The sequence below is a fragment of the Yersinia entomophaga genome (assembly GCF_001656035.1).
In the GTDB taxonomy this organism is placed as follows: Bacteria; Pseudomonadota; Gammaproteobacteria; order Enterobacterales; family Enterobacteriaceae; genus Yersinia; species Yersinia entomophaga.
In genome coordinates, this window is sequence record NZ_CP010029.1 from 1,413,681 (window position 1) to 1,471,351 (window position 57,671).

Sequence of the window (57,671 nt, forward strand, 5' to 3'; positions counted from 1 at the left end):
CCGGTAACAAAGCTGATTGCATGGCTGTTGCAATGCAAGCCGTTCAATGGGGTATGAACCCGTTTGTTGTTGCCCAGAAAACCCACGTCGTCAGCGGAACGCTGGGGTATGAGGCGCAACTGGTCAACGCGGTAATTTACGCAATGGCACCTACAAAAGACCGGATTCATTATGAATGGTTTGGCCCATGGGAAAACGTGATCGGCAAGTTCGCAGAAAAAGTTTCAAAGAACGGCAATAAATACATAGCACCAGACTGGACTCTGGCAGACGAGAAAGGCTTAGGGATTCGAGTGTGGGCGACGATGAAGGGGGAGGATGAACCGCGCGTTCTTGAGCTTCTTCTGTCTCAGGCTCAGGTGAGAAACTCCACCCTGTGGGCAAGCGACCCTAAGCAACAATTGGCCTATCTAGCCGTTAAGCGCTGGTCTCGCCTCTACTGCCCCGAGGTTATTCTCGGCGTTTACTCCACTGATGAATTGGACGGAAAACCAAAGCCTGAGCGAGATGTAACCCCGCGCACCAATGCCGACCTGAACAAGATGATCAACACCAAGAAAGCGGAGCCAATCGAGGGCGAACTGGWGAYKRCWRWMSTNWGATGNAKCGCTCACCTGATGCCCTGCTTGCTGACTTCACCAACGCAGCCAGCAACGCAAAGTCAGTTGCAGATCTGGAGAAATTCTTCAAATACAGCCAGCGTGTCCTCGCTAGCCACCCCGACCAGCTGGAAAAGGCGATCGACATTTACAGCATCAGAAAAGCTGAGATGGAAGAATCCGTGGGGTAACAGATATATGGATAATCCGCATGGAAACATCACGGTAGGCGCGGTGACGCTACCTTATCCCCGAATACATCATGGATGGATTACCCCGAAGAACCGCATTGAACGGAACCCATTTAAAGCGCAATTGATTGCGGAGCGGTTCAACTCATGCTTGAAGCTATCAGTCGCTGCTAACGGACTGGTGGCTTAAATCCCTTACCCCTCCACTTAACCGGCAGTCAGTCTGCTGAGGAATAGTTGTGTCAAAAATTCGAGAAGCCATTAACAAGGCACTCCAATACCGAGCCACTCCATCCGAGCGGCTTTTAATATTGTCGGTGATACTCGCTATCTGTTGTGCGGGTATTGCTTATCTGATTATTGATTCGTTTTGAGGTGATGGGAATGGATAAGCATATAGAAGAGCTAAGCAAGCCGGTGGCGTGGACAGATGCAGAAGAACTGCAAGACATGGAGCGGGGATATTCTGGTTACTTGTTCAAATCAATCCTGATGACCGCAACATCGACCCGCACAGGCAAATAATGCTTTACTCGCAAGAGTACGTTGATTCACTGCTAGCCAAGCTGGAAGCGGCAGAGAAAGAAATAAGTGACTGGCGTTCTGTTGCAGGAGCAGCGGCACAAGATGATGCTGACTGGCACAAGCTGGCAGATACTGACAATGAGATAATTTGTAAGCTAGCGAATGCTCTTATTGGCGCAGATGAACGGGCCAAGAGAGCAGAGAAGAAACTGGCTGACCTTGAATTTGCTGATTACAGGATTTGGCATGGCGCGGCGTGCCATAACGGCATGAAGGTTATATCATTAGAGAATGAAAACGCTGAATTGAAGCAACGCGCAGAGGCAGCAGAGGCGCGGCTACTTGTGCCTGATGGGTGGAATGTACTAGGCCCGACTTATCCAGCCCCTTACACCCCCGTTCTTGTTGCTATGAATGGTGTTGTTCAACACATCACCTACCAAATCGAAGAAGGTGATAATGGCGACTACTGGCAACCAGTGAACAATGAAGATGATGATGGTGCGCCAATAAATCAATTCCAGCACTGGAAACCGCTACCTACAGCACCAGTCTATCCGGTTGAAGGGGGTGAGTAGTGAACAAGCCTACGACTATTATCGACGTGGTACTGCGCAAGCACATGGACTACTTCATGGAGTCTGACCGCATGTTAACGGTGTATGGGGCGGAGAAGAAAGCGCTGAACGTAATCCGTAACATGGACAACGTTACTTTGTTATCTGCCATTAGTTCCGCCGCGCATGAGTTGTATAGCCATGTGGGGAAAGGCCCTTTACCGAACTAATCCATTATAGCCAGTGAATATGATGAGCTATTCACAGCATCCAAGCCAGCGGAGGAATAATGCTAATCGGCTTTGTCCTACTTGTCAGTTCCTGCGGCCTTGACGCCTGCGAAGCGCTGCCAGTTTCAGACGATATCTACCCTACCCAGACAGAATGCCAGAACGTATCCGCGCTGATTAAAGAACGCCGCCCGGCGACAGTGCTGATATGTGGCGAAGTACGCCGCTAACCTCTTCCCCATTTTCACGGATATGAAGAAACGGATTTCACTAAATCTGGAGTATCCCCTATGCGAATAACCATTACGGCGCCGGACTCCGGCTGCATTGAATTTGCCACGCGTGCATTAAATGCCTTTATCAAAGGCCGTGGCAATGGCGAATTCCCGCATCCAAGCGGTGCAATAAGTAATTCATTTTTTGGCGCCGAATGCACAGAAAAGCCCAGCGGGAATTATTCAATTAAGTGCTGGCGTATACCAACCAATATTGCGGAGGCAGCATAATGCCCGACGATATCGATAACGCTTCAGCTCTCGAACAACACAACATCGACACCGCAATAGCCAACCGTCCAAAACCAACAATGACATTCACCGGGCGCTGCCACTTTTCTGAGTGCCGCAGGGCAATTACTCGTGGGTTGTTCTGTGATGCTGACTGCCGGGATGACCATGAGATTGACGAACGGCGGAAAAGGAATGCGGCATGAGTGACTACCAGCTTATCTATTGCGACCCGCCGTGGCAGTACAGCAACAAGGCCAGCAACGGGGCGGCAAATAATCACTATGGAACGATGACGTTAGCAGAGCTGAAACGCTTGCCTGTCTGGTCGATGTCAGCACCGGATGCTGTGCTAGCCATGTGGTACACGGGAAATTTCAACCAAGAGGCTCAGGAAGTCGCCGAATCCTGGGGTTTCCAGGCGCGCACGATGAAGGGGTTCACCTGGGTAAAGCTAAACCAACTGGCCGAAGAGCACATTAACAAGGCTCTGGCCGCCGGTGAGGTGCAGGATTTTTACGATTTCCTCACCCTACTGAATGACCAGTCACGGATGAATGGCGGTAACTACACGAGAGCCAACACGGAAGATGTGTTAATCGCCGTGCGCGGGCGGGGGCTGGAGCGGCTGAACGCCAGTATTAAGCAAGTAGTTTACTCGCCGCTTGGTCATCACAGCGAAAAGCCGTGGGAAGTTCGCAACCGGCTGGAAATGCTTTATGGGGATGTGAAGCGCATCGAGTTGTTTTCAAGGAAGGAGTTGCAGGGATGGGATACCTGGGGCAATGAGTGCGGCCAGTCTATTCAACTGATCCCGGGGAGAGCTGAGGCCATATGAGCGAACTAATAATTTACCTGGATTGGGTGCTGCTCTTTATCGGCGGCATCATCACCTACTGGTGGCTGTTCTGCTGGAAGGAGTGAATGTGTGACTCCACAAGAAAAGCAAAACGCCCTCCAGTCAGTAGCAAAGAAATGTAACGACGAAATAAATAATGCCCTCGCCGCACTGCCGGCCAACACCAATAAAGACCTGGTGACCCGTCCAATCATCCTACGTCACTATGAAAAGCTAAAGCCACTTGGCTACAAGCTGGCTTGGCTGCTTTTTGCTATCGGTGTGCTGAATGGTCAGTTTAAGTGGGAGAGGTGATGGAGTTTCTCAGGAGGTCCATATGCAAGAGGTCGAGAAATTTATAAAGATTAAAGAATATGCCGCGATCTTAAGGATTTCAGCCGGAACCATTTACAAAAACCCACTCAAATTTCACATGTTTAAGGTTGGTGATCGCTGGAGAGCCAATCTGGACAGTCTTAAAAAGTTTGAACAACAGGCCGCAAATGACAACAATGTCATCCGGCTGGCTGTTGTAGGCGGTAAGGAGAAGAAGAAATGCCGATCTACAAAAGAGGTAAAATGTACTGGATCGATGTCTCAGCGCCAGACGGAACAAGAATTAGACGCTCTTCTGGCACCGATGAAAAGTCAAAAGCGCAGAGATTGCACGACAAGATAAAGCATGAGTTATGGGCCGTGGCAAACCTAGATAAGCGGCCTGAAAAGTTATTTGAGGATCTGATGGTCCTAGCATTGCGGGATGCGGAGGGGCAATCCAGCTTCACTAATAAACAGATATATGCTCGGTACTGGCTTAGTGTTTTTGGTGGGCGGCTAATCTCTTCTATATCCGGAGAGGAAATAACAGATAACCTACCAACGCATAATTTGATGACAAGGAAGCGCCTGGCTAACGCAACCAGAAACCGGTACCGATCATTCATTATGCGAGGGTTCTCGCTTGCTGATAAAAGTGGGTGGTTGGACCGGGAGCCATATGTTCAGTCTCTGCGTGAGCCAAAGGTGAGAATTCGCTGGATAGAGAAGAGCGAGGCAAAGTGCCTTATTGACAACCTGCGTCATGACTGGATGAAGCATGTATGTTCGTTTGCATTACTTACCGGTGCAAGGCTTGGTGAGATACTTTCTTTGAAGTGGAGAGATGTTGACTTAGGGCGTAGGGTTGCGGTTGTCACAGCGGACAATGCCAAGTCTGGAAGGGCGAGGCCACTTCCGCTTAACGATGATGCTGTAGCCATCATGAGGAAAATACCGATTGATAATGAATTTGTATTTTCTGCTGATGGAGCCAAAGAGGGGTATATCAACAGGACCGACTTTGACCGAGCCATGTTGTTATCAGGGATTGAAGATTTCAGGTTCCATGACCTTCGCCATACCTGGGCGAGTTGGCATGTTCAAAGTGGAACTCCGATCATGGTGCTGAAGGAATTGGGCGGATGGGAGAAACTTGAAATGGTAAATAAATACGCCCACCTGAGCGGTGAACATTTAAGCAAATTCAGTGGCATTGTCACGTTTCTGGCACACGACGCTGGAAGTGGTGAAAACGCCAACCGAATATCGCTTGTAAGTTAATGAAATAAAAGTAAATTTACGCCAACCATTAATCACTAATCGGCGATAGCATCAGATAAACAGTCTGATGTTGCTATTGCCTGACCACACAAAGTATGTGGCCTGTAAATTACTGGTTAACCGTCTCTTGCGGTGCCAGTGGGTTACGGCTGATAAACATCGCATCGCCGTAACTAAAGAATCGATATTGCTCCGCCACGGCCTGCTGATAGGCATTCATGGTGTTTTTATATCCTGCAAATGCAGAAACCAGCATGATGAGCGTGGACTCTGGTAAATGGAAGTTAGTAACCAACGCATCCACAACCTGATACTGATATCCTGGATAAATAAAGATACGCGTATCACCGAAGAAAGGAGCAATTAAGCCATTCTCACAGGCTTTGGCTGCACTTTCCAGAGAACGAACCGAAGTCGTTCCCACCGCGACCACTCTTTTACCCCGTGCTTTACATGCCAATACCGCGTCCACAACCTCTGGCGGTACTTCGGCATATTCGGAATGCATAATATGTTCTTCGATGCTTTCTACTCGCACTGGCTGGAAGGTCCCCGCGCCAACGTGCAGAGTGACGAAGGCCATTTCGATGCCTTTTTCTCGTAGCGCAGCCAGCAGAGGCTCGTCAAAATGCAGCCCTGCTGTCGGCGCAGCCACCGCGCCCGGACGCTCACTGTATACGGTTTGATACAGTTCGCGATCGGCATCTTCATCAGGGCGATCTATATAAGGAGGCAATGGCATATGGCCAATCGCATTCAAAATACTGAAAACGTCCTGTTCTTCATCAAAACGCAACTCGAACAGCGTATCGTGGCGCGCCAGCATGGTGGCGCGGATACTTTCATTGTCGCCCAGAAGCAGCTCAGCGCCCGGTTTCGGCGCTTTTGACGCCCTAACGTGCGCCAGTACCCGATGATCGTCCAACACTCGCTCGACCAACACTTCCAGCTTGCCGCCGCTGGCCTTACGACCAAAAAGGCGTGCCGGTATCACGCGGGTATTGTTGAAAACCAGCAGGTCGCCCGCTTCCAGCTTATCCAGCAAATCGGTAAAAATGCCGTGGGTTAACTCCCCACTCGGGCCATCCAACGATAGCAAACGACAGCCACTACGCTGGGGCTGTGGATAATGAGCAATCAGTGACTCTGGCAGCTCAAAAGAAAAATCGGCAACACGCATGGTTTTCCACTTTAGACGACAAAAACAGGCCGCCTAGTCTAGAGCCGCCAAGGGTTGGCTGCAAGAATTAAGCAAGATAACCTGCTATTTGGATTATACTCTGCGGATGAATTTTCTAGCTCACCTTCATTTAGCCAGTTTGTCCGACAGCTCGCTACTGGGCAATCTGATGGCCGACTTCGTTCGCGGCAATCCGCAGCATGATTATAGCCAAGAGGTTGTGGCTGGCATCATGATGCATCGCCGTGTCGATGTGATGACTGACACGCTACCGCAGGTTAAGCAAGCGCGGCTCTACTTTAGCACTGATTTTCGCCGGGTTGCGCCAATCACGCTGGATGTCCTGTGGGATCATTTTCTGGCACGTCACTGGGATGAATTGGTGCCAGACATCGCTCTGCCAGCGTTTATTTTGCAGGCTCAGCAGCAAATCATTCCGCAGCTCCCGCATACGCCTGAACGTTTCCAGAATCTGAATGCTTATCTGTGGCCCGAACGTTGGCTGGAACGCTATGCCGAGCTGCCTTTTATCGCGAATGTGTTACAAGGCATGGCGAATCGTCGTCCTAAACTGTCTGCACTGGCTGGCTCGTTTTACGATATTGAGCAACATTATCAACCGCTGGAGCAGGTATTCTGGCAGTTCTACCCACAAATGATGCACAAAGCGCAGCATAAACAGATTTAGCCTATCGGTAAGTCTGGTATGGCTTATTTGATTTAAGTCACTTGCTCTTTATGTCAAAGTGGGTATCTTAACAAGACAAAAGATACAAAATTAAGTTATTGATAGATAGAAACTATCACAGCAATTGGTATATAGACCTTTATTGATTGTGGCTAACTCCCTATGCTGTGACGAAAGTTTTATCCCAACTCGTTAATCCATCCCTATTAACAGGAGTAATTTATGGTTCTGGTAACTCGTCAAGCCCCTGACTTTACTGCGGCTGCTGTACTTGGTAACGGCGAAATCGTTGAAAACTTCAACCTGAAAAAGCACCTGAACGGCAAACCAGCCGTCCTGTTCTTCTGGCCAATGGACTTTACTTTCGTTTGCCCTTCAGAGCTGATTGCTTTCGATCACCGTTACGAAGAATTCCAGAAACGCGGCGTTGAAGTTGTTGGTGTTTCTTTTGACTCAGAATTTGTTCACAACGCATGGCGTAAAACCCCAATCGAAAACGGCGGCATCGGCGAAGTTAAATACGCGATGGTTGCTGATATCAAACGTGAAATCCAACAAGCCTACGGTATCGAGCATCCAGATGCTGGCGTAGCGCTGCGCGGTTCATTCCTGATCGACAAAAACGGTGTTGTTCGTCACCAGGTAGTTAACGACCTGCCACTGGGCCGTAACATCGACGAAATGATCCGTATGGTTGACGCGCTGCAATTCCACGAAGAACACGGTGATGTTTGCCCTGCACAGTGGGAAAAAGGCCAGGAAGGTATGGGCGCTTCTCCAGACGGCGTAGCAAAATACCTGTCTAAAAACGCTTCAAAGCTGTAATCAAGCCGAAGTGAAATTGGGTTAAATCCTGATTTAATCGAATAATATCAACCAGTCGGTTCACGCTGACTGGTTTTTTTACGCCCATACCTTTCCCAGCACCATCGCCTCTCTCCTTTTCTTGTTACTGCCCCTTATTAGTGCAACGTGATCCCACCGACATTTTTCTACGTCACTTTTAATTGTCCTGCTCTCCGCGCTGCAAAACGGCTCGCACCGAGCTAATCTGTAACCGGTTAGTTAATAAACAAATCATTTGTTATTAAATAAATAATTGGCGTGATGTTTGCACCAAAAGGTGTTGTGAATACTCGGCAACACCAGGGACTTAACCCGTAGATATGTCAGAGATTTATGAAAAATAACTCATTACAGGAGTCAGTATGCTTTTAAAAAAATGGACGATGCCTTTGACTGTCGTAGCCTTGTTAGTTAGCGGTAACTTACATGCAGCCTCTATGCCAGCAGTGGAAGCTAAAAATGGCATGGTTGTTTCCTCTCAGCATCTCGCTTCTCAGGTTGGCGTTGATATTCTGAAAATGGGCGGTAATGCAGTCGATGCAGCAGTGGCCGTGGGCTATGCTCAGGCGGTCGTTAATCCTTGTTGCGGGAATATCGGCGGCGGCGGCTTTATGACCATTCATTTAGCCGATGGTACAGACACCTTTATCAATTTCCGTGAAACGGCTCCAGCCGCCGCCAGCGCCGATATGTATCTGGATAAAGACGGTAAAGTGACTAAAGATGCCAGTCTGTACGGCTATCTGGCCTCCGGCGTTCCGGGAACCGTATTGGGCATGGACAGCGCACAGAAGAAATACGGTAAATTAACACGTAAGCAAGTGATGGAACCGGCGATTCGTCTGGCGCGGGAAGGTTTTATCCTAACGCGTGCTGATACAGACATTCTCGATACCACCACCAAGCGTTTTCGTGAAGATCCTGAATCTGCTCGTATTTTCCTGCGTAAAGACGGTTCGCCCTTTGAACCGGGAGATAGACTGGTACAGACCGATTTAGCCAATACGCTAGAAGCTATCGCAGAAAAAGGGCCTGACGCTTTCTATCAGGGGAAAATTCCACAGGCAGTGGAAGATGCATCGAAAAAAGGCGGTGGCATTCTGACCGCGGCAGATTTTGCCAACTATAGAATTACCGAAACCGCACCTGTTACCTGTAGCTATCGTGGCTATAAATTTGTTTCAGCCCCGCCTCCTAGCTCTGGCGGCGTAACCCTGTGCGAAACGCTGAATATTCTCGAAGGTTACGATGTGAAAAGCATGGGCTTTAACTCAGCGGCCTATATTCATACACTGACCGAAGCCATGCGCCACGCCTATATGGACCGCAACACCTTCCTCGGCGATCCTGAATTTGTTAAAAATCCTATCGATCGCCTGCTCAGTAAAAGCTACGCCGATGAGATTCGTAAACAAATCGTGCCGGGCAAAGCCACGCCATCAGAAAATGTTCAGCCCGGTAGGCAACCTCACGAAAAACCGGAAACGACTCACTATTCGATTGTCGATCATGAAGGTAACGCCGTTTCAACCACTTATACCGTGAACGGCCGCTTTGGTGCAGTCGTCATCGCACCAGGTACCGGTTTCTTCCTCAATGATGAAATGGATGATTTTACCGTCAAAGTCGGCGAACAGAACCTGTATGGATTGGTTCAGGGAGCGACTAACGCCATTGCCCCCGGTAAGCGCCCACTATCGTCTATGAGCCCGACGTTAGTGACCAAAGATGGTCAGATCTATATGGTTCTGGGTTCACCAGGCGGTTCGCGTATCATCACTATCATACTACAAACTGCGCTGAATATTATCGATCACGGTATGGCTCCGCAGGAAGCGGTTGATGCGCCACGCATTCATCACCAATGGTTACCGGATGAGGTGTATTACGAGCAACGCGGTGTGTCTGCTGACAGCCTGAAAATCCTGAAGGAAATGGGCTATAAAATGGTTGAACAAAGCCCGTGGGGAGCCGCCGAGTTAATTCTGGTGGGCTTGCCGAACGTGGCGGGCGTGTCGCCGGCTAATTCAGGCAATGACTCTGCGGTTTCAGGCAAAGTTCGGGAAGGTTATCTCTACGGTGCCAACGATGTTCGGCGCCCGGCAGGTGCAGCCATAGGTTATTGATAAATTAGATTTATTTATATCTTTCGATTTAGATAATGAAATAAAGCCCCACACCTGAACGACTGTTCGATAAAACACCCCATCCGTTATGGATGGGGTTTATGGTTACCAAGGCAATGCGCGCCCCTGATAATCGATAAAAGCATGGCCGCCCTTACCTGCTAACTTCTCAACCTGATCCACCACGCCACGCACGCTAGTGCTAATGGTTAAAGGTGCAGCATCACCGCCCATATCGGTTTTTACCCAGCCCGGATGGAAGGACAATACCGTTAATGAATTATCCGCCGTTTCTGCCACTAAATGACGTGTCATCATATTGAGCGCAGCTTTACTGGCTGAATACAAAGGCTTATGCCCGCTCTCATTGCTAGTAATACTGCCAAGCTGCGAGGACATAAACGCCAATACGCTGTTATGTGGCTTGCGATAAGGCAATAAATGCTCGGCAATACGGATAGGAGAAACGGTATTAGTTTGGAATAAGGCCAGAATTTCTTCCGGTGTCGCCTTGAGAGCAGATTCATGCTCTGGGCCTGCTACACCCGCGTTCACAAAAATCAGATCAAATTGCTGCCCTGCAATCTGTGGCAAAAATGCCTCAATGCTGGCCGGCTGATTAATATCCAATACCAGCCAGCGAGAGTGATTGGCACCGGTTTCTTTGGCGTGCTGACGAGTCGTGGCAGTCACCGACCAGCCGCGCTGGTTAAGTTCATCCACTAGACCTAAGCCCAGCCCACGAGATGCCCCGATAATTAATGCCGTTTTCTTAGTTGCGCTCATTGTTTATCCTTTTCCACTCGTATTGCCGCATTGACGCTTAATGATTAGCAGCGGGAATATTCACCATAGGACAAAAACGGCAAGGAAAAAAGTGGAGAAATCAGTCGCTGTAATTCAATTATTTTGAATCCACGGCATTTTTCGCTGTGGATTATGGGCTTTAGTTTCATGTCAGACTCATAGAGTCAGTACTTACCCACTCCGCGCCACAGGCTGAAGCTTTCTCCAGCCAATTGCAGATTTACATTCTGCGCATTCAACATGAGCTGGCTATCACCTTCCTCACGCCGCCAGTTTTCTACATTAAGCAGCGGCGACTCCGGTAAACTAATTTCAGCGCCCTGACCGCGCTGCAACGCGATCAATACTCGCTCCTGTCGGTAAGTGCGCACAAACACCAGTGAATCACCACTGGCGAACACCACCTGACAGCCACCGCGCCGTAGCGCTATACTTTCTCGCCGCAGGGCAATCATGCGCTGACTCAACTCAAGCAGTTGTCGATCCCACTGATTTTCATCCCACGGGAAGGTTTTACGGCAGAACGGATCGTTTTCACCGTCTAATCCCACTTCATCGCCGTAATACAGGCAAGGCACGCCGATCCAGCTAAACAACCAGCCTAAGGCCATTTTCATGCGGGATTGATCGCCTTTCAGCAAACTCATAAAACGAGCGGTATCATGGCTATCCAACTGATTAAATAAGCGTAGCTGGCAGTTATGGGATAAACCGGTGCGGTAGCCGTCCATCCATTGAACGCACTCAGCCGCATCCAGCGTTATCGGGTGAGCAGCAACGTCAACTCCGGCCAAAAATGCCCGAACCGGTAACGCAAACCCCATATAATTCATCGCCGAATCTTCAACGCCTGCCTGTAGCCAGTTACGCGCATCACCAAAATGCTCACCCAAAATATAAGCTTGGGGATTTTCTTGTTTAGCCGCCTGATAAATTCCCGCTAAATGGCGCAGATTCCCCTTGGCCCCCCCCCTGCTCTCCAAGCATATGAACCACATCCAACCGCCAGCCATCGATACTGTACGGCGGGCGTAGCCAATGACGCACTACGCTATCATCAGCCTGGTAAATCTGATTCACCACGCCATCAGCGGCAAAATTCAGCTTCGGCAAGCTACGGTTGCCTTTCCAGTCCAACGCCTGCCCGTCGGGATAGAAGTTAAACCAGTCGCGATAAACCGATTCGACATCGTGGCAGGCGCCACCGGTTCCCTGTTGATGCCGGTCAAACCAGATATGGGAATCACCGGTGTGATTAAAGACGCCGTCCAGTACCAGCTTGATGCCTGCGCTATGGGTTTTTTCCCGTAGTTGCAGAAAAGCCTCATTACCACCTAAATAGGGATCGACCTGATAATAATCTTGCGTGTCGTATTTATGTACGCTGGGGGCGGTAAAAATTGGGTTCAGATACAGCGCCGTCACCCCTAAATTTTGCAGATAAGGCAACTTTTGGCAGATACCGGCTAAATCCCCGCCGTAAAATGTGGAAGACGCATGAATGTCTTCCAGCGGCTCATCCCACTCTCGCCGCGCCACCGGACAATCGGCCGCATAGTGGAAATAGCTACCGTTTTGCACGCAGTGACTGCCCTGACTACTGGCGAAACGATCGGGAAATATTTGATAAAAAATCTGATCGGCAACCCAATCCGGCCCCGAGTCAGGTACATCAACGGCAAACTGCGCCAGCTGAGCCGGAGGCACCACCGAAAAACCCAGCGGACTAAACCATTGCTGGCGATCGGCCCAGAGCAATTTAAAACAATAGCGGCGAGTCGGCTGCCCTTCACGCAGTGGCAAAGTCCCGCGATAACGGCGAAAACCATCGTGATCGCGACCTTTCATCGTCAGCAGCCACTCTTCATTATCCGGCTCACAGCGCAAAAAAACCTGCTCCGGTAAGTCATCACCCTGTAACCATAGACTGATGTGTAATGTGTCATCACGTAAATGTATGTAAGGGGGAACCGGTAAATGCCAACCACTAAGCATATAACTCTCCACTATTCAGCATAATTATCGCGCGATCTGACCCAAGAGCGCCTATAGCATCGATAAAGTGACCCAATATCTCAATATGCCAACGATGCCATGTTGCTGGTGCAATCCCCTCATCTGTCAGCATAAATATCAGGGAGGAGCCGGGGGGAGGAGGAAGCAGAAACAAGCTTTACCTCAGGTATACTGCCCGCTGATGACAAAATAAATAACAGGGAGAATGCCATGGGCGTAGCGGATTATCTGGATAAGATTATTGACTGGGCCAATAAGCGCTCAGATATTACCGCACTGATTCTGACCGGTTCGCTGGCGCGTCAGGATCGGATGATCGACGAACTTTCGGATATCGATATTGAAATCATTGCCGAACGACCGCAGGATCTCCTGAAAAACAGCGACTGGATCGGCGAGATCGGAGACATACTGACCTATCTCCCGCTCGATCCCGATGAAAATCAGGCGTGGGCAACCCGGCTGGTGTTCTACCGCGATGGAACCAAGGTGGATTTTACCCTCGCAGATAGTACGCGGCTGCAAACCATGATCGATGCCGCAACGCTGGACTCGCTGTACCAGCGGGGCTATCGGGCGTTACTGGATAAAAATGGCGTTGCTTCTCAGTTACCTGCCGCCAGCGGAATAAGCCAGCAACCCCCATTGCCCACTCAAAAACAGTTTCAGGCCAGCGTCGAGGAATTCTGGTTTGAAGCCGCTCATATTCCTAAGTATCTGTACCGTGGGGAGTTATGGACGGTCAAACTACGAGACTGGACCATGAAGGAGCTATTACTACAGATGATGGAATGGCAAGCACTGGCAAAATCAACATCGGACGTAGATACCTGGCATCAAGGTAGCCATATGCCGCAGTGGCTGGCACCACACATATGGCAAGAGCTGCACCAAACCTTTGGTCAATTTGATGCGGACAGCGCCCGCCAAGCCTTTTACGCCAGTATTCAGCTTTATAGCCAGCTGGCGCGTAAAGTGGCTGAATCACTCAGCTTAAAGTATCCGCAGCAGGTCGAAGATGGGGTTTTGTCTCTTTGTAAAAAAATCGAAAAACTGCCTAAAACTAACCGAACGCATTAAAACGTCACCCATAAAAAAACCGGGTTATTAGCCCGGTTTTCTGGATGTATTCAATCGGCAAATATTATTTAGATAATGCTACCGACGCAGCCTGTTTTTTCTGAAAACGCACTTTCAGGTAGTAGCCCGCCAACAGCAAGGCCACCCATATCAGGCCGACATACAGCGAAATGCGCGTCGTTGGGAAATAACCAATCAGGCCGATAATAAATAGCAGGAAAATAATCCCAGCAACCGAGGTAAACACCCCGCCGCGCAGAGGGAAATCCAATGCTTTAACCTGATCTTTGGTCAATGAACGGCGGAAAGCGATTTGGGAACACAGAATCATGATCCACACCCAAACGGTCGCGAAGGTCGCAAGTGATGCAATCACCAAGAAGACATTTTCTGGCATGATGTAGTTAAGATAAACGGCAATCAGCATTGCCCCCATCATCACCAACACCGTCACCCAAGGCACACCGCGCTTAGAAATCGCACCGAAGACTTTGGGCGCGTGGCCTTGTTCAGCCATACCGTTCAGCATACGGCCCACGCCGAATACATCGCTGTTAATCGCCGATAAAGACGCGGTAATAACCACAAAATTCAGGATACCTGCAGCAATAGTAATACCCAAATGCTGGAACGTCAGTACAAATGGGCTACCGTGAGTGCCGACCTGATTCCACGGATAAATCGACATAATCACAAACAGGGTGCCCACATAAAACACCAGAATTCGCCACGGCACTGAGTTAATCGCTTTAGGAATCGATTTTTTCGGATCTTCTGCTTCACCGGCGGTAATACCGATGATTTCAATACCGCCGTAGGCAAACATGACCAGCTGCAGCGACAGCATCATGCCGACAAAACCGTTACTGAAGAAGCCGCCGTTCGTCCACAGGTTATGAATTCCCGTCGGTTGCCCGCCGTTGCCTATCCCCCAGACAATAATGCCGATACCGGCCAAAATCATGATGATGATGGTGGCAACTTTGAAGAAGGAGAACCAGAACTCCAGTTCGCCAAAGACCTTCACGCTCATCATATTGATCGCACCGATAATCAATACCACGCTCAGCACCCATATCCAATGAGGCACGTCAGGGAACCAGACGCCCATATAGATACCAAAGGCGGTCACATCGGCGATAGCGACAATCAAAATCTCAAAGCAGTATGTCCAACCGGTGATATAGCCGGCCATCGGCCCCAGATAATCCTGCGCATAACGGGAAAAGGAGCTGGCCTGTGGGTTATTCACCGACATCTCACCCAGTGCGCGCATGATGATAAAGGCGACGATGCCGCCAATCAGATAAGCCAGCAACACGCTTGGGCCCGCCATTTTGATGGCGTCCGCCGAGCCGTAAAACAGGCCGGTACCAATTGCTGAACCCAAGGCCATAAAACGGATATGGCGAGTAGTCAGCCCGCGTTTTAGCTTATTTTTGACTGGTAATTCCATAACAATATCCCGTCTTCTTTCAGCAAAAAGCCACGAGCAAAGGCGCGTGGCTAAAGATACTCTCTTCTGCGGCAATTACTGTTTGGCAGTAACTCGTTGACGTCCACAAATGCGATCGTAGACCGCTACCACCACCAGAATCAACAAGGAAGGTGGCAACCAAGACAGGCCTTGGCCCGCCAACGGTAACTGTTCAGTCCAAGCAGGCAGGAAATGCGCAAAGGTCGATGTCTTGATTCCACCCAAAATACCGAACAACAGGCTGACCAACATAGTTGGAGCCACGATACGGCTGGCATTACGCCACCAACGCAGAGTGAAGCTCAGAATCACCAGCACAATACACGGAGGATAAATCGCCGTCATTACTGGAATGGAAATTTGAATCAAATGGCTCAGCCCCAAATTGGATACCAACATGGAGAAAATGCCCAGAATGAATACCAGCGCTCGGTAAGACAACGGCAGATATTGGCTAAAGAATTCGGCTAAAGCACAGGTCAGGCCAACCGCAGTGACCATACAGGCGATGAAGATGAGCGCCGCCAGGAACATACTGCCCAAACCGCCGAAGGTATGCTGTACGTAAGCATGCAGAATCACTGCGCCGTTTTGCGCATCAGGTACCAACGTACCGCTGCTGCCACCCAGTTTGAACAGGCTCAGGTAAACCAGCGTCAGACCCACACCAGCGATTAAGCCAGCCCAAATGGTGTAGCGAGTCAGCAAGCCGGAAGAAACTACACCGCGAGAACGCGCAGCATTCACGATAACAATACCGAATACCATTGCTCCCAGCGTATCCATGGTCAGATAACCATTAACGAAACCGGAAGAGAAAGGCACTTGCTGATAGATTTCGGTTGCAGGAATCTGCGGGCCAGCAGGCCACAGAACCGCAGCAACGCCCAAAATAGCCAGTGCAGCAATTTTCAGCGGAGCCAGAATATGCCCGACGGTGTCCAGTAGACGGCCTGGGTAAAGCGAAATACCAATAACCAGCGCGAAATAGATCAGGCTATAAATAAACAACGGCAATGGGCCATCGCCAGTCAACGGAGCAATACCAATTTCGAAAGAAACGGTCGCAGTACGCGGAGTAGCAAACAGTGGGCCGACGGCCAGATAACAGACGGTCGCCAAAACCAGGCCCGCAGTACGACCAATTGGCGAACTCAGCGCATCAATACCGCCACCAACGCGCGCCAATGCAATAACGGTGATGACCGGCAGACCCACGGCAGTGATCAGGAAGCCAAGTGCGGCTATCCAAACGTGCTCGCCAGACTGAAGGCCAACCATAGGCGGGAAAATGATGTTGCCCGCGCCGACGAATAAGGCAAAGGTCATAAAACCTAATGCCAGTATGTCTTTAGATGATAAACGATGACTCATAGTGGTTGTCGTGTTGCCTAGTTAAAAGGACCAAAAAGGAAAACCCTGGGTTGTTGTCTTTCCGGCTCGATCGAAAACGCTATAACGCTTCACAGAGAGCGCTAATTTCCGACTAATCGGTTTCGATGATTTGCAGTGTTTTTGAAGTTATATGCAGATGGAATAAACCAACAACGGGGGCTAAGTAGAACGTTTATAGCGGAGAAAGGCAAGTCTGGATCGGAAAAGCAGAGTCATCAACCAGATAATTCTTCAATACTAGTTAAACATGTCGGTTATTGAGAAATACACGCCATATGATTTGTATCATTTTTAATCAATTATTAGCATTGGGCGGCCTTCACCGCCCAAAAACTCACCAAATGTCGTTAGCAATATCGACTACCAGCCTGAGTTTTTTCCACTGATCCTGCTCCGTCAGGCTATTCCCTTCTTCCGTCGAAGCGAAGCCACACTGTGGGCTAAGGCAGAGTTGTTCAATATCGACAAATTTGGCCGCCTCGGCGATACGTTCTTTCACCGCCTGCGGTTGTTCCAAGGTGCCATTTTTCGAGGTAATCAGCCCCAAAACCACCTGTTGCTGCCCCGGTTTGATAAAGCGCAGAGGTTCGAAACCACCGGCACGTTCCGTGTCATATTCAAGGAAAAAAGCGTCGACGTTAACTGTGCCAAACAATATTTTCGCTACTGGCTCATAACCGCCCTCTGAAATCCAGGTCGAGCGGAAATTACCGCGGCACACATGTAAACCAATAGTCAAATCCGCCGGCTTGCCTGCCAGTGCCTTATTGAGCACCTGAGCATAGATCTGCGCCAACTGCTCTGGATCTTCACCACGCTCTCTGATCTGACGCTGCTGATCGTCCGAACACAGATAAGCCCACACAGTATCGTCCAACTGTAAATAACGGCAGCCCGCATCATAAAAGGCCTGAATAGCATCACGATAGGTCTGAGCTAAATCGTCAAAATACGCGGTCAGATCGGGATAAACCTGCTTATCTATAGCGTTACGGCCACCGCGAAAATGCAGCACGCTCGGGCTGGGGATAGTCATTTTAGCCACGGAGTTTCCGGCAATACTTTGTAAAAAAAGAAAATCCTCCAGCATTGGATGGGATTTAAAGCCCAGTTTGCCAACCACTTTGATACTGCGAGCGCGCGTCTGAACGCCGTTAAACTGAATGCCCTGCTCGACATCGTAACCTTCAACTCCTTCCAAACCTTCGAAGAAATCGAAATGCCACCAGGCTCGACGAAATTCGCCATCGGTCACCAATTGCAGCCCCGCCTCCTGCTGCTTTGCCACTATGTACCTGATTTCGTTATCTTCAATTTCGCGTAACTGGCTAGCGCTGATATCACCGTTCAGGCGCTGCTGGCGCGCCTGTTTCAACGCCGCAGGACGCAGCAAACTGCCGACAACATCGGCGCGAAAAGCAGGGGTCGTTCTTTGCATAACAGGCTCCAGATCCTATACCGCCGACTAAAGCCGCCACGGCACAAATAATTTACCGAATGGATAGTTTCTTTGAGTTACAAATAGACATCCAGACGTCCAAATAAATTGACTGGAGAGTGTCATCTCACCGATTTTGATTCAATAGAGGAATTTTCACTGCATATGAAATAAATTCATATCCAACTAAATTAGTGGGTAAATCCCAGCGCTGAACGGGCCTTTTTCAAGCTTTCTTGCGATAAGGGGAGATAGCCGTCACGACTCACCAGTTCTTGCCCTTCTGGAGATAGAATTCGCTGCAAGAACGCCGCCGTTAGCGGTTCTAGAGGTTTATCAGGGGCTTTATTGACGTAGATATAAAGATAGCGGGACAAGGGGTAACGGCCATTTCGAACATTTTCGGCGGTTGGCATGACGTAATCCTGCCCTGATACCGACAAAGGTAATAATCTGACGCCACTGGCGCGAAAACCAATGCTGGCATAACCGATACTGTTCAGCGAGGTTGCGACAGCCTGAACCACCGAGGCTGAACCAGGTAATTCATTGACCTGGCTGCGAAAATCGCCGCCGCACAAAGCACGCTGTTTGAAATAACCGTAGGTGCCGGAAGCTGAGTTCCGACTATAACGCTGGAGAGAACGCCCAGCCCACGGGCCTTTCAGCCCAAGATCAGCCCATAAGTTTACTGGCTTATTATCACCACATAATTGATTTTGCGAATAAATGGCGTCCAGCTGTGACAAACTCAGCCCCACCAGCGGATTATCCTGATGCACCAGAACCACCAACGCATCCACCGCCACAGGCACGGCTAAAGGAGGATAGCCATAGCGTTGAACAAAAGCGGCAATCTCGGCGGCTTTCATCGGACGACTCATCGGGCCAAGTTGAGCTGCACCTGCGGCCAGAGCCGTCGGTGCGGTTGACGAACCGGCGGCCTGAATTTGCAGATTAATACTCGGATACTGATGATTGAAATCTTCCGCCCACAGAGACATCAGATTCGCCAGCGTATCAGAGCCTACGCTGGAAAGATTACCGGAAAGCATCCCAACCGGTGCCTGAGCAAAAACCGGAGTGCTGACCCATAACATTGCACCCAGTAACGCCGTTTTGCTCCATTTCATCATCAGAATATCGTCCGTAAAGCCTAGGTTTTGACCGCATTCTCAGCTAAAACCGTGGGAACAATCAATCGCTTCGGTAAGGTGAAGACAAAACGCGTCCCCAAACCAATTTCACTCATGACCTCTAAACGCGCATCGTGGTGACTCAGCGCATGTTTAACAATCGCCAGCCCAAGCCCACTTCCGCCGGTTTGCCGCGAACGGGCTTTATCTACCCGATAGAAGCGCTCGGTAAGACGAGGAACGTGCTCCGGCCCAATGCCCGGCCCGTTATCACTGACCTGAAACTGAGCGCCCTGCGGCGTCAATTGCCAGCACACTTCGATTTTTGTACCGGTTGGCGTGTGATTTACCGCGTTATACACCAGATTGGATACGGCACTGCGCAACTGGTCTTCATTACCAAACACTTTAAGCTGTTCATTCACGCGGAAAGTAATCTCATGGCGACCGCTGCTTAACGCCTGAACCTCATGCTGTAGTAGCTTCAGCATCAGTGGAATATCCACTCGCTCATTCATATCCACATTTGGTGCTGCTTCGATTTTTGATAACGTCAATAATTGCTTCACCAAACCGTCCATCCGTTTGGTCTGCTCTTGCATGGTATTCAAGGCTTTACCGCGCAATGCCGCGTCCAGTTCCTGATCGTGCATCATTTCCAGATAGCCTTGCAGTACAGTTAACGGCGTCCGTAATTCATGGCTAACGTTGGCAAAGAAATTTCGCCGCGCGCCTTCCAGTTGACGCATTTGCGTCACATCTCGCGCCACCATCAGTAATTGCCCTTCTGAATAAGGCATAACGCGAAACTCAACGTAATGGCCATTATTAAGCTGCACGGTCAATGGGCGGCTGAATTCCTGCTGTTGCAGATAATGGGTAAATTCCGGGTAACGCAGCAGGTTAAGAATGTGCTGGCCGTTATCTTCCGGCCAACGAAAGCCCAGTAAATTCTGCGCTAATCCATTACACCAAAAGATATTTCCCTCTACGGTCGTCATAACCACCGCATCGGGCAAGGATTCAGCGCCGCTGCGGAAACGTTTTATCAACAGCGCCAGCTCACGCCGCCGCCGCCGATTACGCAGTTGCATCTGATAAAGACCATAAAACAGCGGCTCCCAGCTCCAGCGTCCGGCCGGTGGCGTCATGCTTCGGTCTAACCATAGCCAATGAGAAAGTTTAAGCTGGTTATAAAAATTCCAGATCAGCGCTGCCAATACTGAAACCAGTAATAGCCAAGGGAGATAACCAATGAAAAGCCCGAGCAATAGCGCGGGCAGACAAAAAAGTGCCAGCTCAATAGCCAGCCTTTTCCATGATAAGCGTTCTAGCACGACACATTCTCCGGCACTACATACTTAATAGCGCGTTGAGAAACGGTATCCGGTGCCCCGGACGGTTTGCACCATTTTGTCATGCCCTTCGGATTCAAGCGCCTTGCGTAAACGGCGGATATGGACATCAACAGTGCGGTCTTCCACATAAACGTTAGTGCCCCAAACATAATTTAGCAACTGCTCGCGGCTGTAAACCCGCTCCGGGTGAGTCATAAAGAAATGCAGTAATTTAAACTCGGTTGGCCCCATGTCTAACGCTTTTTCGTTAGCCATGACCCGATGAGAAGAAGGATCGAGACTTAACCCTTGCATTTCAATCACCTCTTCCACGGCCATCGGTGAAATTCGGCGCATCACCGCTTTGATTCTGGCAACAAGCTCTTTGGGAGAAAAAGGCTTGGTAATGTAATCGTCGGCTCCCACTTCCAGCCCGCGCACCCGATCCTCTTCTTCACCGCGGGCGGTCAGCATCATCACCGGAATATCCCGGGTCATGGCTTCACGTTTCATATGCTTGATAAACTGAATCCCAGAGCCGCCTGGCAACATCCAGTCTAGCAGTACCAAATCAGGGAAAGGCTCGGACAAGCGCGTAACCGCGCTGTCATAATCTTCGGCTTCTAACGGTTGGTAGCCGTTTTGCTCCAGCACAAAACACACCATCTCGCGAATCGGCGCTTCGTCTTCCACCACCAGTATGCGTCTTGCCATCGTCAATCCTGCCAATATGTTAGCGGTTGCTATTTGATTTCCGCGCCATTATGCGTCAGTTTTATGACAGTTTTATGAAAAAAACCATCCCTTTGCAGCCAATAAGCATAGCGGCTAACCGAAAGGGTGTTGCAAGGTTATTTCAGCAACTTTGCGAAGCCGTTCTGGGATTTCAACCAATCCTCCTTTTTAACCGCGACATCCCCTTCTCAACGTTTATAATCAGCGCCATTGATTACCTGCCCTAGCGGGAGTTTTATGCGCATTATACATACCTCAGACTGGCACTTAGGCCAGTATTTCTTCACCAAAAGCCGGGCGGCGGAGCATCAGGCTTTTTTACGCTGGCTAATCCAAAAAGTTGAAGAACATCAGGTTGATGCGTTAATTGTTGCCGGCGATATCTTCGACACAGGTTCGCCACCGAGCTACGCCCGCGAGTTATATAACCGGTTTGTGGTCGATCTTCAGCCGACGGGCTGTCAGTTAGTGGTTCTTGGCGGTAACCATGATTCTGTCGCAACCTTAAATGAGTCACGCGAACTGTTGGCCTATCTCAATACCAAGGTGATTGCCCACGCCAGCAACGATCTGGAACAACAGGTTTTCATTCTACACGATCGTGAAGATCAGCCCGGAGCCATTCTGTGTGCGATCCCTTTTCTACGCCCAAGAGATCTGATCGCCAGTCAGGCGGGAGAATCCGGATCGCAAAAACAATTAGCACTACAAGAAGCCATCGCGGCACATTATCAGCAGCTTTATCAAACGGCGGTCAACCTGCGCAAGCGGCTAGCATTACCCTTGCCCATTATCGCCACGGGTCACTTAACGACCGTAGGCGTCAGCACCTCCGACTCAGTTCGAGACATTTATATCGGCACGCTTGACGCCTTCCCTGCTCAGGCTTTCCCCCCCGCTGATTATATCGCTCTGGGCCATATCCACCGCGCTCAGCAGGTAGCAAAGTCGGAGCATATTCGCTATAGCGGCTCCCCGATTCCTCTCAGTTTTGATGAACTGAATAAAGAGAAGAGCGTATTTTTGGTGGAGTTCTCAGGGCAAAGCCTTGCCGGGGTGGAGACTCTGACTGTCCCGCAGTGGCAACCGATGCAATTAATCAAAGGGGATTTACGGCAGATAGAGCAGCAGCTCGCTGCCTTTAGCCAACTTTCCGGCCCACCGGTATGGCTGGATATTGAAGTCGCCACCCAAGACTATCTCAGCGATATTCAGCGACGCATTCAGGCATTGACGGAGAATCTCCCGGTTGAAGTGGTACTCCTGCGCCGCAGTAAAGAGCAGCGCCAAAACAGTATTCATCAGCAAGAGAAAGAAACGTTGAATGAGCTAAGCGTCAGCGACGTATTCGAACGTCGCCTCGCGTTAGAAACGGAGCTGACCGAACAACGGCAGCAGAAAATGCGGGAAATGTTTCAACAAGTTGTCGATGAAGTCACGCTGAATGCCGATGCAAGAGAAGAATAAGTATGAAAATTTTAAGCCTGCGCCTAAAAAACATTAACTCATTACAAGGCGAGTGGAAGATTGATTTTACCGCCGAGCCTTTTGCCAGTAACGGTCTTTTCGCTATTACTGGCTCAACCGGTGCCGGAAAAACAACGTTATTAGACGCGATCTGCTTGGCGCTGTATCACCAAACGCCACGGATAAAAGTCTCACCCAGCCAAAATGAGCTCATGACACGCCACACCGCTGAGTCACTGGCGGAAGTGGAATTTGAGGTAAAAGGCGTCAGCTATCGCGCATTCTGGAGCCAACGACGAGCAAAAAACTCTCCTGAAGGCAATCTGCAAGCTCCTAAAGTCGAGTTAGCCCTATGCGCGGACGGTAAAATACTGGCGGATAAAGTCGGTGATAAATTGTCACTTATCGCCTCGATTACCGGGTTGGATTTTGGCCGTTTCACTAAATCCATGATGCTATCTCAAGGGCAGTTTGCCGCCTTTTTGAACGCCGATGCTAACGATCGCGCCGAGCTGCTGGAGGAATTAACCGGCACAGAAATTTACGGTCGCTTATCCGAGCAGGTCTTTGAAAAGCATAAACAGGCTAAAGCCGAGCTAGATGCCTTATATTTACGAGCCAATGGCATTGAGCTGATGAATGAAGAACAGCGGCAGGATTTACAACAACAGTTAGACGCGCTGCATCAGCAGGAACAACAGTTCAGCGTCGAATTGCTCAATCTGCAAAATCAGGTCGCCTGGATTACGGTTTTGCGCCAGTTGCAACATAATGTGCAGCAATACGCTCAACAACATCTGCAGGTGGAAGAAGAGTATCAACGGGTTCAGCCCGATCTCCAGCGTTTGGCGCGCAGTGAACCCGCAGAAAAACTGCGTCCATTGCAACAAGAACGGGATCGCTGCCTGCAAGATTGGCAGCAAGCGCAGCAACATATCGCAACCTTAAAACAGCTGCAACAGCAACAACAGCTACAGCTCTCGCCGCTGACGCTAGCCTTGGAGCAGGCCACCAGCGCCCAGTTACAGCACGCTGAACGACAGCGCGAGAAGGAAACACTGATTGAACAGCATATAATTCCTTTAGACAACCATATTGCCGCTCAACGGAAAACCTTGTCGCAACTCGATGAGGATAAACTTCAACAGCAGAATAAAACGCAGAAAAGCCAGCAACAGCTTGAACAAGATGAACGCCTGCTAATGGAAACTCATCAGGGGCTGCAACAGTTAGCTGACTACATTCAGCAAAATACTCATCATCAACATTGGGAAAAGCATCTGCCGCTCTGGAAAGAACAGTTCCGTCAACAGCACAGCCAACGCCAACAACTCGCTGATAATCAGCAAATTTTGCAACAACAAGCGGCGCAGATTGTTGAGCTGCAACAGAAATTCGCCGTACTAAGCGCTCAAGGCGTACAGCAGCAAGCTGCATTGGCGCAAGCCACAATGCAGGCTGACGCCAGCAAACAACAGCTGGAGGCGCTAGAAAAACAGCAACCTCAGGCACAATTGCGTCAACGGCTTGCTGAACTTGGCGAGCAAAGAAATACCCGTCAACGGCTCGCAGCCTTATCGCCGCTGGCTCTACAGCTACAGGCCCAACATCAGAAAAACCAACAATATCTGCTCGATCAAAACCAGAAACTGGTACAACTCGAGCAGCAGCTGATAGAAAAAAGACAGCAATACGCCCAACAAAAACAGCACCTTGCTGATTTGGAAACGCTATGGGATCGCGAAAAACAGATTGTGACGTTGGCGGCAGAAAGAGCCAAATTGCAGTCAGGAAAAGCCTGCCCACTGTGCGGATCCCTAGAACACCCGGCTATAGCCGAATATCAAGCGGTAAAACCGTCTGAAACTGCGCTGCGCGTGGAGGCACTACGTGCGCAGGTTGATGAGCTGTCTAAGACGGGCAGCGGATTAAAAGCCGAAAAAGAAAATCTGCAGCAGCAGAAATCACGTCTGGAACAAGAATTACGACAAAGTGGTCTGCAGTTAGCTGAACATCAGCAAAACTGGCTGGCGCTGACCGCGCGGCTAGCTCTGAATTTCACTCTGGATGAACCGGCTCAGTTAACTGCGTGGCTAGAGCAACAGGAGCAGGAAGAGCAAGAATATCAGCAGAAACTGTCCGAATTTGAGCGACTCAACCAACAATATCAGCGAGCTAAAGACGCATTGGTTCAAGCCGAGCAGAATCAGCAGAAGAACCTGAGTGAAGTCGGCCTGCAACAACAACGCCTGCAAAACATTCAGCAATCTCAGCAGCAGTTACAGCAGACCGACCAGCGTCAGCAGGACGAATATCGACTGCAGCAACAGGATTTCCTCAATACATTAATCAATCTCGATCTACAGCAGCCGGAGCCAGAGCAGCAAACTGAGTGGCTAGATCTGCGGGAATATGAATGGCTGCGCTGGAAGCAGAATCAGCAGAATCAGCAACAGCTGGTATTACAACAAAAAACGCTGGAAACGCGGATAGAAAGCGAACGCCAGCGCCAAAAAGAATACCGCGACCAATTATTGAATATTGAGCAAAAGCTCAGCCAGGCAAACCGTGCGTTGCAGCAATATATTCATCAACGTCAAGAGCTGTTTGGCGATAAGGTTGTTGCCGACGAACGACAAAAACTGCGAACAGAGCAACAGCAAATCGAGCTAGCGCAAAAGGCCGCCAACGAAGCACTGCAACAGTTGCAGTCTCAGTTGAGCCGATTGGGCGGTGAATTAGCTCAACTGGAACAGCAGTTGCAGCAATATCAGCAGAAGGCCACCCAAACTCAGGCCGAATTCCAACAGGCTCTTGCCGCCAGCGAGTTTGATACTGAAGTCGCTTTTGCAGCAGCTTTATTAGATGAAGGCCAACGCCACTCTTTACTTCAACTGCAACAGCAGTTGAATGAACGCTTGCAAGAAGCAGTAATCCGCTTGCAGCAAGCGAATGACAGCCTCAACCAACACCTGAAACATTGTCCGTCAGGTATCTCCCCACACAGCGATTTATCCGAACGGAAAGGAATTGCAGAGCAGATGGCTCTGCAGCTAAAAGCTAACACCCTGCGTCAGGGGGAACTGCGTAATCAGTTAGAGAGCGATACACATCGACGTGCCAGCCAATCAGCCCTGTTCGAGCAGATAGAACATAACCAGCAGCAATACGATGACTGGAACTACCTCAATCAACTTATTGGTTCAAAGGAAGGCGATAAATTCCGTAAGTTTGCTCAGGGCTTGACTCTCGATCATCTGGTTTATCTGGCTAATAACCAGCTTAACCGACTGCATGGCCGCTATTTACTCCAACGGAAAACCAATGATGCACTGGAGTTACTGGTCGTAGACACCTGGCAGGCCGATGCCATTCGGGATACCCGCACGCTTTCAGGAGGTGAAAGCTTCCTGGTCAGCCTGTCTCTGGCATTAGCACTTTCCGATCTGGTCAGCCATAAAACCAGTATCGACTCGTTGTTCCTTGATGAAGGCTTCGGTACTTTGGATGCCGAAACGCTGGATACCGCGCTGGATGCTCTCGACAGCCTGAATGCGACGGGCAAAACCATCGGTGTGATCAGCCACGTCGAGGCAATGAAAGAACGCATACCGGTGCAAATCAAAGTTAAGAAAATTAATGGATTAGGCATTAGCAGGCTTGATAATGCTTTTGCAGTTAATTAAGCGCAGAGTTATGGAAAGATGAAGCAAGAAGCAGCCAAAATCCAAGCTCAGACCGTAAGATTACTTCATATCAACTCGTGAATGCCTAGTGAACGTTGAATCTAGAGTTTGTGGCATTAGGTAAATTAGCACCCTTTGCTATTAATCTAATGCCGCTTTCGCCAACCAATAGCCGCTTATTACAGGTTGAGAAAAGCGGCTATTCATATTCTCTAATACATAATGAAATTAAGCGTCACATAGAGATCTAGCATGTATTGGGTATTGGGTATTGGGTATTGGGTATTGGGTATTGGGTATTGGGTATTGGGTATTGGGTATTGCGCATAAATATAGCCATTGATGGACAAAGGCAACGGACGAGGCTATTAGCCACCAAACTGCCCTGATAAGATTCCTGATATGCCTGTAGCCGCCCGAAGGAGCGACAGTCAGGCAATCACACTATTGCTGTGGCCACAGCCATGCAGCACCACGCACGCCGCTGGAGTCACCGTGTATCGCCTTGTGAATCGGCGTTTCACACTCCCCGCCGAATACCCACGGACGTATCAAATCAGGCAATGTACGATACAAACGATCGACGTTACTCATACCGCCGCCCAATACAATCACATCCGGATCGAACAGGTTAATCACGTGAGCCAGTGATTTCGCGAATCGTTGCTCATAGCGTTGCATCGCCTGCTCGGCAATAACATCGCCTTGTTCCACCAGAGTAATGATTTCATGTCCTTTCAAGAGATTGCCGCTTAAACGAAAATAATCCATAGCAAAGCCCGTACCTGACACAAAGGTTTCGATACAGCCCTTCTTACCGCAATAGCAGGGAACCTCTAATTGATAACGTTGTTCATCCTCATCCTGCCACGGCAACGGATTATGCCCCCATTCACCGGCGATACCGTTTCCACCAGAATGAACACGCCCGCCAATAGCGATACCCGACCCACAGCCAGTACCAATAATTGCCGCAAAGACCAAATGTTTCCCTGCTCCGGCACCGTCTGTCGCTTCGGAAACAGCCAGACAGTTAGCATCATTAGCCAGTCTGACCGGACGGGCAAGCAAGTCAGATAAATCGCGATCCAACGTCTGCCCATTCAACCATACCGAATTGGCATTTTTTACTTTCCCACTAAAGGGGGACAAAGTGCCCGGAATACCTACGCCAACGCTTCCTTTTTCGCCAGTAGCTACCTCCGCATCCGTAACCAAACCGGCAATAGCCGATAACGTTTGATGATAGTCATGACGAGGCGTTTCAATCCGCTTACGAAAAAGCTCTCGCCCATCATTCGCCAGTGCAATGACTTCTATCTTAGTACCACCCAAATCTATACCAATGCGCATTGCGCCTCACCTCATTGAGCTGATGACTTTATTTTCAGCGAAATTTTTTAACGGAGTCACGCATCATTCCGCAAATTCAGACGTGCCGATTATTAGCTATTGCATACTAGTTTGGACAATCATTAGGTATCTCACAATCTTTGCATTTATCTATTTGACGCTACCGACAATTTAAATAATTCATCACCCTCAGCGAGCCATGCGTTGTAGTACTTTTTCACGCAATATTTCGATTCAGCCCCCAATTCATCACGCTATTTTGCTAGGGACTGCGGCTTCAATTCGTTATCATGCCGCCCTGCGTTTGATTAACACGCGTGCTTTAAGCGCGCCCGAGCTTGGGATAACACTATGCTGTGGTTTAAAAATTTAATGGTTTACCGTTTGAGCCGGGAAGTTTCACTGTCTGCGGACGAAATGGAAAAACAGTTAAGCGCCCTTTCTTTCACCCCTTGCGGTAGCCAGGATATGGCCAAGACCGGTTGGGTGCCTCCGATGGGCTCTCACAGCGATGCTTTAACCCATACAGTTAATGGGCAAATCATTATTTGTGCGCGTAAAGAAGAAAAAATCCTGCCTTCACCGGTGATTAAGCAAGAGCTACAGGCCAAAATCGAGCGTTTGGAAGGTGAACAGCACCGCAAACTAAAGAAAACGGAAAAAGACTCGTTAAAAGACGAAGTTCTGCATAGCCTGTTACCGCGCGCTTTCAGCCGTTTTAACCAAACATTCCTATGGATTGATACGGTTAACGATTTGATTATGGTCGATGCGGCCAGTGCCAAACGCGCCGAAGACACGCTGGCGTTGCTGCGTAAAAGCCTGGGTTCGCTGCCTGTCGTACCTTTAACTTTAGAAAACCCTATCGAACTAACATTGACCGAATGGGTTCGCTCCGGTGAATTACCTGCCGGTTTCGCGTTGATGGACGAAGCAGAGCTGAAGGCTATTCTGGAAGAAGGCGGCATTATCCGCTGCAAGAAGCAGGCTTTAGTCAGCGATGAAATTGCGGTACATATCGAAGCGGGTAAATTAGTCACCAAATTGGCACTTGACTGGCAAGAACGCGTGCAATTGGTGCTGTCTGACGACGGTTCGCTCAAGCGCCTGAAATTCTCAGATACACTGCGCGAACAAAATGATGATATCGATCGGGATGATTTCGCCCAGCGTTTCGACGCCGATTTTATTCTGATGACCAGCGAACTGGCAGCATTGATCAAAAACCTGATTGAAGCTCTGGGTGGCGAAGCGCAACGCTAAGTTTGCCGCGCATTTGAAGACGTTGCCCCCTCTGGCATGGAGAGGGCAATATTTTGATTAGCTTAGGTATTTACACAGATAAGCAGAGGCTTCTGCAACTTGCAGGTTAAATTCACTCTGTCCAGGAATGTAAAAAGTTTCTCCCGGCATAAACACCTGCCAGTCAGGAGAGCCTGGGATCAAGACTTTCAATGCCCCAGTAATTACCGTCATTTCCTCGGGTTGGGCGGTACTAAAAGTGTATTCCCCTTCTTCCATTACCCCAACGCTCGCGCGCCCAATGCTGCTACTGTCATAACCGATGGACTTCACTTTCCCGGTAAAATATTCATTAAATTTCAGCATAGTTTGGCACCCGCATCCTAATCATTGATGAGATTTCATATTAGGGTCACAGCATTGATTCTGTCACTGATTATTACGACAAAATGCGATCGCAAGCCGATTCACTGGGGTGGTTGCTGATAAAGCGTACAATAGAGGCAAAAAAACCGGGGCAATCGACCCCGGTGATGATAACAACAGAAGAATTATCTAATCACAGCGTTACATAATCAGTTCAGCAGCCAGCTTCGCCACCAGCACGTTTGATAACAAAACCGGTATTCCGAGCCGACGCTGTAAAAAATCGCGATGTTTTTGGTGATAGCCAATGCAATCCAGCACAACAACCTGTGCCCCCTGTTGCAGCAGCGTTTGCGCAGCTTGCTCAAGTGCCTGCTCATCGGCCAAATAAGGGCTGGCGATGGCAAAACAGGGAGGTGACGCCAGCATTTCCCACTTGGCGGCCTGCTGTTCGATTTGCTCTGAGAGTGGCACTACGATCCCGACCTGATGATCGCTGACAATCGCCGCGATCAAAGGCGGAATGATGCGATCCGGCTCCAGCAGCAGTGCCTCTCGGGTTTTCAAATGATGAAACTGCCCGGTGCATAGCAGTAAAATAATGCGACATCCCTGCGCTTCAAGTTGCTCAATTTTCTGCTGTAAACCGCGTTCCACTTTGCTTGCAGCCAAAGAAACCTGAGTGCCATCGCTCAAACGCGAAACCAGCACATGGTCGCCGCGCTCAATTGGCTGATATTGTTCCTCTACCTGTTTCCAATCCAGCCCATCCAGCAGGCCAATATGTATAACCTCATCCGACGGTAGGTATTGGGATAACAGCGGCATAATATCGCTGCGCGGTGCCTGACCTAGGGTTAATGTTGCCAATGACGCATTCATAGCGCGGCTTCGCCATGTTCGGGATGGCGTTGTTGTAGATGTATCAAAGAGCCATAAAGTGCAATAAGCCGTGCATATTCGGATTCGTCATAAAACTGACAGGTTCCACGGCCAAACTCTTTCGCTACTTCTACGGCAAATTTTACCGCGAGCGCGATATCTGTCTCATGGCTGGCACCGGTTCCACAGCCGGGTACTACCGACTGAGTACAAATGGCGACGCCAACCACCGGCGCTGAAGTGGCCGTTGAGGGCTGCATAATACTGTTTAGGTGATGCACACCGTTACCATAAGGAGTGATATCTGGAATAGTAATAGGGAATGTAACGGCATGGCTTCCGCTGGTCATCTCCATAATACGCAGCAAATCTTCGGCAACGCGCAGGATATAACCTTGCTTAACTGTAGGGGATAACGCATAGCCTTTATAATTGATGATGCGATTACCTTTAGTGGTATCAATCGATAAAATCGCATCGGCTTCCAGCATCACCTCGTTATCATTCATGGTGATGTCATCAATAGGGGAATCCATAAAATCGACGGGATCGTGTGGCCGAGTTGGCGCATTGGGGCAAATGTGAGTGGTTATCACCACATCACCGGCCAAAATATCGCCTTTACTACGCATTTCCGCCAGTTTAAGCGCGCTGGCAATGGCTGCAATGGCACCGTCAGCATCAGAAACCACACCAATGCGTTCAGGCCGCGCACCAATACCGCCCAAACGGCCGATAATGCCCAGCGTTGGCGCCGTGCCACCCAGTGTTTTACCCGCACTTCCCGCAATCTCTATTCGTACAAAATCCGTGCTGCCTTTTGGCCCAGTGGCGCGGACCGTGCTGGCCTTAACTCCTGAATAATCAACAAACAGTTCCACGATATCCTGACCAGAAACATGGGCACTATCAATCATTTCAAAAACGCGTAATGTTTGTTGCAAGCTCATCAGGACTATCCTTCATCATTAGGTCTCAGCAGGCAGCGGCATAGCTATTTGCCCTTACTGGATAAAATGGAGCTAAAGAAGTTGTACAATGCGTCGCCGGCAATAAAACCTGCCGCCATAATTTGCATTGGTGTACGCCCCTTTTCACCCCAACATTTAGTAATCAAAATGCGCAAAGCAATTCCTAGCACCACAGCCCAACCGGCTAGCGCGTTATTGATCAGTAATCCCGTCGCCAGCAGTATCCCAAGTTGACGTTTTGGGCCGCCAATCAACTGAATAATTGCGCCTGGAATAGCCCAAATCATCAGGCTAAACGCAATGCCTGGCTGCGCACCGGCCTCAATGGTTTTGGCATAAACGCGCGCCATCGGCGGCACTAAATCCTGTGCGAAATACCCCATATGAGTGAACCACACCACCGGAATGGCGATAACAAAAGCAATCAGCGCCGCAAATAACTGGATTTTCCGCCCTATCAGCTCCTGCTTCAGATCTTTACCGTATCCTCGCAGAATAAATCCGGCTTTCAGATCAAAGCCCATATCAGCAAAAGCAGGCCCAGTTGCAGCTGTAAAACCGGTTAAGATGCATAATGCCAACGGCGGAAAGCCGATCAAAATACCGACGATCAGTGTGATCAAAGCAACGGCAAAAGCTGGGAACCAACCGGAGTGCATAGCTGCAATGCCAACGATCAGTTCGTGAATAAAAGCGGCAAAAGCGGCATAAAAAATAAAACCGATCAACATGCCGGTAGACATATCGCTGTAAAGCCCACCAGCCAGCGCCAGCAAGGCCGCAATCACGACATAACCCACGGCACCTATACCGAGCGCTTTACGAACCTCCGTTGCCGGTTGGGTATAGTTCTTTTTATCCGATACTTTCTTGCTACGAATCACCTGGATGACCTGAATCAGAGCCACAAATCCTGCTCCGACCATCACTCCGTGGGGAATATAATTGGCATTAATATCAAATCCGATAAGCGGTTCAATATAGGCACGAATCAATAATCCCACGCCAAACATGCTTAATGCCCAAATATTACCGATAAAGGCGGTGCCAAAAGCGGCCATCGGAATTTTGAATATGGCCCCGACGACGCCAATTCCCACGCCGACGACCAACAGCCAGGCATGACGGCCCCCTTTGTCACCGGCTTTAATCGCTTCTGCTGCTGCAACGCCCGGCGGCCAGGCATTCTCTGCTGGAAAAATTTTGGTATCGAATAATCGATAGAGTAAATAGGCATCCAGTAACATCGCGGCGGCGACGCCACAAAACATCGGTAAAATTAGCTCTGGCTGCCCCATAACATAAGGAACAGCAATAGGCATCAACAGACTATTTGCAGCACCAAAGGTTGCCGACGAAATAACAGTTTGTGCCAGGTTTTGTGTATGAATGGATCGATAGCGTTGAAAAAACTTTAGAGGGATACGAGCCAATAACATGGCAAATAATGCACCAATGATTGAAGTATTGGGTGTCACCCCTAAAGTTGTAATCAATTGGACGCCAATAATTGCGCCAATACTAGAAAGAAATATCATCACTACCAGCGTGCCGATATCCCTTAGTTGATTCCCTGATGTTTGCTCCATTTTTATCTCCCTGAGTTCCGCTGGTGTTAGCGCTAGCTATCAAATAACACGATAATATTAGTTCCCTGGTGAGGCGCTAATTAGGTTATTATTAATGGCCAAACTCCTATCAATGGAGTTTATTTGGCTCACAGGTCTTCCCATGGAGAAATAAAGCAAATAAAAAATATTTTTTAAATAAAGTTAAAATTTGCAAATCTTAGCTAGCTATAAATTATTATTTTTCAACCAGTAATCATCATTTAATTTCTCAGCTAATAATCTGGTTGTAGAAATTAATGCTTCAACATATTCACTGGGGTAAAACGGGGGTTCATCCGAACTCGGAAAAGACAAACATAGCCCAATCGTTTCACTGCGATGCTTATTGCTGATATTGGTCGCTATTGAGCTAACGCCTTGTAAAGTCTCATTACGAGCAAAAGTCCAGCCGACCTGGCGCGCCGTTGCCAACTTATCTAATAATGCTGCCAGATTCTGCGGAGCATTGGCAGAGCGTGGTTTATAAGAGCCAAAATGTTCACGAACCTCATCGTCACTCTGGCGAGCCAAAATAGCCCGACCCACTGAGGTTTCCGCGGCAGGAGAACGGGTACCAACCGGCGTAACCACCGGTAAAAATTGTTGCCCCTGAAACATTCGCAAAACCATAATTTCCTGCCCATCCAACGCAGAAATATAACCGGTGCAGCGCGTTATTTGACTCAATTTAATCATCATTGAAGCCGCCATATCGACTAAAGGCGTAGAGAGATATTGGCTGGATATTGATAATAATAAACGACCAATATGATACAACCGCGTATCCGGATCTCGCTCTAATAAACCTTCCGATTCCATCGTCATTAATAAACGTGACGTCGTACTTTTTGCCAATCCTAATTGGTTAATAACATCGCTAAAGGAAATACCCGGATGAGCATGCATGACGTTTTGTTTGGAAAATAACTTTAGTACTGCCGAAGCATTTTCTAATGTGCTCATTTTAAATGAGTTCCAATATATGAAACTAAGTTCCCGATTGAATGAAATAAAACTAGAATCCTTCTGTCATATCGTCAAGTTTTTTATTTAATTTAAAATACAATAATTAGCTAACACACATACTTTATAATGAAAAATTGAAATTTTTATCGAAGTAAAACGAAAAAATACAAGTTTAATTCTCATTAATTAATTAGTGGCAGGATAAAGCTCTGATAACTACAAAGATGTAATTACTCAAAATTATGAAAATAATGCTCTGATATTTAATTACCTGTAGAAACTAAATAACGCCTCTCTTACAGAGTCTTTGCTGAAAATATGGGCTTTGCTGAAAATATTGACTGAAACCCTGTTCACATTTTCAGTACAACCGAAAGTCAGGCGGATAAGTTAGAGATTACGTAAGATATAAACGGCCAGTGAAGCTTCAAATACAATGATGGAGATCGACCAGAAAGCCGGCATGAAGTTACGGTGTTGACGGAGATAAAGCTTGATATGTCTCATCAGCCTCGCCTTAATTGGCATCCGATGCAGGTAAACAGAGGATTTACACTGAAATTATTACGTGGGATATAATTGTACTCTTGCTATACAATTCAGACAATAATGACGAGAAAAGTCACGACAAAAACATGCCACTCCCCTGACTGACGACTCTAGTGAGGAAACACCGTTGATAGAAATGAAAAACGGCGATAAATCGCCGTTTTAACTCAGATTTTCACCTGTAGTAAATTATTTCACCGTGGCATCAGCCAATAATTCCAGAATTTGTTGTACCACTGACTGTGGGGCCTGACTGGCATTAAGAACATAATGGGCAACCTCTTGATACATCGCCTCCCGAACAGCCAGCACATCCTGTATTTCTTCAGCAATAGGTTTACCAGTCAAACTCGGCCGCTGCGCGTCTTCAGGCTCCTCGGCTAATCTTTCGGCCAGAATATCCGCCGGCGCACGCAGGTAAATCACTATCCCCTGACGACGCATAAATGCCCGATTCTCTGCCGCGAGTACCGCGCCGCCTCCGGTAGCCACCACGGTTTTAGGTACGGTAACTTCCTGTAATACCAAACTTTCCCGCAGCCTGAACCCTTTCCAACCCTCTTTGGCTACCACTTCTGCCACCGTGAGCTGGCTGCTTTGCTGCATAAATAAATCTGTGTCGATAAATTGATATCCCAACGCCTGCGCCAACGCTTTCCCTATCGTTGTTTTACCCGCACCGCGTGCACCTACCATAAAGATAGTTCGAGTCATTGCCTGATCGTCCTTTTGCATCAAATTCTCTGGATAAGGTTTATGCATTAAAAAACCGGTCACCACCATGGACCGGTTCCACAGAAAGTAAACATTTGCTGGCTTATCGACAGCCAAAGCGAATCATACCTGTAATTAGGAGTAGTGCAAACTTTACGAAACCGTAAATTATACGATACACCCTATTTCCAATTACCCCTCAATAACCTGAGGGGCATTTTGTATCAAAAATCTACGCTGGCTCTCAACACAAACTGCCGAGGCTCGCCTATCGCCACGCGATAACGGTTACCGCTGGAAGGATAGTAGGTTGTATCGAACAGATTTTTCACATTAAGTTGCCATTTCACTCGGTAATCCTGAATTGGCAAGGTGTAAGCGATAAAGGCATCGGCTACGGTATAGTCGTCCAGAGTAAAGCTGTTTGCTGCATCTCCCGCCCGCTTTCCGACATAACGCACACCTGCGCCAACCCGTAAGTCGTCCCCACCATACAGTCCGGTCGAACCCATTTCTTTGGTCAGGAACAAGGAAGCGCTGTTGCGTGCCACGTTCGCCATCTGATTGCCTTTATTTTTCGGATCTTCCGTCACCCGCGCATCGGTGTAGGCGTAGGTAGCAACGGCGCTGACGCTATCGGTCAATTGCCCCGCCACGTCCAGCTCTACGCCCTGCGAGCGAACGCGACCTGCGGTTCGGGTCACAGTTTCAGTGCCGATAAGCTCATTCACCATGACATTACGTTTGGCAATATCAAACAGTGCCAGAGTTCCGGTCACTCCGTTGACCATTTCGACCTTGCTACCCACTTCCCAGGATTGTCCTTGCTCCGGCGGCAATTCACCGATCTGGGTCGCAATGGATGAGTTGGGTTTGAAGGATTCGCTGTAACTACCGTACAAAGACACTTCTGGTGTCAGCTTGTACACCACGCCAGTGCGTGGAATCAATTTGCTATCCGAACTCTGTGTATTGATGATAAACGGACGCCCTTTGCCAGCAAAAACGTCAAAGCTGTCATAACGCAGCCCGGCTAACAAAATCCATTTATCACCCAATTCAATAGAATCCTGCGCAAACCAGCCATAACTTTTAAGATTTTCACGCTGATCGCTGTCTTTAGCACTCACCTGCGTAGAAGGCTGCATCAAGCCGTAAATCGGATCGTAAATATTAAAATCGGAGTTTTTCTTACCGCGAATCATATCGCTGCGATAGGTACGGTTATCTTCATAATCAAACCCGACCAATACTTGATGACTCACGCTTCCCCAAATCAAATCTCCGTTCAAAGTTGCCTGCACCGCTTGTGCACGGCTTACTGCGCTGGCGGTGGCGTCAGCCTGACGGGTTAGTACGCCGGTATTTTCATTCAGAGACAGTGCCCGAGCCTGATTATCGCTATAGCGATTGCGGTTATAAGCATAGGTCAGGGAGCCTTTCCAGCTATCATTCAACACCTGATCTATCTGTAGCGTAATATTGTCCTGATCGCCGCGCGTAGCGTTAAAAGGCTCGTCGAAACGGCGTTTACGTGGCGTATCGACCGGTTTGCCTGTGCGTGAGTCAATAATTGTGCCGCGATCGAAAGGCGTGAGGTATTCCATATGTTCGTAGGCCAAACGCACGGTTGTCGTTTCGCCATACCACATCAGTGACGGGGCGATAACCGTTTGACGATTACGGCCAAAGTTACGCCAATAATCGGTTTCATCGTGATCGACAATCATACGGTAAGCAAAACCGGATTGCCCCAGCGGGCCGGTCACATCTAACTGACCGCCACCACCGTTAAAACTGCTGCCCCAACCTTCTACATGAGTACGCTGCGCCAGCTGCGGTTTCTTGGTGATAACGTTGATGACGCCACCCGGCTCTCCCATGCCATACAACATTGAGGCGGGCCCTTTCAACACATCTACCCGCTCGGTAGTCGGAGTGAAATTACGAGCCTGCGCCGACCGTACGCCATCCCGTAAAATCGATCCGTCGCGGTTATCGCCAAAGCCGCGTTTCATCAGCGCATCCTGCGTACCGCCCAACGTATTGGACTGAGTGATACCACTGACGTTATATAACGCTTCATCAATATTTCTCACCGCCTGATCGCGCAATACCTGCGGAGCGACCACATTGACAGCCTGCGGAACATTCAACAAGTTGGTTGAGGTTCGCGTTCCGGTCGTTGATGTGGTGGGCTGATAGCTGTCGGAATCTTCTTCGCTAAGCTGGCCAATCACCACCATTTTGGTTTTTTCACTGTGCGGCGCAGTTTCAGCTTGAGCGGCTGGCATCGCCACCAGCAAAGGCAGACCGAGCCAAGGCAAGCGACGAATATCACTGATTTTCATTGTTGAGGTTACTCCAATAAGTCCCTGAAAAAGTTAACGGCAAAAATTGTTCATATAATTGTTGGAATGTTTTTTGTGGGTCGATATCGGCAAAAAGATCGGGGTAAAACGCTTTGGCAAACATCTCCACCGCCACAACGTGGTAAGGGCTGAGATAAAAGTTGTGCCACATGCTGTAGGCACGGTGCTGCTGAACGGCATTCAAGTGAGAAATGATGGGCTGCCCGGCCATTAATTGCTGAAAACTGTGTTGAGCCTGACTGGCGCTCACCATCGGCCCTAATTGCAGGCTGGAAAGACGCTTACCCGTTGGGCCAGCCATACCGGTTGCAATATAAACGTCTGGGTTGGCCATCAGAATGGTTTCAGGATTCAGCTCGCCATAGACAGTTTTAATTCGCGAGCGAGCAATATTGTCCCCACCAGCGAAATCAATTAAATCGCCCAAGCTACCGCGGGAAGCGGTGGTACAGCAGCTTTCTCTACGCCCCAGATGCAACTGAAGCATCACCGTGGGCTTCGGCCCCTGATGTTGTGCCAGCCGTTGTTGGATAACCTGCATATGTTGCTGATAAAAAGTGATGAACTGCTCGGCTCTAGCCTGACGGTTCAGTAACTCCCCCAATAATCGGATGCTGGGAACCGTGTTATTCAGCATATCGACGCGTAAATCGACGTACACCACCGGAATACCGGCTTTCGATAATCCGCTAAGCATGACTTCTTCATCGGCATCATTTTTGGCATAGCGCGGCAACACCACCACGTCGGGATGAAGCTCTATGATTTTCTCGACATTTATCTGACGGATATTCCCCTGCGCGATAATTGGGACTTTTTCAATATCAGGGAATTTCTCAACGTACTGCTGCCAACTTTGAGCATCGTAATAGGCTAAATCCCCCGGCCAGCCGATAATTCGCTGAGCCGGATTGCCCTCTTCAAGTAACGCTAAGGTATAGAGCATTCGGCTCTCGCCTAAGATGATGCGCTGGGGATTCTCAGGTACTACAACCTGACGCCCCATAATATCCTTGAGTTTTTTTGCCTGAGCGTTAAATGACATTAATAACAGGCAGGTTATTAATATTCTTGAAATTATTCCCATGATGTTTCACTAAAAACAAACAATCGCGCATGATAATAGTTCTCACTTGCATTTTCAAATTATTTGAAATTAATAAAACGCAAAAAGAGGAATGCACGGTGAAGCATTCCTCTAAACTATTTTATATTTCTGTTTGACCATTTATCTGTATTCCATACTGCACCACCTTTGATTAACAAGGTTCGCGCGGCTGGCAGATATAAACCAAGGCGGGAGGGAAATTTCGGACTACGCGCATTTTCTTCCAGGTAAAATAGCGAGATAACAAAGGCTCGGACAAATGACTATATTGAAACAGTATCAATGAGCCATTGCGTTGCCGTAATCTTTGTTGAGTTTGCTGCAATATTTTCATGCTGATTTTGGTTGGAATAGACAGTAAAGGCAGGCAACAGAAAATGGCGTCGTAATGTAAATCCAACAGCTCTGCCGAACGCGCCGCAACCTGTAAACGCGGATCGTCAATTTTATTTAATTCATCAATAAAGTGAGATTGAATTTCATAGGCCTGTAGCCTGGCATCCTTTTCCATTCGCGATAAAATCCGACGGGTCAAAACACCATCCGCAGCCCCTAATTCCGCGATTGTCATCGCCGGCATCCACTCAACCTGATTTAGCATGGTTTGGCACAGCCAAGGAGATGAAGGCGCCAAAGTGCCAACAGTACGCGGAGAGGCAATAAACCGCTGAATATATGAGAACTGACTTTTAAAATTACGTCGCACGGTGTTTAACATAGCCTGTCCCATTAAGTCCGGATAGACCACCATAACACCTTAAAAACCTGAATATCTCTTTAAGATTGTTCTAAGAGTCAGGTATTTTTTTCGTAAAAAAAATAGCCTATTACCGTCATACAAAGCGCTTCCCTCCTGGTTAAAATATTATTCGGCTAATCTTAGATAATAAAAATTGGCAAATAAAAAGAGCCCCAATTGGAAGCTACAGCCTGCTAGAGCTATAACTTTCAATCAGAACCCTTACGCCCTCAGCGAAATTTGAGGGATATTTTAAGCGCTAGGAATTTATTGATTAGCGATAAATTTCAGCACTGGCCGTATAGTAACTTGAATCACCTGGGGAACTGATGCCAATGACACGATAGTGGCTGGCGCCGTCAGCAACGGCCTTGGCATTCAATGCGGCCTCAACATCGCTTGGTGAGCCGCTGATGCCGGATACGGAAACTACGCCCATTGCCTGCAATTGGCTCGCCTGTTCGCGATTAACTTCTTGGGCTGCCAGGCTTGAAAAAGAAGCGCTGGCGATAAACGCTGCGGTAATAAAGGTTAATAGTTTCATTTTAGCTCCAACTTTCTGATTATTCTCAGTGTTCAGTGAGATTAATTATGCGAAGAATAACGAAAGCGGACGTAATGCTGAGTAAATAAACTCAATCATTGTGGGGAAACTAAGGAGGAATTGAGTTAAGTTATTTCGCCAAAGGAATGGCTAATAACGGTAGCTATATAGCCAACTTTGCCCTCTAATAAAACAACCTTTGGGGTTGGCTTAAATCAAAGGGTAAACAGCGTCAGCGAATGATTGTATACATGCACAGAAATGCAATTGGCGATTTTGCTGCCATTACCGAACGTCATGAATAGAGGGAAAAATGGTAATATTAAGAGAGTTGGCTTCAGAAGAACTGGATGCCTACCGACATTTCTTTATTGGGGAGTACGCTGAAGATCTGAGCGCTAATTGCGGCTACAGTCAGGATAAAGCACGACATCAAGCTCACTTATCCTTCGTTCAATCGCTACCAGACGGTATTAATACGATAGGAAATAAAATTTACCGCATTGAAAATAACTATAGGCTAGTGGGTTATCTTTGGTACGGATTAAATGACGGCGGCGCTTCGGTTTATATTAAGGATTTTTGCATATTGCCTGAATTTCAGCGGCAAGGATTTGGAAAAGCCAGCCTGCAAGCTTTAGAAGCAGAACTCGTCACTCAGGGAATTTTTGAAATTAAGCTACGGGTAGCGGCAGATAACCCACGAGCCAAAAAACTGTATGAACAATTAGAATTCACCGTTACCGGATTCAATATGGTTAAAACACTAAACAAACCATAGCTTGTTGTTCACCCTGGCAACGGCTCATCATAAAATAATTGCTCTTCACTGCGAGGCAAAGACGCCAGTAGCTTTGAAGCTATTTTTAGCAATACCTATCATACTGACTCGATACAGTCTGAACGCTGGGAGTGGTTAAGCCAGGACTGATTTCATGCAGGCAGGATTAACTGCATGAAATATGATGGTCGTTATTCACCATCCAAATGCTGTAATTGATTTCGATAAGATTTTACTTTTTGGCGCTTCTTAAACCAGATGGTAAATGACACCACAAAAATACCGCCAGCCAGCGTCAAAACGCCCATTTCTTGCTGATAAAACAGCATGATAATAAAATAAACGGCAGAAATAATTGCAATCCACTTCGCCGTATGACCAACAGAGTTTTTTTCATTAGTCAGACGGCGGATATGCTCTTCCTCGCTAATTCCCATCATTTATTCCCTCTGTGAGTGAACTTATAATATTGGGCCAGACGTATGATAATACAACATAATTTTCTGTTTTAATTTTCATCGCTCAGGAAGAATCTGATTGACCTTTTTCAATCAAAAGAGTTTACGAGAATGCGCCTTCAGTTATCGCCGCTAGATTCCATCCTGAAATTTTCTGGACTTGAAGCTTTGCTGCTTTTCCAGCTCAAAGATAGCTCGCTGCAACCCCTTTTCCTGCATTGGAGACAGTTTGGGAAATTTAAAACTCAGGCGCGTCATTGTGACGGTTTCGCCTTTGTTACTAATCACTTTTTTATCTACTGCACGTATGAATTGCAGGTCCAGATCAAAAGAGCCAAACTCACCGAGATCCAATAAAGAGCCGCGAAGAATCTCACACCCTTCCAACGGCAACTCACTGTCTTTATTGGAAAACATGCCTACACCGCCCAAAGAGATATCCGTGAGTGTGTGCTTAAAAGCGGTGCCATTAGGAAACTTGCCAGTACAATAAAAAGGTGGCCATTGTGGGATGTTGATTCGAAAATATTCGCGCCGTTGAATAAAGTACAAAGAATCGGGAATTGGGCTGCTAAACGCGGGTAGACCGAAATAGGTGATCTCTGTTTGTGTGGTGCAGGAGAATTCAATTTTGGCACCAGCAGGTTCGGCAATAAAAGTTAGCTGTTCGGAATCCTGTGCTAACAGATTTTCACGTTCAACGCTGCCAAAATCAAAAATGAATTGATTAGCATCTGGATGAACTTCCAAAATGCGGCTGATAAATTGCCCACGGGAGTGCGTCACCATTATAGCGGTATTATTTTTTTTCAGATCCCGCAAAATTGCGCAAATAGCTAATCGATTCTTTTTAACATACTGTTCTTTCGATATCTCACTCACCTGCCGATCCCCACCAAGAATTTTTGATTGAATTACCCTAGAGAACACCGCAAAGAGTATAACCGTCAATCAAATTATCGGCAGAAGTTAGGAAACATTTATTGACTCTTATCCGATATGGCACAAATTTCTGCAATTGGCTGCAAATGAAAACGGGCACCTGAATAAGTGCCCGCTTGATACTATTTCAATCCGCTAGCTACGAATTAAATCATCGCCGTAACCTATCCACTTATAGGTGGTCAGAGCTTCTAACCCCATAGGCCCTCGGGCATGCAGTTTCTGCGTACTGACGGCAACCTCAGCCCCCAGACCAAACTGCCCGCCGTCGGTGAAACGAGTGCTGGCATTAACGTAAACGGCTGAGGAATCCACTTCCCGGACAAAATGCTCTGCACTGCTGAGCAAACGGGTAAGAATAGCGTCTGAATGGCGGGTTCCGTGCTGGCGAATATGCTCAATCGCGGCGTCAATATCCGCCACCACGTGTACATTCAGATCCAGAGCGAGCCACTCATCGTCATAATTCGCCTCTTCTACCGGAACGACCTTCGCAGGCCCGGCCAGCAAATACGGCATCGCTTGCTCGCTGGCATGCAAAGTGACACCCGCACTTTCCATTTTGCTGCTTAACGCGGCTAAAAAGGCGGCGGCGATATCCCGATGAACCAACAGAGTTTCCAGTGAGTTACAGGCGCTAGGACGTTGCGCCTTCGCATTTTCAATCACCGTCAATGCTTTGGCAAAATCAACGTCGGCATCCACAAAGGTATGGCAGACCCCAATACCTCCGGTGATCACCGGAATAGTAGATTGCTCACGACACAATTTATGCAGGCCAGCGCCGCCTCGCGGAATCAACATATCGACGTAGCGATCCAAACGCAGTAAAGCATTCACCAGTGCGCGATCCGGGCTTTCAATCGCCTGTACCGCCGCCGCCGGTAAACCGCTTTGTTCCAGCGCTCGCTGAATCACTTTAACCATCGCCTGATTGGTATGATGCGTTTCCTTACCGCCGCGCAGGATCACCGCATTACCGGTTTTCAGACACAGGCTGGCAACGTCGATAGTGACGTTGGGACGAGCTTCATAAATCACGCCAATTACGCCTAATGGCACCCGGCGACGCTCTAGCTTCAGGCCGCTATCCAGCAACCGGCCATCCATAATCTGCCCTACCGGATCGCTTAGACGGCAAACATCGCGCACATCGTTAGCGATCGCAGCTAAACGCGCAGGCGTAAGTAGCAAACGATCGAGCAAAGCTTCGCTCATTCCGCTGGCGCGCGCTGCAGCCATATCTTGCTCATTTGCCTGAAGGATTTCGTCGCTTTCCGTCTCCAGCAACGCCGCCATTGCCATCAGGGCTTTATTTTTTTGCGCAGTACTCAATACGCCCAATTGCCAAGAGGCCTGTTTAGCCGCTTTTCCCATCTCTTCCAGCATGCTAGCTCCTTAGCTGATAATCATAAACTGATGATCATATCGTCACGGTGAACAGCGACCGGGCCGTATTCATACCCGAGTATTTCACTGATTTGCTGAGAATGATGTCCCGCCAACATACGCAATGCATCGCTGTTATAACGTGAGACACCGTGAGCCAGATCGCGGCCGCTCAGGTTACGAATACGGATCACTTCCCCGCGGGAGAAATCCCCTTTCACGCTACGGATACCTTTCGGCAATAGCGAGCTGCCCCGCGCCATAATGGCGGCTACCGCGCCATCGTCCACGGTAATTTCACCGGCTGGCGGCGCACCAAAGATCCAGCGTTTACGGTTTTCCAGCGGCGTTTCTAATGCATGGAAACGCGTGCCCACCGGCGTGCCGTCAATCACATCTCGGATAACATCAGGTTGAGCACCCGCGGCAATAATCACGTCGATACCCGCTCGGCACGCGACGTCTGCGGCCTGTAGCTTGGTCGCCATCCCGCCGGTTCCCAAACCTGAAACGCTATCACCGGCGATTTCACGCAGCGCGTCATCAATGCCATGAACGTCCCGAATCAACTCTGCGGCAGGGTTATTGCGCGGATCGGCGGTATATAACCCAGCCTGATCGGTCAGCAGCAATAATTTATCCGCACCGGCCAGAATAGCCGCCAGCGCCGAGAGATTGTCGTTATCGCCCACTTTGATTTCAGCCGTAGCGACGGCGTCGTTTTCATTAATAACCGGAACAATGCGGTTATCCAGCAAAGCATTCATGGTATCGCGGGCGTTTAAGAACCGTTCGCGGTCTTCCAGATCGGCGCGAGTAAGCAACATCTGCCCGACGTGGATGCCATAAATAGAGAACAACTGCTCCCATAGCTGAATCAGACGGCTCTGGCCGACCGCAGCCAGCAATTGCTTCGATGCAATGGTCGCTGGCAATTCAGGATAACCCAGGTGCTCACGCCCGGCGGCAATCGCGCCGGAGGTAACGATAACAATGCGATGACCTTTTGCGTGTTGCTGGGCGCACTGGCGCACCAATTCAACAATATGGGCACGGTTAAGACGGCGAGAGCCGCCGGTCAGCACGCTGGTGCCCAATTTCACAACCAAAGTCTGGCTGCCACTCATAATTTTTCTGCCATTGGGATCAATAAAAAGGAATGATACAGCAGACTTTGTAGCAGGAGACAGGCGTTATGCCAACAGGCATAACGCGAAATCACCGCTTTATTGAGCAGAAAGGGGTTTATGCAGAGAGTTTGATGGGCTGTTCGCCGAAATCCTTTGCCGGTTCTAGCGTCAGATCCATCGTCTTCAGCATTTCATGGAGGCGTTTATGGAAACCACGGAGCGTAGTTTCCAATTTTTCCTGAACCTCAGGATCTTTGATTTTTTGTTCTTTCCAACTTCCCTCGGTATTAAACAAGCCGAGTTGGTATACATAAGTAAAACAGCTGTCTTTCGACTCCAGCTCTATCCACCACCCCCAGAACTCACGTTTTTCGGGAGCAAGTTTCACATTGACGCACACGGCTAGACAATCAAAGAAAAAGCGGTCGTTCTGGCACTGCCCTTCACGTAGATATGGCCCTAAAGCTGCAAAACGTTTCATCAGTTTGCTTTTCGGGTGAGCGCTGGATATCGTCATGCTTCAATCTCCTTAAGTAGACGCACACCTTTTTAGCAAACTGTTAAATTTTAGCAACTAATTAACGCATTTTATCTTTTAGCCAATCGCAAGTTTGCAACAGAGCTCTATGAAAACTGTCATACAGCGGCGTTGAAGGGATGCTTAACAGCTTGCCGTCAACGGAAGAGGACACGATCAGTTTCGCATCTTCTTTCGGACTAAAAGGATCGTTTTCCCAATATCCGGCCAGCATTGGCGTATGGCAACGCCGTCCCAACAACCCTTGGGTTTTGAGAGAAAAACGGTTCAGCTCAGTTTTTAACGTATCATCCGATGCATCCGCCATACCTAACCGGCTGGCCAGCACATCCATATACATATCCGGCACCCGACTCTGGCTGTTACTGTCGCAAAGCAGGTGATGGACGATAGGGCCTACGCAGGCCACGCCGCGTAAACGCTGCGGCTCCAAATAGCCCAAACGCACTGCGACGTTGGCACCGAAACGGAAACCAAATAGCGAAACACGCTGATGATCGACCCAGGGAATCGTCGGCAAAGCCTGTAGCACCTGCTGATGCAGATAGCTGGTGTCCTGCGTTAATTTCCAGCGCGAAGATGAGCCGACGGAAGGCATGTCGATAGTCAACATCGCGATACCCGCCGGTGCAAGATAATCGCGGAAGAGACGGTGGTAATCGCTCTGCAACATATCCAGGCCACCACACATCAGCACCGTTGGGAAAGGCGCACTGCCAATTGTCGGCATATGCAGAAAGCCGGTCAGCGTTCCGCCATCCTGAATGGGGAAACTCAGCTCTTTTAAAGTGAAAGGCAGATATTTTGCCGCTTCTTCATAGGCTCGATTAGACAAAATTTCCGCCTGCTCGGCCAATTCATCACCACGCAAATGAGGATAACCGGCGATGCTGTACATGTTGGCTGCATTCAGCCAATACTGCCCGGCGGCCAGAGGATCGGTTTCTTCCATGGCTTTTTGCTGCCACATCATGCCCTGGTGAGACCACTCGTAAATCCAGTTGCCGTTGCGGTAACCCACCACGGTATCCAGTAATTCATTATCACTGTGTTCTGCATTAGACATCGCAATCCGCGCCAGCACCTCTTCGATTTCCAGAGGATCCACTCCGCGCCAGGTCCACATCAAGCGATTGATCATACGATACCAATGACAGGTAGTATCGCCGTCCAATGCGGAGTGAATATTCATGGTTTGGTTGCAATGAGCATGCCTGACCAAAGTCGAGGTCTCAGGATGCTTGAACTTGGGTTTAAACAGGATTTCAGAAAGGTTGGCTTGTGCCATGGTTACAATAGCCTCCATAAGCCGCGATCCCGCCTTGGTTTAGGCTGGGGAATATGGGGTTAGTGTACTCATACCGAGGAAGAAATGAAACGTCCGACAGCGTCGGACGTTTAAAGCTGCGTAAATTATTTGCCGCCTAGCGGTTCCACGAAGGTCACAGCCATATCCCACGGCTGCTCAATCCATGTATCCTGAGGAATATCAACCACATAGTCATCAACCAAAGGACGACCTGCCGGTTTAGCGAAAATAGTCACAAAGTGCGCTTTCGGATACATTTCGCGAATGGCTTTCGCAGTACCGCCGGTATCGACCAGATCGTCAATCACAATGAAGCCTTCGCCATCGCCTTCGGCACGTTTGAGCACGGTCAGCTCACGCTGGTTATTGTGGTCGTAGCTGGAGATGCACACAGTATCAACATGACGAATACCCAATTCGCGCGCCAGAATTGCACCGGGAACCAGTCCACCGCGGCTAACCGCGATGATGCCTTTCCACTGTTCCGCAGGAAGTAAACGCTGTGCCAGCTTGCGGGCTTGTATTTGCAACATATCCCAAGTTACGACGTATTTTTCGCTCATAAAATGTAGTCCCAGCCGTATTAAAGTGGCTTGTCATGTATCGAAGGGGAAAAAAGGTTGCGCGAGATTATAGTGAGGCAACAAGATAAAAACCAGCAATTATCCCGGTAATTCCGCGAATCGAATGCGGTATTTGTGCGGCCAAACGCGCGCAACGCAAATGAAAGTGATATTCTCGATAAATCGCGCCATAGCAATGGCGGTTAGTCCTTAACCCTAAAACCTACAGTATCTCAGACGCCTCCGCATTAATCTGGTGTCTGTATGAGCATGCTGTTAAAGGAGACTTACAGTGTCTGAACTGTCTAAACTTTCGCCTCAGCCGTTGTGGGATATTTTCGCTAAAATTTGTTCTATCCCTCACCCTTCTTATCACGAAGAAGAATTGGCGCAATACATTGTTGCCTGGGCAAAAGAAAAAGGTTTACACGCCGAACGCGATCAAGTGGGTAATATCCTGCTGCGCAAACCGGCGACCAAAGGCATGGAAAACCGTAAACCTGTGGCGCTGCAAGCCCACTTGGATATGGTTCCGCAAAAGAACAATGACACTGTTCACGATTTCACTAAAGACCCGATTCAGCCTTATATCGACGGCGAATGGGTGAAAGCTCGCGGCACCACGCTGGGCGCAGATAATGGCATTGGTATGGCTTCCGCGCTGGCGGTACTGTCTGACGACAGCGTAGAACACGGCCCACTGGAAGTTCTGCTGACCATGACCGAAGAAGCCGGTATGGACGGTGCTTTTGGCCTGCAACCAAACTGGCTGAACGCTGACATTCTGATTAATACCGATTCCGAGCAGGAAGGCGAAATCTACATGGGTTGCGCCGGCGGCATTGATTTCATCACCACTTTACCGTTACAGCGTGAGGCGGTTCCCGCAGGCTATCAAACGCTGAAACTGATCGTCAAAGGTCTAAAAGGCGGTCATTCCGGCGCAGATATTCATTTAGGTTTGGGAAATGCCAACAAGCTGCTGGCTCGTTTCCTATTTGAACATGAAGCGGAGCTCGGCCTACGGGTTCTGGATCTGAACGGTGGTACGCTACGCAACGCGATTCCGCGCGAAGGTTTCGCTATTTTGGCGGTTGCAGCCGATAAAGTAGATCATTTGAAAACCCTGACTCAGGACTATTTAGACATCCTGAAAAACGAGCTATCTGCGGTAGAAAAAAATCTCACCGTGGTGCTGGAACCCGTCAGTAGCGCAGCGAAAGCTTTGACCGCTGATACCCAGCACCGTCTGCTGGCATTGCTGAATGCGACGCCAAACGGCGTAATCCGTATGAGTGATGAAGTGAAAGGCGTGGTTGAAACCTCACTGAACGTGGGCGTCGTGACCATGGAAGAAGATAAGGCCGAAATTATGTGCCTGATTCGTTCCCTGATCGACAGCGGCAAAGACTATGTTGTTAGCATGCTAACCGCCGTTGGCCAACTGGCTGGCGCGCAGACTACGCCTAAAGGCGGCTATCCTGGCTGGCAGCCTGACGCAAACTCTCCGGTCATGCATTTAGTTCGCGAAACCTATGAGAAACTGTTTAACAAAACGCCAAATATCATGGTAATCCACGCCGGTCTGGAATGTGGTTTGTTCAAAAAACCTTACCCAGAAATGGATATGGTTTCCATCGGCCCAACCATGACAGGCCCACATTCTCCGGATGAACAAGTACATATCGAAAGCGTTGGTCAATACTGGCAATTACTGACCGCATTGCTGAAAGCCATTCCAAAACGCGCTTAAGCGAGTACCGCACTATCATTACGAACGGCGCCGCCTGCGGTAGCGCCGTTTTTTATGGCAAATTTGCTGCTAGAAAACCCAGAACCTGGCATCTATCCCAGCGCTATTCCCAATTCAGCAATAATTGCCGTTCAATCTGCGGATCCAGCAGGCTGACATGCAATCCCACCAGTCGCACACCTCTGTCCGCCCGTCGCTCATCCCAAACTTGCTTGGCAATACGCAATAAATCGACCTTGTTCAATTCTGGCCAAACGTGTTCCTGAGTCGTTTGCTGAAAATCCTGAAATTTAAGCTTTACGCCCTGACGAGCAATTTGCAGATCCGGCCTGACCTTAGCCAAGCGGGCTTCCAGTTCGGGGAAAAGTTTTTCAATAATCTCAACGCATTCTTCCCAGTGATGAATATCCTGCGCCAGCGTCCTTTCTACGCCAACGGATTTACGCAACCGATCGGGAGATATACTTCGCTCATCAATACCATGGCAGCGCTCCCATAATACCCGCCCAAATTTACCAAAGGTTTTCAGTAAATCAGCCAAAGGATAATTTTGGACATCAACACAATGAGTTAAACCCAATTCCTGTAAACGCTTAGCCGTTACTTTTCCCACGCCCGGAATTTTGTTAAGCGGCAAAGTTTGTAGAAAAGGTTGAATTTGATCCGGTGTAATAACGTATTGTCCGTTGGGCTTATTGATATCTGAAGCGATCTTGGCTAAGAATTTGATCGGGGCGATTCCGGCGGATGCAGTTAAACCTAATTCCTCATGAATTGACTGGCGGATCTGTTGAGCAATTAAGGTTGCTGAACCGCTAAAAACCTGACTTTCGGAGACATCCAGATACGCTTCATCCAGCGATAATGGCTCGATAAGCAAAGTGTAACGGGCAAATATTTCGCGAATATGTAAAGAAGCTTCTTTATATGCCGCCATACGCCCCGGAATCACTTTTAAATGCGGGCAAAGCTTCAATGCCATCGCAGTGGACATCGCACTATGGACACCGTAACGTCTGGCAGGATAATTGGCCGTGCTGATAACGCCACGACGATCTGCGCTACCGCCAATGGCCAAAGGGATATCGCGTAAACTGGGGTCATCCCGCATCTCTACGGCTGCAAAAAAGCAGTCCATATCAACATGGATAATCTTGCGCACTCTCACTCCCATCGGCAATAGACAACTGTATAAGTATACAGTAAAAAAAGCCATGTTCAAGATTGTCCTAATTTAAATGCCGCTAAATATTTCTAATTTCCAGATCGAATACTGTTATTTACATTTAAGCGATTTTTTCATTTATTTTTAATAAAAAAGTACTACATTCGATAAAGTCGTAGAGTAATGTTTTTTTATAAAGTAAAACACATGTATAGAGAAATTCAATTTAAATGGGTTATACGGGGTATATATTATGCGGAATTATATTATGGCAAGTATATTAATCTTATTTTCATTACAAGTTATGTCATCTCCTTCAGCTAATGAACCGCCGAAAATAGTGGCGCACCGGGCTGGTACCGGAGACGCACCAGAAAATACGCTCCCTGCAATTAAGAAATCGTTGGAAAATGGAGCTGATGCTATTTGGATTACCCTACAGTTAACAAAAGATGATGTACCGGTACTTTATCGACCTTCCGATTTAAAAGAACTAACCAATGTTTCAGGAAAAGTCAGAGACTATACGAACAAACAGCTATCAACAGTTAATGCTGCTAAATTCTATAATGAAAAAAATAAAACCGCATTTTCAGCCAATATTCCAACGTTAGAAGAAGTCCTAAAGTTGAAATATGTGCTGGAAGATTATCCTAACGTCATGTTCTATCTAGATATTAAATCCCCAGATGCCGAAAATCTGGCTCAGCCTTTTGCTCAGGCTCTACAAAAAGTGCTGAAGGAAACCAACAGTTTTGAACGTACCCGGGTTTATTCAACCGACAAACTGTATCTGAACGCTATAGATCAGATGAATAAGGACGCGGGGCGAAAAGAGCAAATTCAACGTTTTGAAAGTCGAGATGAAACTCGTGATGCTTTGGTCGATATAACCTTAGGCCATCAATGTAAGCTGCCGGTAGACAAAAAGGAGCGCTGGTACGGATTGGAGATGAAGCGAAACGTTGAGTTAGTCGTTGTGGAAAAATTCACTCTTGGCGAAGGCCGTTCTCACTCAAACACCGTATTAACATGGGATAAAAGCGCTATCGATTGTTTCCGCTCCAAAGGGAAAGCCTATATTATTTTCTTTGGTATCAATACAGCGCAGGATTATGAAAAAGCAAAAGAGCTAGGTGCAGATGCCGTGATGGTTAACTCACCGAAAGAATTTAAAAAAATAGTGAATGAAAAAAAGTAATCGATTAAATATATCCTTGTAGACAAAAAGCCCGGCAGTTAATTAGCCGGGCCTTTTATGCTATAGGATACGAAACTGATCCAGTTTCTTCTGCCGGGCCGCTTCTTTTTCCATTCGCTTTTTACGGGAATCACAAGGCTCAGGACAGTCGCAGACTTTCTCCATCCCCAGCGTAGCAATACCGCCGCAGCTCCCCTGTAAGGTTTTGCGCTTCACTACATAGCCAATAGACATTCCGCCAATAACCAGCAGGAAGAAGACGAAAGACGCGAGAAAAACTGTCAGCATAACTCCTCCTAAGATCGATTTTGCAGATAGGGTTCGAAGGCTTCCGAATAGCGTTCTTCAAATCCCTTATCTGTTTTAACGATCATAAATACCGGTATACCAAGTAGATTAGCCAGCGCCAGCCCTTTTTCCGGCCCCAACACATCCAGCCCGGTAGACAAACCATCAGCGGTCATACAGCTAGGATTCAGCACGGTAATGGAAACCAATCTATGGTTGATTGGCCGCCCCGTCGCGGGATCAATGGTATGAGAATAGCGTACGCCATTTTCTTCAAAATAGTTACGATAATCACCAGAGGTTGCGAGCGACATTCTCCCTGGTTCAATAATCTCCTGCGCACTTTGATCGACACCAGCACCCGGTTTTTCGATCGCTATACGCCAGGGCTTATTTTCGCCATTATTCCCACGGGTGCGAACTTCTCCGCCAATATCAACCATGAAATTTTTGATGTTCTGAGATTGCAGATATTCCGCAACCACATCAACACCGTAGCCTTTGGCGATGGAAGAAAGATCGACGTACAGCTCAGGCACTCGCTTAATTAGTGCGTTGCCTTCAACGGCGAGTTTATCTATTCCCACCCAGCCACGACGTTTCTCTAATTCTTCGGCAGAAGGCACTTTATCAGGACGTCCTTCAGGGCCAAAACCCCATAAGTTAACCAAAGGCCCGACGGTGACGTCCAGCGCACCGTCGGTTAACCGGTTGATACGAATCGCTTCCTGCACCACTTTGGCCGTAGCAGCGGACACCGGGAAAGGTTTATTAATTTCCCGACTCTGATTAAAACGGCTTAATTCAGAATCTGGCCGGTAAGTCGACATCTGGTTATTAACCACTTCCAAAATCCTATCGACTTCTTTTTGCAGTTGTTCCGGAGAAGACCGGGACGTATCACTCACATATTTTATCGAGTAATAGGTGCCCATGGTTTTACCGGTGAGATTCACCTGCTCAGGGCCGCAGCCCGCTAGCAACAGCACTCCCATCAGGAGTGCCAGCCAAAGTATTATTTTCCTATGCACAATAATCCTATTATTGTAAAACGCCCGTCAGGCATGACATCAGCCACCGAAGTCATCAAGCATAATATTGTCGTCCTCAACGCCAAGATCCTTCAGCATTTTGATCACTGCTGCGTTCATCATTGGCGGACCACACATATAGAACTCACAGTCTTCCGGCGCAGGATGGTTTTTCAAATAATTTTCCAGCAACACATTGTGAATGAACCCAGTGTATCCCGTCCAATTGTCTTCAGGCTGAGGATCGGACAAAGCAACGTGCCAGGTAAAGTTTTCATTCTCTTCCTGTAGCTGGTTGAAATCCTCTTCATAGAACATTTCGCGTTTAGATCGAGCACCGTACCAAAAGCTGATTTTACGCTTAGAATGCAAACGCTTAAGCTGATCGAAAATATGCGAGCGCATCGGTGCCATACCGGCACCACCGCCAATAAACACCATTTCCGCATCGGTATCTTTCGCAAAGAATTCACCGAATGGCCCGGAAATAACCACTTTATCACCCGGCTTCAACGACCAGATATACGAAGACATGATGCCCGGAGGCGCGTCCGGCATATTCGGCGGCGGCGTTGCAATACGCACGTTCAGCATAATAATGCCATGCTCTTCCGGATAGTTCGCCATGGAATAGGCGCGCACCGTTGGCTCGGTCACTACGGATTCAAAACGGAACAGATTAAACTTATCCCAATCGCCGCGATATTCTTCCGGCACGTCAAAATCAGCATATTTGACGGTATGAGGTTCAGCTTCAATCTGAATAAAGCCACCCGCGCGGAAGGGAACTACGTCCCCATCAGGAATTTTAAGTTTCAACTCTTTAATGAACGTCGCTTTGTTGTCATTTGAAATGACTTCGCAAGTCCATTTTTTCACGCCGAATATTTCTTCCGGCAAATCGATTTTCAAGTTTTGCTTCACGCTAACCTGACAGGCCAGACGGCAACCTTCTTTAGCTTCACGCTTAGAGATATGAGAAAGCTCGGTCGGTAAAATATCGCCGCCGCCTTCTTTGATCGTCACCCGACACTGCCCGCACGAACCACCGCCACCACATGCGGAGGAGACAAAAATGCCGTGGCCAGAAAGCACATTCAGCAATTTATCACCGGCCGGTGCAGTAAAGCTTTTTTCCATATCACCGTTGATTTCAACCTGAATATCACCGGTATTCACCAACTTCGATTTGGCGACAAGAATCATCACCGTCAACGCTAGCACGATGAGGGTGAACATAACTACGCCTAGAATTATTTCCATGAGTTCTTCCTGCCTTTATAGATGCACACCGGAGAAGGACATAAAGCCCAGTGCCATCAGCCCGGTGGTGACAAAGGTAATTCCCAGCCCCTTCAAACCACCCGGAACATCGGCGTATTTCATTTTTTCCCGAATACCTGCCAGCGCCACAATAGCCAGCATCCAGCCGATTCCCGAACCAATACCGTACACAATGGATTCTGGGAAGTTGTAATCACGCTGCGCCATAAAGGACACGCCACCAAAGATGGCGCAGTTCACGGTGATCAACGGCAAGAAGATGCCCAATGCGTTATAAAGCGCCGGGAAGTAGCGATCGAGAATCATCTCCAACACCTGCACAATCGCCGCAATCACGCCGATAAAAGTGATGAAGTTAAGGAAGCTCAGATCAACTCCTTCCACCAGCGCTCCATCGCGCAGCACCAGGTTATAAACCAGGTTGTTGGCGGGAACCGCAATACCCAGCACTACGGTTACGGCAATGCCTAGACCGAAGGCGGTGGACACTTTCTTAGAAACCGCCAGGAAAGTACACATCCCGAGGAAGAAGGCTAACGCCATGTTCTCTACAAACACCGCGCGGACAAACAGACTGATGTAATGTTCCACCGTCAATTACTCCTTTTCAATCTGCGCAGGTTTCAGGGTACGTAAGCCCCAAATCAGCATGCCAATGATAAAGAACGCACTAGGCGCTAACAGGAACAATCCGTTCGGCTGATACCAGCCGCCGTTTTGTACCGTTTCCAGCACGGTGACGCCAAACAGTTTGCCAGAACCAATCAGCTCACGAACAAAGCCCACCAGCACCAGAATCACGCCGTAGCCCAAGCCGTTACCGATACCATCCATAAAGCTTTCGATCGGCGGTGACTTCATGGCGTAGGCTTCCGCGCGCCCCATGACGATACAGTTGGTAATAATCAAACCAACGAATACCGAAAGCTGCTTCGAAATCTCATAGGCGTAGGCACGCAAAATCTGATCCACCACAATCACCAGAGAAGCGATGATCACCATCTGCACGATGATACGCACGCTGTTAGGGATATGGTTACGGATCAGCGAGATAAAGAAGCTGGAAAATGCCGTTACCAAGGTTACCGCCAGCGTCATTACCAGTGCGGTTTCCAGTTTGGTGGTTACCGCCAGCGCCGAGCAGACCCCGAGGATTTGTAATGCAATCGGGTTGTTGTCAAACAACGGGCCGAATAAAACCCGCTTAATCTCTTTGCTATCAGCCATTTTTTAACGCTCCTTCGCGCACTTTTTTCAGGAACGGGCCAAAGCCGTTTTCACCCAACCAAAAATCAAAGGTATTCTGTACCCCGTTGGAGGTCAGCGTTGCACCGGACAAACCGTCCACGGCGTAAGGATCGTTCGCATCTGCGCGTCCTTTCACTACGCGAATAGCCGGTTCCCCTTGTTCATTGAACAAACGCTTACCGACCCATTGGCTACGCCAGATTGGGTTTTCAACTTCACCACCCAGCCCTGGGGTTTCACCCTGATCGTAATAGCTGATGCCACGTACGGTTTTCCCGTCGTTATCTACCGCGACGAAGGCGTACATCATCGACCATAAACCGGAGCCGTAGACCGGCAGCACAATTTTACTGGTCTGGCCCTCCTCATTACGCACCAGATAGATTTCCACCAGATTAGCCCGACGTTTAATTCCGGCTTTATCTTGCGCAGCGGTCAGAGCGATGCTTTGGCTATCATCACGTAAAGCCTGAGAACGATCGAAGCTGGTCGGATCGGTTTTAACGAAATCACCGCTTTGCAAATCCAACAGACGCGGTTCAATACGAGCGGAAAACTCTTGTTTGACCTGCTCTGCATCCATTTTTGGCTGGAGTAAACCGGCCACGTCCAGAATGTTGCGTTGCTTATCCAGTAAGCGCTGTTCCTGCTGTTTGGATTTCAAGCCAACCGCTGCGCCGGAGACCACTACGGAGCACACCAGACACAGCAAGACCACTACCATCAGCGTTTTGCCGATAGTATCGTTATTTCTTGGTTTATCACTCGCCACGGGCTTTCCTCCGCTTGATGTTGGCCTGAACAACCACATAGTCGAACAGTGGCGCAAACAGGTTGGCGAACAGAATCGCCAGCATCATTCCCTCCGGATAAGCCGGATTCACGACACGGATTAAGACGCACATCACACCGATCAGACCGCCGTACCACCACTTACCTTTATTGGTAAAGGAAGCCGATACCGGATCGGTAGCCATAAAGATCATACCGAAAGCAAAGCCACCCAATACCAGATGCCAGTACCAAGGCATAGCAAACAGCGGGTTAGTGGTAGAACCAATCCAGTTGAACAGGAAGGCCGTCGCAATCATGCCGATCATCACACCAGCAACAATGCGCCAAGATGCCACGCGGCCAAACATAATGATGGCACCACCGATCAGAATCATCAGGGTAGAAACTTCACCAATAGAGCCTGGAATGTTGCCCATAAAAGCATCCATCCAGCTGATTGGTTGGCCGGTGACCATGTTCATCAGACTGTGGCTGCCGTTAACGCTCCACTGGGACAACGGCGTTGCGCCAGAGAATCCGTCGGCCGCGTTCCAGACCAGATCGCCGGAGATCTGTGCCGGATAAGCGAAGAACAGGAAAGCTCGCCCAGCCAGCGCCGGGTTCAGGAAGTTACGTCCAGTGCCGCCAAAGATTTCCTTACCAATCACTACGCCAAATGAAATCCCCAGTGCCGCCTGCCAGAGTGGCAAAGTTGGCGGAACGATCAGGGAAAACAGAATGGAAGTAACGAAGAAACCTTCGTTGATTTCATGACGGCGAATAATGGCGAACAGAACTTCCCAGAAGCCCCCAACCAAAAACACCACCGCATAAATCGGCACAAAATAGACCGCGCCCAGCGTCATCATGCTGATCCAACTGGCATCCGGTGCCAGCGAGGCGCCAAGCATCTCCGCCAGTCGATAATGCCAGTCGGCGGCAATCACCTGTTGCAGCTCCGCGCCGCTATACAGGTGGTTCAGCGCAGGAATAGCCTGCTGACCAACGTTGTACATCCCCCAGAACATCGCTGGGAATACCGCCAGCCATACCAAAATCATCATCCGTTTCAGGTCGATAGCGTCACGCACGTGGGAGGCACCCGGCGTCACTTTACCCTGAGTGTAGAAAATACTGGCCGTGGCTTCGTATAGCGGATAATACTTTTCCAGCTTTCCGCCGGACTCAAAATGATGCTCTATTTTCTCAAAAAAACTTTTCAGGCCCATGAGTTATCCTTCCTGCTCAATCTTGGTCAAAATGTCGCGCAGTACCGGACCGTATTCATATTTACCGGGGCAGACAAAAGTACAGAGCGCCAAATCTTCTTCATCCAGCTCCAAAGCCCCCAGCGCCTGAGCGCTGTCGGTATCGCCGGCTAACAGATCGCGCAGCAAATGCGTCGCCAGAATATCCAGCGGCATCACTCGCTCGTAGTTGCCAATTGGCACCATAGAACGTTCGCCACCGTTCAATCCAGTAGAAAAAGCAAAGCGCTTGCGCTTGAAGAAATGGCCGAGGGTGGTGCGGGTAATAGAGAATTTATCTTTACCCGGCATAATCCAGCCGAACAGCTCCTTGTCTCGCCCTTCCAGCACTACGGAAACCTGCTGATGGAAACGACCAAGATAGCCATGTGTCGCAGAGGCCGCGGTTCCGCTCAGTACCGAACCGGAGATAATACGGTTATCCCCTGCTTTCAGTTTACCGGCGGTCAGTTCGGTCAGGCTGGCGCCTAAACGCGTGCGCAGCAGGCCAGGTTCTTTTACCTGCGGCCCCGCCAGCGCAATAACTCTATCAGTGTAAAGCTCACCTTCGACAAACAGTTTGCCAATGGCGATCACATCCTGATAACCAATGTGCCAGACGGTTTTCGTCATACTGACCGGTTCGAGGAAGTGAATGTGGGTGCCCACCAACCCAGCAGGATGGGGACCGGAAA

The 57,671-nt window shown here is 48.7% G+C and carries 55 protein-coding genes and 2 pseudogenes (1 of these 57 only partly in view); 21 read left to right on the forward strand and 36 right to left on the reverse strand.

The window, feature by feature from the left end; all coding sequences use genetic code 11:
• From PL78_RS20985 to PL78_RS06450, 11 genes and pseudogenes are all read left to right on the forward strand, one after another.
• Positions 1–790: pseudogene (locus PL78_RS20985) on the forward strand (RecT family recombinase); the annotation flags it as partial.
• Between the two features lie 7 nt (positions 791–797).
• Entirely contained in the window at positions 798–980 is a 183-nt protein-coding gene (locus tag PL78_RS19940; protein WP_084414297.1) for a DUF1317 family protein, read from the forward strand.
• Between the two features lie 194 nt (positions 981–1,174).
• Positions 1,175–1,315 (forward strand): hypothetical protein, encoded by a 141-nt coding sequence (locus tag PL78_RS20460; RefSeq protein WP_158513759.1) that lies wholly within the window; start codon positions 1,175–1,177, stop codon positions 1,313–1,315.
• A complete protein-coding gene (locus PL78_RS06420; RefSeq protein ID WP_064514103.1) occupies positions 1,315–1,893 on the forward strand; it encodes a DUF551 domain-containing protein in 579 nt (192 codons plus the stop codon). The genes PL78_RS20460 and PL78_RS06420 overlap by 1 nt, the downstream gene beginning before the upstream one ends.
• The gene (locus PL78_RS06425; protein ID WP_064514105.1) at positions 1,893–2,102 is read left to right on the forward strand and encodes a hypothetical protein; all 210 of its coding nucleotides are present in this window, start codon (positions 1,893–1,895) and stop codon (positions 2,100–2,102) included. The genes PL78_RS06420 and PL78_RS06425 overlap by 1 nt, the downstream gene beginning before the upstream one ends.
• Positions 2,103–2,161: 59 nt before the next feature.
• Entirely contained in the window at positions 2,162–2,332 is a 171-nt protein-coding gene (locus PL78_RS20580; protein ID WP_167349940.1) for a hypothetical protein, read from the forward strand.
• A 60-nt stretch (positions 2,333–2,392) separates the two neighbouring features.
• Positions 2,393–2,608 carry a hypothetical protein gene (locus PL78_RS06430; RefSeq protein WP_049602376.1) on the forward strand — a complete coding sequence of 72 codons (216 nt, stop codon included), beginning with the start codon at positions 2,393–2,395 and terminating at the stop codon, positions 2,606–2,608.
• Between the two features lie 202 nt (positions 2,609–2,810).
• Complete coding sequence (locus PL78_RS06440; protein WP_064514107.1) at positions 2,811–3,446, forward strand: MT-A70 family methyltransferase; 636 nt, start codon at positions 2,811–2,813, stop codon at positions 3,444–3,446.
• 90 nt (positions 3,447–3,536) lie between these two features.
• The gene (locus tag PL78_RS06445; RefSeq protein ID WP_064514109.1) at positions 3,537–3,761 is read left to right on the forward strand and encodes a hypothetical protein; all 225 of its coding nucleotides are present in this window, start codon (positions 3,537–3,539) and stop codon (positions 3,759–3,761) included.
• A gap of 22 nt (positions 3,762–3,783) precedes the next feature.
• Positions 3,784–4,125 carry a hypothetical protein gene (locus PL78_RS20770; protein WP_071889768.1) on the forward strand — a complete coding sequence of 114 codons (342 nt, stop codon included), beginning with the start codon at positions 3,784–3,786 and terminating at the stop codon, positions 4,123–4,125.
• Positions 4,026–5,045: a tyrosine-type recombinase/integrase gene (locus PL78_RS06450; protein ID WP_235601013.1), complete on the forward strand. Its 1,020-nt coding sequence runs from the start codon at positions 4,026–4,028 to the stop codon at positions 5,043–5,045. The genes PL78_RS20770 and PL78_RS06450 overlap by 100 nt, the downstream gene beginning before the upstream one ends.
• A 109-nt stretch (positions 5,046–5,154) precedes the next feature.
• Here PL78_RS06450 and queA read toward each other — a convergent pair whose 3' ends face one another.
• Positions 5,155–6,225: a tRNA preQ1(34) S-adenosylmethionine ribosyltransferase-isomerase QueA gene (queA, locus tag PL78_RS06455; protein ID WP_064514114.1), complete on the reverse strand. Its 1,071-nt coding sequence runs from the start codon at positions 6,223–6,225 to the stop codon at positions 5,155–5,157.
• Positions 6,226–6,331: 106 nt separating this feature from the next.
• Between queA and PL78_RS06460 the strand changes: the two genes are divergently transcribed.
• The 3 genes from PL78_RS06460 (at position 6,332) to ggt (ending at position 9,885) form a co-directional block, all read left to right on the forward strand.
• Complete coding sequence (locus PL78_RS06460) at positions 6,332–6,913, forward strand: ACP phosphodiesterase (RefSeq protein ID WP_064514116.1); 582 nt, start codon at positions 6,332–6,334, stop codon at positions 6,911–6,913.
• A gap of 222 nt (positions 6,914–7,135) precedes the next feature.
• Positions 7,136–7,738 (forward strand): peroxiredoxin C, encoded by a 603-nt coding sequence (locus tag PL78_RS06465; RefSeq protein ID WP_064514118.1) that lies wholly within the window; start codon positions 7,136–7,138, stop codon positions 7,736–7,738.
• Between the two features lie 383 nt (positions 7,739–8,121).
• A complete protein-coding gene (ggt, locus tag PL78_RS06470) occupies positions 8,122–9,885 on the forward strand; it encodes a gamma-glutamyltransferase (protein WP_064514120.1) in 1,764 nt (587 codons plus the stop codon).
• A gap of 105 nt (positions 9,886–9,990) precedes the next feature.
• Here the strand turns inward: ggt and PL78_RS06475 are convergent, their stop codons facing one another.
• Positions 9,991–10,671: an SDR family oxidoreductase gene (locus PL78_RS06475; RefSeq protein WP_064514122.1), complete on the reverse strand. Its 681-nt coding sequence runs from the start codon at positions 10,669–10,671 to the stop codon at positions 9,991–9,993.
• 185 nt (positions 10,672–10,856) lie between these two features.
• Positions 10,857–12,687 (reverse strand): annotated as a pseudogene (gene malZ, locus PL78_RS06480) (maltodextrin glucosidase).
• A gap of 231 nt (positions 12,688–12,918) precedes the next feature.
• On the opposite strand from malZ, the gene PL78_RS06485 reads away from it, so the two are divergent.
• Complete coding sequence (locus tag PL78_RS06485; protein ID WP_064514125.1) at positions 12,919–13,788, forward strand: aminoglycoside 6-adenylyltransferase; 870 nt, start codon at positions 12,919–12,921, stop codon at positions 13,786–13,788.
• Positions 13,789–13,852: 64 nt separating this feature from the next.
• On the opposite strand, the gene proY is transcribed toward PL78_RS06485, so the two are convergent.
• The 6 genes from proY to phoB form a co-directional block, all read right to left on the reverse strand.
• Positions 13,853–15,244, reverse strand: coding sequence for a proline-specific permease ProY (gene proY, locus PL78_RS06490; protein ID WP_064514127.1), 1,392 nt, complete (start codon positions 15,242–15,244; stop codon positions 13,853–13,855).
• A 75-nt stretch (positions 15,245–15,319) separates the two neighbouring features.
• Complete coding sequence (gene brnQ, locus PL78_RS06495) at positions 15,320–16,639, reverse strand: branched-chain amino acid transport system II carrier protein (protein ID WP_064514129.1); 1,320 nt, start codon at positions 16,637–16,639, stop codon at positions 15,320–15,322.
• 355 nt (positions 16,640–16,994) lie between these two features.
• Positions 16,995–18,098 carry a cobalamin-independent methionine synthase II family protein gene (locus tag PL78_RS06500; protein WP_064514131.1) on the reverse strand — a complete coding sequence of 368 codons (1,104 nt, stop codon included), beginning with the start codon at positions 18,096–18,098 and terminating at the stop codon, positions 16,995–16,997.
• 191 nt (positions 18,099–18,289) lie between these two features.
• Positions 18,290–19,231 carry a PstS family phosphate ABC transporter substrate-binding protein gene (locus tag PL78_RS06505; protein WP_064518295.1) on the reverse strand — a complete coding sequence of 314 codons (942 nt, stop codon included), beginning with the start codon at positions 19,229–19,231 and terminating at the stop codon, positions 18,290–18,292.
• A 23-nt stretch (positions 19,232–19,254) separates the two neighbouring features.
• A complete protein-coding gene (gene phoR, locus PL78_RS06510) occupies positions 19,255–20,571 on the reverse strand; it encodes a phosphate regulon sensor histidine kinase PhoR (RefSeq protein WP_064514133.1) in 1,317 nt (438 codons plus the stop codon).
• Positions 20,572–20,595: 24 nt separating this feature from the next.
• Positions 20,596–21,285 carry a phosphate response regulator transcription factor PhoB gene (gene phoB / locus PL78_RS06515; protein WP_049598476.1) on the reverse strand — a complete coding sequence of 230 codons (690 nt, stop codon included), beginning with the start codon at positions 21,283–21,285 and terminating at the stop codon, positions 20,596–20,598.
• A 258-nt stretch (positions 21,286–21,543) separates the two neighbouring features.
• On the opposite strand from phoB, the gene sbcD reads away from it, so the two are divergent.
• On the forward strand, positions 21,544–22,773 hold the full coding sequence (gene sbcD, locus PL78_RS06520) for an exonuclease subunit SbcD (RefSeq protein WP_064514135.1): 1,230 nt from the start codon (positions 21,544–21,546) through the stop codon (positions 22,771–22,773).
• A gap of 2 nt (positions 22,774–22,775) precedes the next feature.
• Positions 22,776–26,459 (forward strand): AAA family ATPase, encoded by a 3,684-nt coding sequence (locus PL78_RS06525; RefSeq protein ID WP_064514136.1) that lies wholly within the window; start codon positions 22,776–22,778, stop codon positions 26,457–26,459.
• 444 nt (positions 26,460–26,903) lie between these two features.
• Here the strand turns inward: PL78_RS06525 and mak are convergent, their stop codons facing one another.
• On the reverse strand, positions 26,904–27,812 hold the full coding sequence (gene mak / locus PL78_RS06530; RefSeq protein ID WP_064514138.1) for a fructokinase: 909 nt from the start codon (positions 27,810–27,812) through the stop codon (positions 26,904–26,906).
• A gap of 351 nt (positions 27,813–28,163) precedes the next feature.
• Between mak and rdgC the strand changes: the two genes are divergently transcribed.
• Positions 28,164–29,075: a recombination-associated protein RdgC gene (rdgC, locus tag PL78_RS06535; protein ID WP_064514140.1), complete on the forward strand. Its 912-nt coding sequence runs from the start codon at positions 28,164–28,166 to the stop codon at positions 29,073–29,075.
• Between the two features lie 57 nt (positions 29,076–29,132).
• Here the strand turns inward: rdgC and ppnP are convergent, their stop codons facing one another.
• From ppnP to PL78_RS06585, 10 genes are all read right to left on the reverse strand, one after another.
• On the reverse strand, positions 29,133–29,420 hold the full coding sequence (ppnP, locus tag PL78_RS06540; protein ID WP_049598469.1) for a pyrimidine/purine nucleoside phosphorylase: 288 nt from the start codon (positions 29,418–29,420) through the stop codon (positions 29,133–29,135).
• Positions 29,421–29,621: 201 nt separating this feature from the next.
• Positions 29,622–30,302, reverse strand: coding sequence for an AroM family protein (locus PL78_RS06545; RefSeq protein WP_064514143.1), 681 nt, complete (start codon positions 30,300–30,302; stop codon positions 29,622–29,624).
• The gene (locus tag PL78_RS06550; RefSeq protein ID WP_064514144.1) at positions 30,299–31,252 is read right to left on the reverse strand and encodes a DUF1177 domain-containing protein; all 954 of its coding nucleotides are present in this window, start codon (positions 31,250–31,252) and stop codon (positions 30,299–30,301) included. The genes PL78_RS06545 and PL78_RS06550 overlap by 4 nt, the downstream gene beginning before the upstream one ends.
• Positions 31,253–31,296: 44 nt before the next feature.
• Entirely contained in the window at positions 31,297–32,862 is a 1,566-nt protein-coding gene (locus tag PL78_RS06555; protein ID WP_064514147.1) for an OPT/YSL family transporter, read from the reverse strand.
• A gap of 207 nt (positions 32,863–33,069) precedes the next feature.
• On the reverse strand, positions 33,070–33,846 hold the full coding sequence (locus PL78_RS06560) for an IclR family transcriptional regulator (protein ID WP_064514149.1): 777 nt from the start codon (positions 33,844–33,846) through the stop codon (positions 33,070–33,072).
• A 741-nt stretch (positions 33,847–34,587) separates the two neighbouring features.
• The gene (aroL, locus tag PL78_RS06565; RefSeq protein ID WP_064518297.1) at positions 34,588–35,112 is read right to left on the reverse strand and encodes a shikimate kinase AroL; all 525 of its coding nucleotides are present in this window, start codon (positions 35,110–35,112) and stop codon (positions 34,588–34,590) included.
• 224 nt (positions 35,113–35,336) lie between these two features.
• Entirely contained in the window at positions 35,337–37,463 is a 2,127-nt protein-coding gene (locus PL78_RS06570) for a TonB-dependent siderophore receptor (protein WP_084414298.1), read from the reverse strand.
• Complete coding sequence (locus PL78_RS06575) at positions 37,450–38,571, reverse strand: ABC transporter substrate-binding protein (RefSeq protein ID WP_064514151.1); 1,122 nt, start codon at positions 38,569–38,571, stop codon at positions 37,450–37,452. Before PL78_RS06575 ends, PL78_RS06570 begins: the two co-directional genes overlap by 14 nt.
• Before the next feature lie 172 nt (positions 38,572–38,743).
• On the reverse strand, positions 38,744–39,310 hold the full coding sequence (locus PL78_RS06580) for a class I SAM-dependent methyltransferase (protein ID WP_064518300.1): 567 nt from the start codon (positions 39,308–39,310) through the stop codon (positions 38,744–38,746).
• Positions 39,311–39,605: 295 nt separating this feature from the next.
• Positions 39,606–39,875 (reverse strand): YdgH/BhsA/McbA family protein, encoded by a 270-nt coding sequence (locus PL78_RS06585; protein ID WP_064514153.1) that lies wholly within the window; start codon positions 39,873–39,875, stop codon positions 39,606–39,608.
• A gap of 313 nt (positions 39,876–40,188) precedes the next feature.
• On the opposite strand from PL78_RS06585, the gene PL78_RS06590 reads away from it, so the two are divergent.
• Entirely contained in the window at positions 40,189–40,656 is a 468-nt protein-coding gene (locus PL78_RS06590) for a GNAT family N-acetyltransferase (RefSeq protein ID WP_064514155.1), read from the forward strand.
• Positions 40,657–40,847: 191 nt separating this feature from the next.
• Here PL78_RS06590 and PL78_RS06595 read toward each other — a convergent pair whose 3' ends face one another.
• From PL78_RS06595 to gpt, 7 genes are all read right to left on the reverse strand, one after another.
• Positions 40,848–41,093, reverse strand: coding sequence for a hypothetical protein (locus PL78_RS06595; RefSeq protein ID WP_064514157.1), 246 nt, complete (start codon positions 41,091–41,093; stop codon positions 40,848–40,850).
• A 153-nt stretch (positions 41,094–41,246) separates the two neighbouring features.
• A complete protein-coding gene (locus tag PL78_RS06600; protein ID WP_064514159.1) occupies positions 41,247–41,996 on the reverse strand; it encodes a flagellar brake protein in 750 nt (249 codons plus the stop codon).
• 195 nt (positions 41,997–42,191) lie between these two features.
• A complete protein-coding gene (proA, locus tag PL78_RS06605) occupies positions 42,192–43,445 on the reverse strand; it encodes a glutamate-5-semialdehyde dehydrogenase (protein WP_064514161.1) in 1,254 nt (417 codons plus the stop codon).
• A 20-nt stretch (positions 43,446–43,465) separates the two neighbouring features.
• Entirely contained in the window at positions 43,466–44,572 is a 1,107-nt protein-coding gene (gene proB / locus PL78_RS06610; RefSeq protein WP_064514163.1) for a glutamate 5-kinase, read from the reverse strand.
• Positions 44,573–44,690: 118 nt separating this feature from the next.
• Positions 44,691–45,092, reverse strand: a complete 402-nt coding sequence (gene crl / locus PL78_RS06615) for a sigma factor-binding protein Crl (RefSeq protein WP_064514165.1) — start codon at positions 45,090–45,092, stop codon at positions 44,691–44,693.
• A 61-nt stretch (positions 45,093–45,153) separates the two neighbouring features.
• The gene (gene frsA / locus PL78_RS06620; protein WP_064518302.1) at positions 45,154–46,401 is read right to left on the reverse strand and encodes an esterase FrsA; all 1,248 of its coding nucleotides are present in this window, start codon (positions 46,399–46,401) and stop codon (positions 45,154–45,156) included.
• Between the two features lie 125 nt (positions 46,402–46,526).
• Positions 46,527–46,985, reverse strand: coding sequence for a xanthine phosphoribosyltransferase (gene gpt / locus PL78_RS06625; protein WP_064514166.1), 459 nt, complete (start codon positions 46,983–46,985; stop codon positions 46,527–46,529).
• Between the two features lie 292 nt (positions 46,986–47,277).
• On the opposite strand from gpt, the gene pepD reads away from it, so the two are divergent.
• Positions 47,278–48,738, forward strand: coding sequence for a beta-Ala-His dipeptidase (pepD, locus tag PL78_RS06630; protein ID WP_064514168.1), 1,461 nt, complete (start codon positions 47,278–47,280; stop codon positions 48,736–48,738).
• Between the two features lie 103 nt (positions 48,739–48,841).
• Here the strand turns inward: pepD and dinB are convergent, their stop codons facing one another.
• Positions 48,842–49,900, reverse strand: a complete 1,059-nt coding sequence (gene dinB / locus PL78_RS06635; protein ID WP_064514170.1) for a DNA polymerase IV — start codon at positions 49,898–49,900, stop codon at positions 48,842–48,844.
• Between the two features lie 256 nt (positions 49,901–50,156).
• Here dinB and PL78_RS06640 point away from each other — a divergent pair, with 256 nt between their 5' ends.
• Positions 50,157–51,104 carry a glycerophosphodiester phosphodiesterase family protein gene (locus tag PL78_RS06640; protein ID WP_064514172.1) on the forward strand — a complete coding sequence of 316 codons (948 nt, stop codon included), beginning with the start codon at positions 50,157–50,159 and terminating at the stop codon, positions 51,102–51,104.
• A 60-nt stretch (positions 51,105–51,164) separates the two neighbouring features.
• Here PL78_RS06640 and nqrM read toward each other — a convergent pair whose 3' ends face one another.
• The 8 genes from nqrM to PL78_RS06680 all read right to left on the reverse strand — a co-directional run.
• Positions 51,165–51,392: a (Na+)-NQR maturation NqrM gene (nqrM, locus tag PL78_RS06645; RefSeq protein WP_049598442.1), complete on the reverse strand. Its 228-nt coding sequence runs from the start codon at positions 51,390–51,392 to the stop codon at positions 51,165–51,167.
• A gap of 8 nt (positions 51,393–51,400) precedes the next feature.
• Positions 51,401–52,387 (reverse strand): FAD:protein FMN transferase, encoded by a 987-nt coding sequence (locus PL78_RS06650; RefSeq protein WP_064514173.1) that lies wholly within the window; start codon positions 52,385–52,387, stop codon positions 51,401–51,403.
• Between the two features lie 75 nt (positions 52,388–52,462).
• Positions 52,463–53,686, reverse strand: coding sequence for an NADH:ubiquinone reductase (Na(+)-transporting) subunit F (gene nqrF, locus PL78_RS06655; protein WP_064514175.1), 1,224 nt, complete (start codon positions 53,684–53,686; stop codon positions 52,463–52,465).
• 15 nt (positions 53,687–53,701) lie between these two features.
• Entirely contained in the window at positions 53,702–54,298 is a 597-nt protein-coding gene (nqrE, locus tag PL78_RS06660) for an NADH:ubiquinone reductase (Na(+)-transporting) subunit E (RefSeq protein WP_064518304.1), read from the reverse strand.
• A gap of 6 nt (positions 54,299–54,304) precedes the next feature.
• Positions 54,305–54,934 carry an NADH:ubiquinone reductase (Na(+)-transporting) subunit D gene (locus PL78_RS06665; RefSeq protein WP_049598434.1) on the reverse strand — a complete coding sequence of 210 codons (630 nt, stop codon included), beginning with the start codon at positions 54,932–54,934 and terminating at the stop codon, positions 54,305–54,307.
• Positions 54,927–55,727, reverse strand: coding sequence for a Na(+)-translocating NADH-quinone reductase subunit C (locus PL78_RS06670; protein ID WP_064514178.1), 801 nt, complete (start codon positions 55,725–55,727; stop codon positions 54,927–54,929). Before PL78_RS06670 ends, PL78_RS06665 begins: the two co-directional genes overlap by 8 nt.
• Entirely contained in the window at positions 55,717–56,958 is a 1,242-nt protein-coding gene (locus tag PL78_RS06675) for an NADH:ubiquinone reductase (Na(+)-transporting) subunit B (RefSeq protein WP_064514181.1), read from the reverse strand. The genes PL78_RS06670 and PL78_RS06675 overlap by 11 nt, the downstream gene beginning before the upstream one ends.
• Before the next feature lie 3 nt (positions 56,959–56,961).
• Positions 56,962–57,671, reverse strand: the 3' portion of a protein-coding gene (locus PL78_RS06680) for a Na(+)-translocating NADH-quinone reductase subunit A (protein WP_064514183.1). The gene runs 634 nt beyond the window's last position; 710 of the gene's 1,344 nt are visible here — the last part of the coding sequence; the start codon falls outside the window, past its right edge; the stop codon is at positions 56,962–56,964.

Excerpts from the sequence above, each read along its gene's own strand:
- PL78_RS19940 (WP_084414297.1), top strand. The coding sequence starts at position 798 with ATGGATAATCCGCATGGAAACATCACGGTAGGCGCGGTGACGCTACCT.
- PL78_RS20460 (WP_158513759.1), top strand. The coding sequence starts at position 1,175 with ATGGATAAGCATATAGAAGAGCTAAGCAAGCCGGTGGCGTGGACAGAT.
- PL78_RS06420 (WP_064514103.1), top strand. The coding sequence starts at position 1,315 with ATGCTTTACTCGCAAGAGTACGTTGATTCACTGCTAGCCAAGCTGGAA.
- PL78_RS20580 (WP_167349940.1), top strand. The coding sequence starts at position 2,162 with ATGCTAATCGGCTTTGTCCTACTTGTCAGTTCCTGCGGCCTTGACGCC.
- PL78_RS06430 (WP_049602376.1), top strand. The coding sequence starts at position 2,393 with ATGCGAATAACCATTACGGCGCCGGACTCCGGCTGCATTGAATTTGCC.
- PL78_RS06440 (WP_064514107.1), top strand. The coding sequence starts at position 2,811 with ATGAGTGACTACCAGCTTATCTATTGCGACCCGCCGTGGCAGTACAGC.
- PL78_RS20770 (WP_071889768.1), top strand. The coding sequence starts at position 3,784 with ATGCAAGAGGTCGAGAAATTTATAAAGATTAAAGAATATGCCGCGATC.
- PL78_RS06450 (WP_235601013.1), top strand. The coding sequence starts at position 4,026 with ATGTACTGGATCGATGTCTCAGCGCCAGACGGAACAAGAATTAGACGC.
- queA (WP_064514114.1), bottom strand. The coding sequence starts at position 6,225 with ATGCGTGTTGCCGATTTTTCTTTTGAGCTGCCAGAGTCACTGATTGCT.
- PL78_RS06460 (WP_064514116.1), top strand. The coding sequence starts at position 6,332 with ATGAATTTTCTAGCTCACCTTCATTTAGCCAGTTTGTCCGACAGCTCG.
- PL78_RS06465 (WP_064514118.1), top strand. The coding sequence starts at position 7,136 with ATGGTTCTGGTAACTCGTCAAGCCCCTGACTTTACTGCGGCTGCTGTA.
- ggt (WP_064514120.1), top strand. The coding sequence starts at position 8,122 with ATGCTTTTAAAAAAATGGACGATGCCTTTGACTGTCGTAGCCTTGTTA.
- PL78_RS06475 (WP_064514122.1), bottom strand. The coding sequence starts at position 10,671 with ATGAGCGCAACTAAGAAAACGGCATTAATTATCGGGGCATCTCGTGGG.
- PL78_RS06485 (WP_064514125.1), top strand. The coding sequence starts at position 12,919 with ATGGGCGTAGCGGATTATCTGGATAAGATTATTGACTGGGCCAATAAG.
- proY (WP_064514127.1), bottom strand. The coding sequence starts at position 15,244 with ATGGAATTACCAGTCAAAAATAAGCTAAAACGCGGGCTGACTACTCGC.
- brnQ (WP_064514129.1), bottom strand. The coding sequence starts at position 16,639 with ATGAGTCATCGTTTATCATCTAAAGACATACTGGCATTAGGTTTTATG.
- PL78_RS06500 (WP_064514131.1), bottom strand. The coding sequence starts at position 18,098 with ATGCAAAGAACGACCCCTGCTTTTCGCGCCGATGTTGTCGGCAGTTTG.
- PL78_RS06505 (WP_064518295.1), bottom strand. The coding sequence starts at position 19,231 with ATGAAATGGAGCAAAACGGCGTTACTGGGTGCAATGTTATGGGTCAGC.
- phoB (WP_049598476.1), bottom strand. The coding sequence starts at position 21,285 with ATGGCAAGACGCATACTGGTGGTGGAAGACGAAGCGCCGATTCGCGAG.
- sbcD (WP_064514135.1), top strand. The coding sequence starts at position 21,544 with ATGCGCATTATACATACCTCAGACTGGCACTTAGGCCAGTATTTCTTC.
- PL78_RS06525 (WP_064514136.1), top strand. The coding sequence starts at position 22,776 with ATGAAAATTTTAAGCCTGCGCCTAAAAAACATTAACTCATTACAAGGC.
- mak (WP_064514138.1), bottom strand. The coding sequence starts at position 27,812 with ATGCGCATTGGTATAGATTTGGGTGGTACTAAGATAGAAGTCATTGCA.
- rdgC (WP_064514140.1), top strand. The coding sequence starts at position 28,164 with ATGCTGTGGTTTAAAAATTTAATGGTTTACCGTTTGAGCCGGGAAGTT.
- ppnP (WP_049598469.1), bottom strand. The coding sequence starts at position 29,420 with ATGCTGAAATTTAATGAATATTTTACCGGGAAAGTGAAGTCCATCGGT.
- PL78_RS06545 (WP_064514143.1), bottom strand. The coding sequence starts at position 30,302 with ATGAATGCGTCATTGGCAACATTAACCCTAGGTCAGGCACCGCGCAGC.
- PL78_RS06550 (WP_064514144.1), bottom strand. The coding sequence starts at position 31,252 with ATGAGCTTGCAACAAACATTACGCGTTTTTGAAATGATTGATAGTGCC.
- PL78_RS06555 (WP_064514147.1), bottom strand. The coding sequence starts at position 32,862 with ATGGAGCAAACATCAGGGAATCAACTAAGGGATATCGGCACGCTGGTA.
- PL78_RS06560 (WP_064514149.1), bottom strand. The coding sequence starts at position 33,846 with ATGAGCACATTAGAAAATGCTTCGGCAGTACTAAAGTTATTTTCCAAA.
- aroL (WP_064518297.1), bottom strand. The coding sequence starts at position 35,112 with ATGACTCGAACTATCTTTATGGTAGGTGCACGCGGTGCGGGTAAAACA.
- PL78_RS06570 (WP_084414298.1), bottom strand. The coding sequence starts at position 37,463 with ATGAAAATCAGTGATATTCGTCGCTTGCCTTGGCTCGGTCTGCCTTTG.
- PL78_RS06575 (WP_064514151.1), bottom strand. The coding sequence starts at position 38,571 with ATGGGAATAATTTCAAGAATATTAATAACCTGCCTGTTATTAATGTCA.
- PL78_RS06580 (WP_064518300.1), bottom strand. The coding sequence starts at position 39,310 with ATGTTAAACACCGTGCGACGTAATTTTAAAAGTCAGTTCTCATATATT.
- PL78_RS06585 (WP_064514153.1), bottom strand. The coding sequence starts at position 39,875 with ATGAAACTATTAACCTTTATTACCGCAGCGTTTATCGCCAGCGCTTCT.
- PL78_RS06590 (WP_064514155.1), top strand. The coding sequence starts at position 40,189 with ATGGTAATATTAAGAGAGTTGGCTTCAGAAGAACTGGATGCCTACCGA.
- PL78_RS06595 (WP_064514157.1), bottom strand. The coding sequence starts at position 41,093 with ATGGGAATTAGCGAGGAAGAGCATATCCGCCGTCTGACTAATGAAAAA.
- proA (WP_064514161.1), bottom strand. The coding sequence starts at position 43,445 with ATGCTGGAAGAGATGGGAAAAGCGGCTAAACAGGCCTCTTGGCAATTG.
- proB (WP_064514163.1), bottom strand. The coding sequence starts at position 44,572 with ATGAGTGGCAGCCAGACTTTGGTTGTGAAATTGGGCACCAGCGTGCTG.
- crl (WP_064514165.1), bottom strand. The coding sequence starts at position 45,092 with ATGACGATATCCAGCGCTCACCCGAAAAGCAAACTGATGAAACGTTTT.
- frsA (WP_064518302.1), bottom strand. The coding sequence starts at position 46,401 with ATGGCACAAGCCAACCTTTCTGAAATCCTGTTTAAACCCAAGTTCAAG.
- gpt (WP_064514166.1), bottom strand. The coding sequence starts at position 46,985 with ATGAGCGAAAAATACGTCGTAACTTGGGATATGTTGCAAATACAAGCC.
- PL78_RS06640 (WP_064514172.1), top strand. The coding sequence starts at position 50,157 with ATGCGGAATTATATTATGGCAAGTATATTAATCTTATTTTCATTACAA.
- nqrM (WP_049598442.1), bottom strand. The coding sequence starts at position 51,392 with ATGCTGACAGTTTTTCTCGCGTCTTTCGTCTTCTTCCTGCTGGTTATT.
- PL78_RS06650 (WP_064514173.1), bottom strand. The coding sequence starts at position 52,387 with ATGGGAGTGCTGTTGCTAGCGGGCTGCGGCCCTGAGCAGGTGAATCTC.
- nqrF (WP_064514175.1), bottom strand. The coding sequence starts at position 53,686 with ATGGAAATAATTCTAGGCGTAGTTATGTTCACCCTCATCGTGCTAGCG.
- PL78_RS06665 (WP_049598434.1), bottom strand. The coding sequence starts at position 54,934 with ATGGCTGATAGCAAAGAGATTAAGCGGGTTTTATTCGGCCCGTTGTTT.
- PL78_RS06675 (WP_064514181.1), bottom strand. The coding sequence starts at position 56,958 with ATGGGCCTGAAAAGTTTTTTTGAGAAAATAGAGCATCATTTTGAGTCC.